Below are 56,547 nucleotides of genomic sequence, written 5' to 3'. Positions count from 1 at the left end.
GGACTCCGGCGACCTCCGCCTGGCGGCCGGGCTCGGGCACCGCAGCGCCGCCCGGGTGCTGGCCGTGCCGGGGGCTTCGCTGGGGGTTTCACAGGGGGCTTCGCAGGGGGTTTCGCTGGGGGAGCCGGGGCAGGGGTAGGGCGGGCCACTACGGGTGCTGTTACTGCAGGTGTGGTACCTACGGGCGGCTGCAGTAACGACATCCGCAGTGGGGTGGGCTACTTCTGCAGTGCGTCCTTGCGCAGGAAGTGCTTCAGTCGCTGCCACGTCCAGGCGTTGATCACGTCCTCGGTGGTGAGCCAACCACGCTGCGCCGTACCGATGCCGAAGCGCGGGTAGGCGAGGTGGCCGGTGGCGTGGGCGTCGCTGTCGATCGCGAAGCGCACCCCGTGCCGTTTGGCCCGGAGGACGTCCTCGTCGCGCAGGTCGAGCCGCTGCGGGGAGCTGTTGATCTCGATCGCGGTGCCGGTGCGCGCGGCGGCCGCGAACACCGCGTCCAGGTCGACGTCGATCGGCCCGCGCCGGCCGATCCGGCGGGTGGTGAGGTGGCCGATGACGTGGACGTACGGGTTCTCGCAGGCGCGGATCAACCGGCGGGTCTGGGCGGCGCGGTCGAGGTTGAAGTGCGAGTGCACGGAGGCCACGCAGACGTCGAAGCCGGCCAGGAACTCCGGCGGCCAGTCCACGCCGCCGTCCGGTCCGATGTTCAGTTCGGTGCCGTGCAGCAGGCGCAACTTCTTGTGGCGGTCGGCGAGTCGGCGCAGTTCCTCGCGCTGGGCGAGCATCTTCTCGTCGGTCATCCGCTGCATCACCAGGTCCGGCGCGTGGTCGGTGACGGCGTAGTAGGAATAGCCGCGGGCCGCCGCCGTGTCGATCATCTCGGTCAGGGTGGCCAGGCCGTCGGTCAGGTCGGTGTGGGTGTGGAGGTCGCCACGCAGGTCCGACTCCCGGATCAGCTCCGGGAGTTCGCCGTTCAGCGCGGCCTCGATCTCGCCGCGGTCCTCGCGCAGCGTCGGCGGGATCCAGGGCAGGCCGAGCGCCGCGTACACCTCGTCCTCGGAGGCGGACACCACTTTGGCGCCCTCCTGCGCCTTGCCCTTGCCGGCCCCGGTGTCGCCGGTGGCCTTGGCCCCCCTGGCCCCCTTGGCGTCCCCGGCCCCCTTGGCGCCTTTGGCGCCGTCCTTCCCGGCGTCGCCGCCGACCTCGAACAGCCCGTACTCGGAGAGCTTCAGACCGGCACGCACCGCCATCGTGCGCAGCTTGATGTTGTGCGCCTTCGACCCGGTGAAGTAGACCAGCGCGGCGCCCCAGTCCTCCTCGGGCACGACCCGCAGGTCGACCTGGATCCCCTGGGTGGTGCGGACCGAGGTCTTGGTCGGCCCGCTGCCGATCACCTCGGTCACGTACGGGAGTTCGGTGAGCGCGGCCATCAGCGGGGCGGAGTCGGCGGCGGTCGCCAGCACGTCGATGTCGCCGACCGTCTCGCGCATCCGGCGCAGCGAACCGGCGTACGCGCAGCGGGTGCAGCCGGGGACGGCGGACAGCGCCGCGACCAGCTGCTCGGCCAGCTCGGTGGCGGCGTCGAGGAGGGTCCGGCCGCCGGACTGCCGCATCAGCTCGATGCCGTGCAGGATCTTCTCCCCGCTGCGCTCGCCGAATCCGGCCACACCGGTCAGCTTGTCGGCGCGGATCGCACCGGCGAGTTCGTCCACCGAGGCGATGCCGAGGTCGCGGTAGAGGGCGAGGGCGCGCTTGGGCCCGACACTGGGGACGGCCATCATCTCCCGTACACCGGGCGGGATCTCGGCGCGCAGGGCCTCCAGCGCGGGGATCTCGCCGGTGGCGAGGTACTCGGCGATCTTCTCGGCCGTGGACTTCCCGACGCCGGGGATCTGCTGCAGTCCCTTGACGTCCAGACCGGCCACGTCCTCGGGGTGGCCGCCGACGGCCCGGGCGGCCTTCTCGTAGGCGCGGGCCCGGAAGGCGTCCCCGCCGGTGATGTTGATCAGGTCGGCGTACTCCTGGAGCAGCTCCCTGACCTGGTCGTTGAGCCGGGGCATGGGGCAAGTCTAGGGTCGGAGCCCGCCGTTCGCCGCGCGGTGCGCACCAGCGGCGCCGTCTGCCTCCTACGCCTGCGCCCACGCGTACGGCTTCGTACACCTGCGCCTACACCTGCGCCTGCGCCTACGCCTGGGGCTACGCCTACGGTTACGCCTGTGCCTGCTCCCTAGTCGTAGGCGACCGCGAGCAGCAGCACCACGGTGAGGCCGCCGCCGGGGGTCGGCTCGACCGCGAGGCGTCCGCCCGCCGCCACCACCAGGCTGTGCAGGGCGGGGCCCACCGGTCCGCTGGCCCGGACGCCCGCCAGCAGCCATTCGCGGGCCTCGGGGGGCTCGTACGTTCCGCGGTCAGATATTCGTATCTCGACCCGTTCCCGGCTTCGGCCCGCCGTGCCGCGCCCGCTCGTGCCGTGCCCTGTCGTGACCTGTCCGGTGATGTCCGGCTCGGCCGCGGTACGGGGCGCCGCCGGGCCGGGGCGGGTGACGTCCGCCCGGACCAGCACCCGGCTGCCCAGCGGGCTGCGCCGGATCGCGTGGTCGAGCAGCCCGGCTACCGCGGCCTCCATCCGGCGGGCGTCCCCGGCCACCACCGGCAGCCCGGGCGCGAGCCGGACCGTGACGGCCACGGCCCGGCCGCCGCCGCGAACCACCCGGCGCACCACCTCGGCGACCTGCACGTGTCGTGCCTGCGGCTCGCACCCGGCCTGCCGGCCGGTCCAGCTCAGCCGGTCGAGCTCCGTGCGGGACAGTGTCCGGGGGCCGGCCATCGCCGTCGGCGGGAACGGCCCGAGGCCGTCCGGAGCGCCCCCGTCGTCCTTGCGATCGACGGCGCCAGCGCCGCCCACGCCGCCGAGCGCGCCGAGCGCTCGGGCCCCCGAAGCGACGTAGCCCCAGAGCTTCCCGCGTGTCATTGCCCTGCCCCTCGTGCCTGACCGGTGGCCGTCATCGATTCCGCGGCCGACCGGGGCGGGCCATTCTCCCGGGCCCTAGATGACAGCCTGCCCTTCCGCCGCCCGGGTGACAATCCGGCCCCGGGGCGCGAAGCGGGGCGGGGCCCCCGCCGACCGGCGGGTGAGCGGTCCGCCGACCGGCGGGGCGGGGCCGGTGCGGTGGCCGAGCGAGCGGGCGACGGGAAACCGCGCCACCGGGCGACGGGCAGCAGGGCAACCGGGCGACGGGCAACCAGGCGGCGGGCAACCGGGCGACCGCAAAGAAGAATTCGCAAAAAACCCTTTGCAAACACTTCTTTGCAGTCCTAGGCTCCTGGCCATGACCGAAGACCGCGGCTGGAAGCACAGCGACGACCCGCACGTCGTCCTCACCGCCAAGGGCATGAGAGCGATGGCCCACCCCGTGCGGATGCAACTGGTCGGGCTGCTGCGCAAGCACGGCCCGTCCACGGCGACCAGGCTCGCCGAGCGGCTGGGGCTCAACTCCGGAGCCACCAGCTATCACCTGCGCCAGCTCGCCGCTGCGGGCTTCGTCGAGGAGGACACCGAGCGCGGCAACGCCCGGGAGCGGTGGTGGCGTTCGGCGCACCGGATGACGGTCTGGACGGGGGAGGACATGGCGGACGAGGAGCCCGGGGCGGCCGTCGGCTTCCTGCGCTCCGTGCTGGCCAGCCACACCCTGACCGCCCAGCGGGCGCTCGACGCCTTCGAGACGATGCCCAGGGAGTGGCGCAGAACGGTCGACTTCAGCGACGTGCTGCTCCAGCTCACGCCGGCCGAAGCGGAGCAGCTGACGGCCGAACTGTTCGCGGTGCTCCGGCGCTACCGCCGGGTCGGCGCCGGCGGGTCGGTGCCGGAGGGCAGCGAGCAGGTGTCCGTCGCGGTCCACGTGCTGCCCGATCCGCAGGGGCAGCCGGAGCCGGAGGAGGGGAGCGCCGAATGACCAGCAGCATCGCCGATCCGCCGGCCCGCACCTTACGGCCGCTGGCCGGGGTGCTCGCCGCCACGGCGGTCTCCCTGACCGGGACGCGGATCTCTGCCATCGCCCTGCCCTGGTTCGTCCTGGCCACCACCGGCAGCGCCACCCTGACCGGGCTGGTCGCCTTCGCCGAGATGACGCCGTACGTGCTGGTCAAGGCGCTGACCGGGCCACTGGTCGACCGGCTCGGGCCGCGCGTGGTGTCCTGGACGACGGACGCGGTGAGTGCCGTCGCCGCCGGGCTGGTCCCGCTGCTGCACGCCCGAGGGATGCTGCCGTTCGGGCTGCTGCTGGCGATGGTCGCGGTGATCGGTGCGATGCGCGGGCCGGGGGACTTGGCCAAGTCGGTCATGGTCCCGGAGGCGGCCGACCACGCCCGGGTACCGATGGAGCGGGCCACCGGGCTCTCGGGGGTCACCGAACGACTGGCCTCCACGATCGGCCCGGCGGTCGGCGGCGGGCTGGTCGCACTGGTGGGGCCACTTGCCGGGCTGGCGGTCAACGCGGGCACCTTCGCGCTCGGGTCACTGATCATCGCCCTGGCGCTGCCGCCGGGCATGGGCCGCGCGGCGGCTCCGGGCACGGTGCCCACCGAGGCCCCGGGCGAAGGCGAGCCGAACGGCGGCGGCTACTGGCGGATGTTCCGGGAGGGCTTCGACTTCCTGCGGACCGAGCCGCTGCTGCTCACGGTGATAGTCATGGTCGGCATCACCAACCTGCTCGACGCCGGGTTCACGACGGTCCTGCTGCCGGTCTGGGCCCGGGAATCCGGTGGCGGACCGGCCGCGATCGGCCTGCTCGGCAGCGTCCTGGGCGTCACGGCGGTGATCGGCAGCCTGATCGCGGCCGCGCTGGCCCACCGGCTGCCCCGCCGTACGGTCTTCTTCGCCGGCTTCCTGATCGCCGGGGCACCGCGCTACCTGGTGCTCGCACTGGACGCGCCGATGTGGGTGGTGGTCACGGTCTTCGCGTTGGGCGGCTTCGGGGGAGGCTTCCTCAACCCGATCCTCGGCGCGGTCCTCTTCGAACGGGTGCCCCGCCACCTCCTCGGTCGCGTCCACGCCCTCGGCGACTCCCTCGCCTGGGCCGGCATTCCCCTCGGTGGCCTCCTCGCGGGCGCGGCCGTCGCCCTGGTCGGCCTGATACCCGGCCTGCTCACGGCCGGCGCCCTGTACTTCGCCACCACCACGCTGACCGGCCTGCGGCCGGAATGGCGGGAGATGGACCGGCTGCGGGGGCACAGGGGAGCCAGGGCCGATGGGCAGGCACGAGCTGAAGAGGGCGCGGCAGAGGCGGCGCGGCCCTAGGCGGGGCGGTTCTAGGCGGGGCGGGCCCGTCCGGCGTTCACCGGTCACCGACGGCCCGTGGGTGGGTGTCCCGCCCAGTGGAGGAGCAGGAGGCTGGCCAAGGCAGCGAGGGCGCACCAGGTGGAGACGAACGCGAGCCGCCAGAGCAGGGCGCAGAGCATCGCGCCCACTCCGGTGAGCAGACCGAGGCGGCGGAGCAGACGGTCGCCGCTGACCAGGAGGGAGCCGACCGTGGTGAGGAGGTAGCCGGTGAGCAGAAGGGCCGGGTGAGGGATGCCGATGGCGTAGCCGAGGGTGTGGCCGTGCCGGGTGGCCGTCACCGGGTGAGCGGCGACGGCGGCCGCGAGCGGGACCGCCACTGCCGCGCCCAGCAGCGCCAGCAGCGCGAGTGCGCGGCGTCGGCCGGGGCCGGCCGGGTGCCCGGGTTCGTGGGCTGCGCACCAGACCCCGACCGGGACCAGCACGGGCAACAGCGGCAGGGCGATCACCGCCCAGGTGGTGCGGGCCGCCCCGGCGAGGGCGGACGGCAGTGCACCGTCCGTACCGAGCCAGACCAGTGCCTCGACGAGCTGGTGCACGCCCAGTACCAGCGGGAGCGCGGCGAGCGGCAGCCGCTGCGGCCTCCCGGACCACCGGGCGCGCACCAGACACGCCACGCCGACGCCCGCGACCGCCGAGCCGGCCACGGCGTCCGCCTGGGCGCTCCAGCACATCGGTCCGCCTGCCCGTGCTACTCGCGTTTACGGTTCGCGCCGGTGTCGCCGCGACCGCCCGGCTCCCGGCCGCCGTCACCGTTGCCGCTGCCATCGCCGCCATCAGCGTTGCCGTTGCCACTTCCGTCACCGGGCCGGTCCTCCGGCGGAACCCCGATGCTCTCCAAGGTGTCGCGGACACTGCCGGGCATCGCCGGATGTCGGCCGATCACGATCACCCCGATCACGATCGCCACCAGCCCGGCCGCCTGCCAGGCCAGCGCGCCGGGGGTGACCCGCAGCCGGTCACCGAGGAAGCCGACCGCGCAGGCGATCCCGGACAGTGGCTGGGCGGCGGTCAGCGCCGGCAGCGACATCCGCAGCGGGGCGGCCTCGAAGGCGCTCTGCACCAGCAGCAGTCCGACTACGCCCGCCACCACCACGGCATACGGCTGCCAGGTGCGCAGCACGACCATCAGCCCGTCGTGGTCGAGGCGCTGGGTGGTGGTGCGGGTGAGCGCGTCCTGGAGGCCGTAGAGCAGTCCAGCGGCGAGTGCCAGCAGGGTGGCCTCCTCGAACAGCGGCAGCCGGCGGGCGAGGGTGACCAGCAGCAGGGTCAGCCCGACCACCGTGCCGACCACCAGCCAGTGCCGCAGCTCCCCGGCGGGCGGACCGCCGCCGGTCGGCTGCCCGGCCACGATGAAGGCCGTCACCCCGAGGCCCAGCAGCAGCACCCCGGCCCAGCCGGAACGCCCGAGGGTCTGACGGGTGAGCACCCGGGAGAGTGCCATGGCGAAGATCAGGTTGGTCGCCAGCAGCGGCTCGACCAGGGACACCTCGCCCTGGTTGAGCGCGAGCGCGGAGAGGAGCAGACCGCTGACCATGAACCCGGTGCCGAGCAGCCACTCGGGCATCCGTATCAGGTCCAGCAGCAGACGCCAGCGCAGCAGGTCGGCACGGGGAGCCCGTTGCGCCGCGTGCTGCTGGAGGACGAAGCCGAGTCCCAGACAGCAGGCCGCGCTCAGAGCGAGGAGGAAGACCGCCACGGAGGGACCACCAGGTTGTCGCTGCCCCGCGCCGCGCCGGCGGTTCCGGGGGAGGGTTCGGCGGTCGCGGCACGCTTCCGCCAGCGTACCGCCGGGGCGGCGGCCGGGCCGATCGGACGCGGCGGATCCGTACCGGCCACCGCCGCGAAAGCCGCGCTTGCCGCCACGGGTGGGGCGGGCGCACGCTGGTGTGAGCGGCCGCCACGGGCCCACCGCCCGGGTCGGCCGGGATCGGCGACGGGGGCCGCCGCCAGGAGGTGTGGCATGCACAACCAGTGGGACGTGGAGCTCAGCTTCGACGAAGACGGCGTGCACACGGTGTGCGACGCCAGGTTGACGGGCGCGAGGGCGCCGGGCCTGAGCGCGCACGGTGAGGCCGAGAAGAGTGCGGAGGACCGCCCGCTCGCCAGGATCGGCGAGGAGGTCGCGGCCTCGCGGGCCCTGGAGGAACTGTCCCGCAAGCTGCGGGCCCAGGCCACCGGCGAGATCGAGGACGAGGGGCACCGCCCGGGCTACCTGATCTACTGACGGCGCCGTCCACTGACGGCGCCGACGCATCCGGCCGCCCGGGCCGCCCGGGCGGTATGGCCGTGTGAGCACGACCCTCCCCGGGGCGTCTTCGGCCGGTGCCAGCCCCGGGGGTTGGCGGGCCGGTGGTCGATGGCCGTCGTCCGGGAACGCGTTCCCGGCCTCGCTGTCGCCCGTCATGGCGAGGTACCGGATCCGGCCCGCCACCGCAGCCGGCGTGATCTCCCCGGCCGGGAGCCGGCCCGCCAGGTGGTGGAGCAGGCAGCGGTCGGCCGTCCGCTCGTCCGGCCGGGTCGTGCCGAGTTCCTCGAACTCCTTCAGCGCCTCGCGGAAGACCTCGAAGGGCGCCTGGACCGCCCGCCCGTCCGGTGCTCGGCCACCACCCCGAGCCGCAGCAGACCACCCAGCACCCCGGCCGCCACCCCCCACCCCCGCTCCCACGACACCCCGCCGCCCCCTCGCGGCGCCCGTCGACCTGCGGGCTTCGCCGCACCCGGTGACACGGGGGGTGTTCGGGATCCGGGAGGCGGCGCCGTCCCGGTCCGCCGTCGGTCGCCAGGGTTCCGCGTCCCGTTCCAGCGTTCCAGGCTCGTTGCGTTCCCGCTGGTCAGTGCCCGTTTCGGCGTTCCACCTTCCCCATCGTGCCGGTGGATCTTCCGGCCGGGACGGATCGGTCCGCAAGCTCTGGTCATCGAGTCGACGAACCGCTCGACCGAACGCCGAAAGGGGCCCGACCAGATGTCCGTCCGCACTTCCCGCACCCGACTGATCACCGCTGCCGCGAGCATCGCTCTCGCCACCCTCTCGCTGACCGCCTGCGGCAACGACAACGGCAGCGCGGACGGCAAGGCCGCGGCCGCCCCCTCGGGCACGGCCACCCCGTCGGCCACGGCCCGCCCTACCCAGGAGGCCACCGCTGCGGCCTCCGCCTCGACCACCGGCACCGCTGCCGGCACCACCTCTACCGGTGCCGGTGCTGCCGCTGACCCCGGCACCGCCCCCAAGACGCCCGCCGCCCCCAAGCCCGCCACGAAGGCCCCCGCCCCTCAGGCCCCGGAGGCGGCCAAGCCCGTCACCTGCACCGCCGCCACCACCAAGACCACCGCCGCCCCGCTCAACCGCCCCGTCAACCACCTGCTGCTCACCGTCACCAACACCGGCACCGCCATCTGCTACCTCTACGACTACCCGGCCCTCCAGTTCGGCCAGGCCCAGTCCGTCCCGCCGGTCATCGCCGACTCCAAGCCCCAGGCCGTCGTCACCCTCCAGCCAGGCCAGTCCGGCTACGCCTCCGTCAACCTCTCCTCCACCGACGGCACCGACAACACCAACGGCTACACCTCCACCACCCTCGACCTCTACTTCCACGGCCCCTCGGGCAACGAGAGCGTCGGCCCCGCCGCCCACCCCGCCCTGCCCACCAAGGGCGTCTACCTCGACGACTCCCTCAAGACCACCTACTGGCAGCAGTCCATGGACGACGCCACCTCCTGGTAACCGCCACCCGCACCACCCCGCCGGCCCGAGAGAAACGGACACCCCACCATGCACAAGACCCGCAGGATCGCCCGCCTCCTGGCCGTCTACACCGGTGCGGCCCTCCGGATCCTCGTCCTCGGCACCCCGGACGACCCCGACCTCACTCGGAAGGCGGGCCTGGTCCGCCGCTGACGCCCCACACCGCGACTCTTCAGCCCGGGCTGCGAGGACCGCCGACTCGGCCTGACGCCAAAACCGGGACGTCCCGCCGAAGGAACTCGGAGGTTGCTGCGGCACATAGCCGAAGCGTTGGAACGATGCTGGAGACCGTCGCCCGGTGTCTGGACCTGGCCGATTGGAAGGGGCGGTGAGGGGCACCGCACTTGGACAGGACACCCTGCAGCCCCGACGCGGCGAGGCAGGTACGGCCCGGCACGTCCTCGTCGAGGTGTTCGTCCGCCCAGCGGACCAGCCGGATCACGTTGTCGCCACCGCACCAGACATTCGTCCACAGGCTCAGCTCGGCGGAGTCCAAGCATGTTGCGGCTGTCACGACATGGCGTGGGTCAGGCCTGTTTGCCGGGCGGTGAGGACGGCCACGAACCGTTGGGCGGGGTCCTCGGCGTCGAGCAGGCCACGCAGCCAGCCGATCACCTCGGGCGGTCACTCCATGGCAGTGTGCTGAAGCAGCTGTCCGGCGGCGTGGACGAGTCAGGGCTGCGCGGCCGCGTCCGGCTCGTCCTGCCAGCGTTCGGCGAGCGCCTGCAGGACCAGGTCGGCGTGGTCAGCGGACTGGGCGTGCGGGAATCCGACCAGCCGCCGGATCGCGGGATCGGCATACCGGAGCAGCGCCAGCAGGCGCGGGGCGGCTTGGGCCCATGCTCCGGGCCAGGGCCCGATCGACGAACTCGGGCATTCGCTGCCGCGAGCCCTCCGCGAGGTGGCCGACGAGATCGAGCGCTTTCCGACGCAAGGCGAAGGCCGGGTCGACGGCCCGGTCTGCCAGGATCGACAACAGCGGGGAACGGCGGGCAGGTCGGACCCTCGCCCATGACGGATGGATTCCCGCTGGCTCACGGCGGCCAGGTCCGCGCGCTCAGGGTCGGAACCGTCGGCGAACTCGGTCAGCAGCTGAGGAATTCGACCTGCCGAGTCGTAGTGCTCGTGCAGTTGGTCCCACGCGACGTTCGTGGGTGTGGGCATGGGCATCGCGTCCTGGTACATCCAGGCGACTTCTTGACGGATCGGGCCGCTGACGGGCCGTTCGAAGATCGGTGTGCGGATGCAACGTCGCCCGGCGCTGTCCCATCCTCGCATTCCGGGACCTGCGGCGGGCCGTCAGCGCGTCGCCTCCCCGAGTGTGCGCGGCGCCGTGGTCGGTGCCGCCGTCCGGCCCGGCGGACGGTTCGGGCCACTGCTCCTGGAACATCGTCGCCCAGGGCCCGTTCGCCAATGGGCCGGGGCCCCCCGTCGCAGATCAGTGCGACGGGGTGGCCCCGGCCGAGCGAGCATCAGGTTGTCAGGGCTTCACCATCAGGGCACGCCTTAGCCTGATAGTGGGACCTGGGTTTGGCTGCGATGCAGTTCAGCTTCTTACGAGGGCGTTCCACTTCTGGGCGGGGGTGTTGTTGCAGTCCCATAGTTGCAGGCGGGCGGTGTTGGTCGCGGTGCCGCCGGGGAGGTCGATGCATCGGTCGGATGCAGGGTTGTAGAGGCTGCCGTCGGGTCGGGGGAGGAAGGTCTGGCTCGGGCCGCTGTTGCAGCTCCACAGCTGAAGGAGGGTGCCGTTGACGGTGCCGGCGTTGGTGGCGTCGAGGCAGCCGCCGAGGGCGCGCAGGGTGCCGTCGGGCTTGAAGGTCCAGTTCTGGGCGGCGTTGGAGTTGCAGTCCCACAGCTGGACGGCGGTTCCGGGTGCGGTGTTGGCGCCGGCTATGTCGATGCACTTGCCGGTCTGGGCGGCGTAGGTGATGGGGCTGTTCTCGGCGTAGGTGCTCACGGCTCCGGTCATGGGGGTGTCCCAGGCGTAGCCGGGGCCGGTGGTGGGGTGGCCGGTGGAGACCTGGATGATGCCGCCTTGGGTCATGCCCCAGAGGGTGGGTGATCCGGTGCCGGTGAGGTCGCCGTCGGAGCCGACGACGGGCCAGGTGGCGCTGGTGATGTTGGTGCCGATCTTGGTGCCGGCGTCGATGCCGGTGAGGGTGGGGTAGCTGGAGCTGCGACCGAAGGGGCCTATGACGGTGATTGTGCCAGTGGTGAAGGTGTAGCCGCGCAGTTCTCCGGTGCTCTGGTCGCGGGTCCACAGGCCGGGGTGGCCCTGGCCGGTCCAATCGCCCGGGGTAATCAGGTCTAGGCTCTTCCAGCCGGTGGCGGCGAGTTTGGTGGGCGAGCCGAAGGTACCGTCGCCGATGGCGGGGTAGAACCAGAGGGCGCCGGTGCCGTCCGGGCTGGTCTCGATGGTGAACAGGCCGGTGCGGTTGAGGAACTTCTTGCTGGTGTCGAGTTTGGTGGTGCTGGGGTCGCCGCTGGCGGCGATCTGCAGCGTGGTGGACCAGTCGGTCGCGTTGTAGCCGGTGCAGTCGGTGAGCTTCGGGTCGCAGGCGGGCTTGGCCAGGGTGTACTTGGAGTCGAAAGTTCCGGTGACGCCGGTGTTGCCGGGGTTCTTGTAGAAGTAGAGGTTCTGGTCGCCGTCCTTGTGGACGATGAGGTCGTCGACGTTGTTGCCGCCGCGCAGGCTGCCGCGGTGGGTGATGCGGTAGTTGGCCCAGGAATCCTGGCTGGGGGAGTTGGCCTTCGGGGCGGCGAGAGGGGCCGTTACGCCGGTGGCGGGGATGCTGTAGGCGCGCAGGTCGCCGTTGGGGTCGGCGGTGACGATGTCGGGCAGGGCGTCACCGGTCACGTCGCCGAAGGTCGGCGCGGGGCTGTTCGGGTTCCAGGGGGCGTAGAAGGCGTACTGGGCGACGGGGGAGAGGTTGCCGGCGTTGTCCTCGGCCTGGATGTAGAGGACGTTGGTGCCCCAGCGTCCGGCGGTCACCTGGATCTGACCGGTGGGCATGTCGCCGCCGCACTTCCAGGTGGAGTCGGCGAGCTGGGGGTCGAAGCTCCAGCGCAGGCAGACCACGCCGGAGGTGTAGCCGCCGCTCGGGTTGGGGTCGGTGGCGGTGAAGGGGACGCCGCCGCTCTGGCCGGCGTAGATCTGGGGGGCCTGCCCGTTACCGGCGGGCGGGAACTGCTTGCTGGTGTCGGCGACCGTCGTGGGGAAGGTGACGGTCGGCGGGGTGAGGTCGACCTTGAAGTAGCAGGCCGGGGTGGAGGCGGACCAAGGGGTGTCGTCCAGGCCGTCCAGGGCCATCATGCCGTAGCCGTAGGCGTGGCCGTCCTGGATGACATCGGCCGGGACCTGGAAGCTGGTGGTGCTGCCGCTGCTGACGTAGGGGGTCTCGCCCTTGGCGACGTCGGGGACACCAGGGACGTTGTAGTCCCAGATGTGGTCCCAGGTCTTGACCTGCGCCTGGGTGGGACTGGTGACGTTGGCATTGAGCCAGACGGCGTTGTTCTGCGCGGACCCGGCACCGAGCCACGCCCAGTCGTTCGCGTTGCCGTCACCGCAGGCCTGGTTGGTCGCCGCGGGGCTGACCGTGGTGGGCGCGGGCCACACCGCCGGGTTGGTGGGGACGTTGGGCGCCCGGTCGTACTGGACGGACAGCGCCGGCTGGTAGGTGAACCGCTTGAACGCGTACTGGTTGCTCTCGTCGCCGTAGAGGCCGAACGTCAGCTGCCCGTAGTTGACGTACTGCTTCATCGCGCCGGTGATGTCGAAGCTGAACGGCACGTTGTCGTGGCACGGGTCCTGGCCCGAGCCGCCGACCAAGGCCGTGCCGAGCGAACCGCCGTTCTGTGAGGGCTGGTTGGACCAGTGGGTGCCGTTGCCGATCGGCCCGGTGACGTAGAGGTTCAGCGGGTAGTTGGTGGTGCAGGACCAGTCGGCGGAGACGTACTCCTGCATGGTCATCGTCGCGGAGTGGATGACCGCACCGTTGAGTGCGTTGATGTCGAACTGGTAGAAGCTGCGCTCGATGTCGGCGGGTGAGCAGCTGCCGCCGTTGGGGTAGGTGCCGCACTTGCCGACACCCGGGTGGTCGGCGTCTCCGCTGCCCTGGCGCATCCAGTTGTTGGAGCCGTCGTGGGCGGACTGGACCCAGGTCCAGGAGTTGCCCCACTGGGTCCAGGGAAGATAGTCGGGGTCGATGTAGTACGGGGCGGTGCCGTGGGCCAGGAGGTCCTGGTCGGGGGTGAGGTCGATCCCGGTGTCGGTGGCCTTGACCGGCATGGTGGAGACCTTTGAGGCCGCTCCGGGGCCGGCGTCGGAACTCGCGGCGGGGGCGGTGGTCGTGTCCGGCTGCGCGGCGGTGTCGGCGGCCGCCGACGCTCTGAACGTGAGGGCGCTCTTCACCACGGGCGCGGGCGTGCTCGCCGCGGGCGCGGTGGTGCTGTCCCACATCTGCGGTGTGCGGGAGACCCAGCGGGGCTTGCCGTCGGCACCGACGACGGTGACGTTTCCGTGGTCGTCGGTCTTGACGGAGACGCCGTCGACGGTGGTCCCGAAGTGCAGGTTCTTCAGAACCGGGTTCGCTGCGGCTGCCTGGGTCTTGACGACCAGCACGGTGGTCAGGCCACCGAGCTTGGTGGCGGTGACCTTCAGGTCGATGTCAGGTGCCACGGACGGATAGACCGCGCTGTCACCGCTGACGGTCGGCGTGGGCAGTGCGAACGGGGCGGACAGCGCGAGCTTCTTCCCGTCCGAACTGGTCATGGTCGCCAGCGGCCCGTCCCCGCCCTTGGACAGTGCCACCTGCCCCGCCGCCGACTTGGGGGAGAACGTGCCGTCCGGGTTGGCCGTAAGGGTGGCGTCCAGCGGCTGCCAGACACCGCCCCGTCGCACCCGCTGCTGCTCCAGGTGGCTGGTGAGCGCGAGGTGGCCTTCAGGGGTGGCGACGGTCTCGCTGTACTCGGTCGTGAGCGAGTCGACCGGGACGTTCTTCTGCGTGGCCTTGGCCTGGGCAATGGCCTGATCGGTCGCGTTGGCCGGTGGACGCTCCTGCATCTTCTGCGCGGTGGCGGCGTCGATCGCTGCCTGCGACGGCACGGTCGGTGTGTCAGCAGCGTGCGCGGTGGGCCCCGAGAGGCCGGTCGTGAGCGCGAGAACGGCAGTCACCGTCAGGGCCGCGAGTGGTGCACCGTTATGGCGGCGCTTTCTGTTCAAAACGGGAATCTCCCCCCAAAGAGCATGGCAAGGCCTGCATAGGCACAGATCAGAGGCACCGTAGGGGCGGGCACTGACATCGGCCAATTTCAATTCGCTGACGAAGTCCTGACTTGCAGCGAATTGGGTGATTCGTGGGCCCCCGTGAGAATCCTCACCAGTGACCAGGGCTTGACTGTCGGTAATCAGGGTTCGCTAGCATCCGTCAGTTCGGATACAGGACTTGGCCCCCATATTCGAGGGCCTAATGCTTGGGGGATGTAAAAGAGTGTCATTTACACAACGGTCAGGCTTCGAAAGAGCAAAGGGCTGGAGGGGGAGACTACGGGGACGGTTCGCGGCCGTTACGACGGCCGCCGTCCTCGGGTCGATGCTGGCGCCCCTGCCGCTCGCGGCAGCGGCGGGCGGGCCGGACTACTCGCGCAAGTGGTCGCCGCCGAACACCGCCTTGCCGAAGACTCCTTCGGTGGCCGGCCAGAACGCCGCACCGGTGCCGACCGCGAAGCCGGAACACCCGGTGCCTCCGACCTGGACGCCGCCGAGGGACCTGAAGCCGGTTCCGGGCGGCCACGCGTCGGTGACGCTCGGCTCCGCACCCGCGGCACACCCGCTGAGCGAGGGTGAGAAGCCCCAGGCCGGTGCGGAGGCCAAGGCCTCGGGACTCCCGGTCACCGTCGCGCCGCTGGCCGGCTCATCGGCCGCGGGTCAGACGATCCAGGTCGAGATGGCCGATGCCAAGGCCTCGGCGACAGCCGGGATCCCCGGCGTGGCGGTGACCCTCACCCGGCCCGGGTCGGGCGATGACGCACCCGTGCGACTGGGTGTCGACGCGTCGAGCCTGGACGCCGCGTTCGGCGCGAACTGGGCCGCTAGGGCCCACCTGGTGGTCCTGCCCGCCTGCGCAACGACAACGCCGCAGACCGCCGACTGCCGGAAGCAGACCTCACTCGAGTCCCACTACGACCCGGCGACGAAGAAGCTCGTCGCCGACGTGCCGCTGACCGGCACGGGCACGACCAAGGCCTCGACCACTCCGGCCACCAAGAGCGCCACCGACGCCTCTGGGGCGGCCCGTGCGGTGTACGCGGACTCCACTACCACCTCCACCACGGTCGGCGTCGTGTCCGGGGCATCCAGCGGAGCCGGAACCTACACGGCGACCAGCCTTAATCCCTCGCAGGCATGGACCGCTGGCGGTTCCTCAGGGTCGTTCACCTACGACTACCCGATCCAGACCCCGGCAACGCTCGGTGGGACGGCCCCGAAACTGGCGCTTTCCTACGACTCGTCCTCGGTGGACGGCAAGACCTCCTCGACGAACTCCCAAGCCTCCTGGATCGGCGACGGCTGGGACTATAGCCCAGGCTTCGTTGAGCGTTCGTTCAAGCCCTGTTCACTGGACGGCATCGCTGGCTCCGGCGACCAGTGCTGGACCGGCGCCAACATGATCCTCTCCCTGGGCAGCCACTCGGGCCAGCTGGTGCCAGACGACGCCTCCTGCCAGTCTGGCGCCCCCGCCTCGATGGAGCAGTCCAACTGCACCTGGCGGATTAAGAACGACGACGGCACCAAGGTGCAGTTCCTGACCGGCGCGACCAACGGCACGTGGAACGGCGCCTACATCAAGGTCACCGACACCGGCGGAACGGTGTCCTACTTCGGCCTGAACCATGTGCCGGACGCGAACGGCAACCCGACCACGCTCGGCGCGGACAGCAACTCAGCGTGGACCGAGCCGGTCTATTCCCCCAACAGCGGCGACCCGTGCTACGACCCGGCCAAGGGCCAGGCCTCATGGTGCCAGAGCGCGTGGCGCTGGAACCTCGACTTCGTCGTCGATCCGCACGGCAACCTCACTACCTACACCTACGCCCCCGAGACGAACTACTACTCCCGCGGTGGAGGCCAGAACAACGGCAACGGCACCAGCACCGCCTACACCCGCGCCGGCGTGCCCGCCACGATCGGCTACGGCCAGCTTCTCTCTGACCAGCTGAACAACAACGGCGCTTACGATCCCGCCGCGAAGCTCGTCTTCAACGCCTCCGAGCGGTGTGTCACCTCCAGTGCAGCCTGCGACCCGTCCCAGCGCACCGCGGCCAACGCGGCGAACTGGCCGGACGTTCCGCTGGACCAGCAGTGCGACGCCAACAGCCCGTGCACCAACTACGGCCCGACGTTCTGGACCACCAAGTGGCTAGCTTCTGTCGCCACCCAGGTCCGGATCAACGGCGTCTACCAGACGGTTGACTCGTACGCGCTCAACCACACGTTCCTCAACGCGCAGAACGCTACCGAGAACACCCAGGTCCCCTGGCTCGCCTCCATCCAGCGCACCGGACAGGACAAGCAGGCCACCGGTGACCCGATCACCCTGCCCTCGGTGTCCTTCACCGCCCAGCTACTGCCCAACCGGGTGGACGGCACCAACCTCGTGCCCGCGCCGCCGGCTTACAACCGGCCCCGCATCCAGCTGATCACCACCGAGACCGGCAGCACCATCGGCGTCAACTACGCCTCCGCCGACTGCTCACGGGCGAACAACGTCATGCCGGCCTCCGCGGATAGCGACACCCGCTCCTGCTACAACGTCAAGTGGAGTCCGCCCGGCTCCATCGCGGGCGCGGCGCCCGTGGACGACTGGTTCCTGAAGTACCCGGTCACCAGCCTCATGCTGAACCCGGCCACTCCGGGCTCGATTCCCATGGTGACCAACTACACCTACGGCAAGGCCGCCTGGCACCGGAACACCTCCGCTCTGGCCGACGACAAGTACCGGACCTGGGACCAGTTCCGCGGCTACGCCTCCATCACCGAGATATCCGGCAGCGGCAACGACGGGCCGCAATCGAAGAAGTCGACCACCTTCTACCAGGGCATGGACGGCGACCTGCTCGCCAACGGCAGCACCCGCAGCGTCCCCCCGGTCGCGGGCCCGATGGGCGCAGGAGCCACCGACTCCGACTGGCTCTCCGGCCAGAACCGTGAGAGCGACACGTACACCAGCGCGGACCCCGCTGGCAGTATCGTCGGCTACACGGTGAGCTCCTTCAGTGGTGGACCGGTCACCACCGCCACCCATAGCCAGGGCAAGAACCTGCCCGCTCTCCTCGCCCAGTACACGGCCACGACCGTTGTGCGCACAAGCAAGGCCCTCAAGGCTGACGGGACCTGGCAGACCAACAGCACCACCACTAACACCGATCCCTCACACGGGAACCGCATCGTCACCTCGCTGGACAGCGCCGACGGCCTGCCCGACATCTGCACCCGCACCGGTTACGCCGGCACAGATGCGCAGATCCTGGAAGTGCCGTCCGAGTCGGTCGTGGTCTCCGGTCAGAACGCCTGCACCGCGCCGGCAACAGCCACCAACACGGTCTCCTGGACACGGACCCTCTACGACGGACGGGACTTCGGGCAGCTCGGAACAGCTCATGACCCCACGGGCACACTGACCCTCGACCACTTCGACTCCACCGGAATCCCGCAGTTCAGCGCGGCCAACGCAGCCTACGACGCCTACGGGCGCATCACGAGTGCGACCGACCCCAACGCCACCGACAGCGCCCACCCGGGCGGGGCGGTCGTCACCACCACCTACACGGTGGCCAACGCGGGCGAACTGCCCAACGCCGTCACCGTCACCAGCCCCGCGCCCGCAGGTGCGAGCGACGCGGCCACCGGCCGGGCCATCACCACCACGTACGACACCGCGCGTTCACTGCCGCTGACGGCAACCGATCCCAACGGCCGCACAACCACCGAGGCCTACGACGCACTCGGCCGGCTGACCGGTGTATGGCTACCAGGGCGCGACACCAAGGCCAGCGCCAACAAGACCTTCGCCTACACACTCCCCGGCGTGGTCAACAACGCTGCAGTTCCTCCGACCGTGATCAGCTCGGACCTGCTCAAGGACGGCCACTACGCCGTCAAGATCGACATCATGGACGGCGAGGGACGGATCGTTCAGTCCCAGGCGACCCCGGCACTTTCCGCCTACACGGGCCGCCTCATCACCGATACCGTGTACGACTCGCAGGGACGCGTCACGAGGGCCAACAGCCCCTGGTACAACAAGGACACCGCGCCCAGCACCACACCGTTCCAGACCACCACCAACAAGGTGCCGGCGCAGACCTACAACGTCTACGACGGCCTCGGCCGACCTGTGACACAGCAGTTCGTCGCCTACGGGGCCACGCAGGCCACCACCACAACCACCTATCCCGGCACCGACCGCATCGACGTCACACCACCCGCAGGCGCCACGCCCAAGTCAGCCGTCACCGACGCACGCGGCCACAACACCCAGCTGTGGCAGTACAAGACCGCCACCGCCACCGGAAACCCGGCCGATGCGGATGTGACCTCCTACACGTACACGGTTGACGGCCACCTGGCCACGCAGAAGGACGCGGCGGGTAACACCTGGACGCACGGCTACGATCTGCGCGGCCGTGAGACGACGGCGTCCGACCCTGACACCGGTACCGCGACCAAGACGTTCGACAGCGAGGGCCACGTGGCCTCCGCCACCGACGGACGTGGTCAGACCATCTCCTACACCTATGACCTGCTCGGCCGTGTGACCGGCACGTTCTCCGGAGCGGTCAGCACGGACCACCAGCTGACCGGCTTCACCTACGACACCGTTCTGAAGGGCAAGCCCGCCACTTCGACGCGCTACGTCAACGGCGCCTCCGGAATCGCCTACACCAACTCCATCCTGGCGTACGACACCGCCTACCACCCGACCACGACCACCATCACGATCCCGGGCACCGAGATCGGCCAGGGCACCACCCCCTTCACCTACACCTACCAGGCACTCTACGACCCCATCACCGGCGCGCTGACGGACGACGACCGTTCAGCCGTGGGGGACATCGCCGAAGAATCTCTCACCTACCACTACGACAACAACGGCCCGCTGAGCGACTTCGGCGCCTACGGGGGAGCCACCTACGACCTGTCCTCGGACTGGGACGCGTACGGTCGCAACATCCGCTCCACCATGAACCCGTGGGGCACCCAGGTAGTCGTCACCAACACCTACGACGAGTCCACCGGTCGCCAGCTGTCACAGTTCGTCGACAAGCAGACCGCCGCAAGCGGAGCTGTCCAGCAGCTCTCCTACACCTACAACGCGGCCGGCCAGATGACGGCGATCCGGAACATCCCGGACAACACCCCGTCCTCCACCGACCTCCAGTGCTTCGATTACGACTACCTCGGCCGGCTGACCAACGCCTGGACGGACACCGGAACCCTCACCCAGGCCGCCCAGCCCACCGTCGGAGGTATCGGCGCCTGCGCCAACTCCACTCCCACCAGCGGTGTCCAGGCCCCCCTGAAGACCACGGTCGGTGGCCCCGCTGCGTACTGGCAGAGCTACGGCTACGACCTCACCGGCAACCGCACCCAGCTCATCCAGCACGACCCCTCCGGTGACAGCACCAAGGACACCACCACCAACCAGAGCTTCCCGGCAGCCGGGAAGGTGAACTCGCCGGCTACGGGGCCCAACACCGGTGGAGGAACCGGCGGCCCGCACGCCCTGTCGTCCTTCACCACCACCTCCCCGAGTGGAGTCAGCTCAGCCAACCTCCAGTACGACGCCACCGGCAACACGACGTCCATCACTGACGCCTCCGGCACCACCAGCCTCACCTGGGACAGCGAGAACAGGCTCGCCTCCTCGGCCAAGACCGGGGGCGCGGGGCCGACGACCTACCTCTACGACGCTGCGGGCAACCAGCTCATCCGCCGCGACCCCGGCAAAACCACCATCACGCTCGGCAACGACGAACTGGTCTACGACACAACAGCCAGCCCCGCCCTCACAGGAGTCCGCTACTACCCGATCCCCGGCGGCACCACTCTGGTCCGCCAAGGTGGAAAGTCGACCTACCAGATCGGTGACCACCACGGCACCGGCACCCTCGCCATCGACGGCGCCACACTCACCGAGAGCCGGCGCCCGACCGACCCGTTCGGCAACCCCCGCGGCACCCAGCCCACCACCTGGGCCGGCGACCACGGCTTCGTCGGCGGCACCAAGGACGACGCCACCGGCCTCACCAACCTCGGCGCCCGCGAGTACCAACCCACCACCGGCCGCTTCCTCAACCCCGACCCCATCATCGACCTCGCGTCCCCACAACAGTGGAACGCCTACGCCTACAGCAACAACGACCCCGTCAACCTGAGCGACCCCTCCGGCCTGCACCCCGACGGCACCTGCGGCGGATTCGCTACATGCCGGACCACCGACCCCGACAGTGGCGATTCCCAAATCGTCCAGGAAACGTGGACCACCGACCACGGCAGCTGGAACGTCGACATCCAGAAGTACACGCCGACCCCCGCGCCTCCAGCCCCCAAGCCTGCGCCCAAGGCTGCCATATCCGCCGACGTGCTCAGCAAGATCCCGAAGGACCGCATAGACAACTTCAACGAAGCAGTCCAGAAGGTCAGGAAGGAGAGCCCGGGCACCTGGAACGTCCCCGGAACACCCGCCTACCAGGCCCTCGAAGAACGCGCGAGGCACATGATCCTCGGAGACCTTACGCTCAAGGAACTGTGGGACGGGTCGAAGCAGATGCTCACGGCGATGACCGTTGAGCTGGTCGGCGCGGCGGTATGTGCCGCAATTGAAAACCCTGCCTGCCTCTACATGGTGAGTGCCGAGGCTGCCGGCCTTGGACAATGCGTGGAGGATTGCAAGAACACGCAGAAGTTGGTCCTCGCCGAGATCGAGGGGGCTGCCGCAGCTTACATCGGGGGCAAGATCGCCGGTGGAATCGGCGGTGGCTGCAGCTTCTCCCCGGACACCCAGGTTCTGCTCGGCGACGGAAGCGCCAAAGATATCGCGGATGTCAGGCCGGGCGACGAAGTCCAGACCGGCGACCCAACTGATGGGAAACCAGCTGGGAGCAACACGGTCCGCGCTCTGTGGATCAACCACGATGACAACCTTCTCGACGTCACGGTCTCGGACGCACAGGGCACGAAGGCCGTTCTCCACACCACGGCAAACCATCCGTTCTGGGACGATACGGAGCACGCCTGGGTAGCAGCAGGTGACCTGGCATCTGGCCACAGCCTGTCAACGCCCTATGGAACGACGGCGACCGTAGAGAAGTTGAGCCTGGAGGCAGGTGCCGCGGACCGCTTTAATCTCACTGTTGACGACCGCCACACGTACTATGTACTGGCCGGTGCCACGCCGGTGCTGGTGCATAACACCTCGCCAGCTTGCGATCTCTCCGCAATGGCAGGAAAGATCGATGTCGAGAATCTGACAATGAGTCGCACCGTTGCGAATCATGCCGCAGATATTATCGACAGCAGAGGGAATCCCAAGGATGGCGATCTAGTTCGCCCCTTTATGAAACCAAATAATGGCCTGCTCATTAGAGAGATCATGGCGGGGAGTGAGCCGACTTTGGATCCTCGGGGCGCCCCGGGGGTGCTTCGGTGGGACACGCCGGGGAGTCGTACGGCAGGGAAGGAAGGGACTTGGGAGCTTCTTATTGATACGAACACTAATACGGTCCTCCACTTCAACTATGTGGGCAAGAGATGAATCTGACCTTTTCCGTGCAAAGCGGGGCTCCCTTGAGTGGGACGCTTAACTACCTGACTGCTGAGCACAGCTTCCTCTTTGAAGCCCAGAGCCGTGCCGACCTGGTTGAACGCATCGGCGCGGGTGGCGTGACCAGCGTCGTTGTGGATACGTTGCAACTTGAAGTCGGCATCGAATCCGGAGAGGCTCTGTTTGTCTGGGGCTATTTTCCGAGGCAATCCTGGATCCCTGCGCGTCTGACCACGCCGAACCACTCGCCTGGCAGAGTATTCGTAGGACCGGAGGAGCCATTCGAGGAGGGCGTATCTATTCCGATCCCGGCTAGTCATTGGCGGGTTGAATATGATCCATCGAATGGATGGATAGTTGCTCGCGCTGGAATGGATGCTGGCGCGCAATTCATTCAAATCGCGGGTGGCACGGTTCTGGGAATTGATAATACTAGGCTGATCTCGATCTGGCTTAAGCCAGTATTCTCCCTCTAAGTGGCCTGCTAGGAATTACTCCTTGCCGCACCGGTAGTCCCACCGGAATGTATTCCGGTGGGACTACCGGTGGTTCTGACGGCAATGGTTGACGGCAGCGCCGGCGGACAAGTTGAGCGGGACGCGTCCGTGGTGCGGGCTCGATGGTGCCCCCGGCGGTGGAGTGCGTCAAACCTTCCTTACGGGTTCAAGGCGGGCCCCGCCCGTTGGAGGTGGTCCGACGTCGCCGACCGACCCAGGGTCGGACCGGCCCCGAGGTCTTCACGGGTGTCGGCGGTCAGGCGGTCCGCCGGGTCGTGAGCGGGGCTCGACTGGTGCCCGATGGGAGCAAGTTGTGGGGTAAGCGCTGCTTACCCCAGCACCGCCCAGGGTCGGAGCAAGTTGTGGGCTACGGACTCCTTGCCCGCAACGCGGAGCAAGTTGTCGCCTGCGACCGTCGTACGGCCGGATCGTGGGCAGCAGGGTCGGCCAGGGGTTCGACCCGCTTCTATCGCCGGGCTCGCCGAGGGCGGTGGCCGAGTCGCCTCCGGCACGGCGCGAGGCTCCCCGCCGACCGCACCCGCGCCGAGCGACCAGCCCACGCACGAGCAGTGCCGTACTGCGTGCCGAGACGCCGACCAGCAAGCAGCAGTCCGAACTCGCCCCCGCGATCGGGAGGGTCAGGACGCCAGAAGTTCGGCGACTTCGGGGACGTCGCGGAACGCCCGCAGCCGGTCCAGCACGATCCGCGTGCGCTCCGTGGTGCGTTCGTTGCCGCTCTGCCCCAGGGCGAGCATCCGGCCAGCCGTCCCGGCTGCGGCCTCGGGCTCGTTCGCATCGGCGTAGGCCATGGCCAGCCAGGACAGGTACAACGCCAACTCCCTCGCGTGACTGGCGTCGTAACGGCCCAGGACGTCCGTCAGCAGCGGAACGGCGCGAAGCGGCCGGTGCAGCTCTGTGTAGACGCGGGCCTCCATGACCTGCAGTTCCCCGGCGTCCATCCAGTACAGGTACGAGGGCGACTCGGTGCCGGCCGAGTCCTGAGCCAGGGCCTCGCCGGCCTCCCCGAGGGCAGCCATCGCCGGGCGGTCCTGGCCGGCGCGGGTGTGCGCCCAGGCCACCCGGTCCAAGTACAGCGCGCGGGCCTTGGCCGGAGCATCGGGACCGGCCTCCTGGACGGCGGCGGTGGCGAGGTTGACGGCGTCGTGGGGGCGTCCAGTGTTGCTCCACTGGTAGGCCAGCGAGCCCGCCACGTTCCCCGACAGCACCCCGTCCCCGGCGGCACGGGCGGCACTGATCCCGAGCTGGTAGATCCGCTCCGCCTCGGCATGCTCGCCCGCATCGGAGGCGACCCAACCGGCAATCTGCGCCAATTCGCCAATCGTCCTTAGCAGTTCGCGGCCCACCTGCTCGGTGTGGGTGCCCTCGCGGTAGAGCGTGACCGCCGCCCGCAGTTCCCGCAGGGCCGGGCCGATCAGGTCCTTCCCGTACACCACATCGTCGGCCAGCCGCAGGCCGTGCACCCGCTGGGCCAGGTCGGCGACCTGCCCGGCGCCGATCCGCCGGCCGGTACGCGCACTCAGCGGGGCCAGCGGGTCGCCCTCGGGCAGGAAGTCAGCCAGGGCCGGCACACGCGGCGTGGGCACGGCCGGTGGGACGGCCTTGGCCGCCTCCATCAGCTCGCGTGGCACATGCGGCGTCGCCTGGCGCGAGGTTGGAGTCAGCGGCGGCTGGCCGACGCGCTGGCCCAGGCCGCTCCCGGGCGGGTTCCACCGACACGAAACGACGTGTCGCGCTGGGAGATCGGCACTCGCTCTCCCCGGGAGTGGCTTCCCTTCCTTGCGCAGGTACTGGAGGTGACTTCCCGGCGGGCCCTCTCGGCGGCGCGCTCGACTGCGCTGTGCTCCCCGACCCGGACGCGCCCCAGACCACCTGCGCGTGGGCGGACGGAACAACAGTCGGCATCGTCGTCGACGAGACGGGCGAGAGCCGGCCGGAGGACCTGGCCAAGCGCACGCTGGAGATCCGTGCAGCCGTCGAGGTCAAGGTCAGGGATTGACATGGCGAATTCGGCGATTCTCATTGAGTCGTAGGAGGCGAGTTTCACGGCCGACGGCGTCGACGCCGAGCAGTACGACGGCGAGGACGATGACGAGCCGGACACAGGTGGTCCCGAGGACACGCCGGCCCCCGCCGCCGAACGAAGATCACCACCACGTAGCCCGCCGGTCACCGGCCAAGGCCCGGCACCAGCCAGGTGCCGGGCCTCACCCATCCCGAAGGACAAGCCGCGATGGACGACGCAACCACGGCCTGGCTCCTCGCACAGCTCAGGCCCGCAACCGACCCCGCCGAGCTCCAAGCCCGCTACCAGCGCCTCCAGAGCGCCTGCGCCGTCGCCTTGGCTTTGGGCATGGCGAACGAGTCGCTTCCGCCGGGAGTTCCGGGTGATGTCGAGTGAGTCCGCCGGGTCGATGAGGAGAACGGCTACCCCGTCCTACTCTGGCAGGGTTTCCGCCACCGCTCCGGACTCGTTGTCGAGGCCCGGCTGGGTGCGTCAGCCGTGCTCGACGTTGGTGGGCTGGGGGCGGAGGCCAGGCCGATCGTCACCGGGGGCGGGTGGCCGGCGACGAGGCGGCGTGGGTGGTGGGGAGGAGCCAGGGGGTGGGGGTGTGGGCGGGTTGGTGTGGGGGCATGGCGCGTGGGGTGCCGCGGTAGTTGAGGTACATGCCGGTCAGGACGGTGACCTTGGCGCGCAGGAGCCAGGGGTCGAAGGGCTTGACGATGAAGTCGACCGCTCCGGCGTCGTAGCCGCGCAGGGTGTTCTCCGGGTCGGACCCGATCGCGGTGACGAAGATGATCGGGATGTCGCGGGTCTGTGCGCGGCTCTTGATCTGGGCGGCGGTCGCGTAGCCGTCCATGCCGGGCATCTGGACGTCCAGGACGATGACGGCGATGTCGTTGTGCTGGAGCAGTGCCTTCAGGGCCTCGGGGCCGGAGGCGACGCCGAGGACGTCCCAGTCGGCGGCGGCGAGGACGGCTTCGAGGGCGACCAGGTTCGCGGGCTGGTCGTCGACGACGAGGACCCTGGGCCTGCCGGTGGCGGCCGGGGTGGTGGCGGGCGCGGGTGCCTCGATCCGCAGCGGGTCCTCGCCGGCCTGCTGTTCGGCGACGATCAGTTGGCGCTCCAGCAGCTCGCAGCGGGCCTCGGCGGCGAGTTGACGCCGCAGGGCCTCCGCCAGCTCGGTCTCCAGTCGCGCGACGTCCGTCTCCAGCGCCTGCTTCTCGAGGAGCAGGTCGGCGCGGTCACCGCCGTACCGGGCGAGCTCGTCCGCGCGGGCGCGCTCCCGCGCCCAGTCGGTCTCCAGCTGGTTGAGACGCAGCTCCAGGTCGGCGATGCGGTGGTTCTTGTCGAGCAAGGCGTCTCCCAGGACGTCGCTGTGCGCCGCGGAGCGCCGCGAGAGCCGGTCGGCCTCGGCCAGTTGGGACTGCAACTGCTGTACGGCGTGGCCGACCGAGGCACTGGTCTGCTGCGCGGCCGCGTGCAGGCAACGGAGGAGTTCGACGGTTTCCGGGGTGGCGACGTTGCCCCGGTCGGCGCCGACGTCGGTGAGCAGGTCCTGCACGAACTGCCAGGACGGGATCCGCTGCCCGGACAGGTAGCGGGAGAGCGCCCCTGGGCTCAGGTGGCGGCGCGAGCTGTAGCGGCGCACCGACACCGTGGGCCGCAGCCCCGCGAACAGGCTGCGCAGCGCCTCGGCGAAGGCGCGGCACTCCTTGTTCAGATCGGCGTTCAGCGGTTGCAGGCTTCCCACCCGGTCACCCCCGGTGTCTCATGAACCTCCACGGAGGTCACCATCCTTGCAGTGTCGGCGCGGTCGCGGTCGCGGTCGCGGTCGCGGTCGCGGCCCGGGAACCGGGAAGCCGGAGGGCCCGGGCCGCGCGGGCATCAGGAAGCGGGCTCGTTCTCGGCCGGCTCCTGCGCGGGATCGCCGACGAGCCGGTTGACGAACGGCACGCTGACGCCGAAGGCGCCGGCGCCGTACAGGACGCACCGGACCGGGTGCCCGCCCCCGGCGGCGGCCAGGACGCCCGCGCCGATTCCCGTGAGCACGCCGATCAGCAACACCAGAGTCGCCCTGGTCGACAGCAGCGCACGCTGCACCGTGAACCTCCTCGATCCGTGGCGGCCTTCGCCGGCCACGCCCTGCCCGCCAGCCGGACCGGTCTGACGGTGCGTCACAGCATGGGGAGTCCGGGCGCCGTTGCGCCCCTGTTTCCGGGGCGGAAACAGCAATCGGCAACAGCGGGCCGGCCCCCGGCCCGCTCCGGACGGGCGACGGTTCCGGCGGACGTCCCGCACCGGATCGGCGAGCCCGCCCTCCCGTCGCCGGCGGAACGGCCCCCGCTACGCTGGCGCGGGTGCTGCTCCCCTCCGTTCCGCGTGCCCGCCTCCGCCTCGGCGGGCGGCCCGCCGTCGACACGCCGTTCGGCCCGCTGGTGTTCACCACGACGATCGGGAGTACGGCCCTTCCGCTGCTGCCCGATGAGCTGTTCGGGCTGCCCGGCGGCTGTACGGTGGCTCGCTGGAGCCGGCCCGGCGCCCGGGTCGAGCTGCTGCTGACCCCGTACGACCCCGGGCTCGACCCGGAGAACTGGGGGCCGCTGACCGATTGCCGGGCGGCGGTCTGGCGGATCGACGCCCGCGCGCCGCTCGGGCGGGTGCGGTTCTCGGCGAGCCTGCCGGACCGGCTGCCGGAGGGTGCCGACGCGGGGTGGGACGGCGGGCAGTCGCTGGTCGCGATCACGGTCGACGACGACAGCACCAGGCTCACCGTCGGCGGCATGGACGAGGAGGCGATCTGCCTGGCCGCGGGCGGGGAGGTCCCTGGTCGGTGGGGTGGGTTGATCGACGAGGTCTACGGGCGCTCGCACAGCACGTGGGGCGTGGACCTCGGCGACCGGCACGGCTTGACCTGGACGCTGCCCCCGCTGGAGGCCGGCGAGCACTGCGAACTCCCGGTGGTGGCCGCCTGGGCTCCGGTCGCGGACGAGACCGCGAACACCTGGTTCGCCGTTCTGGCCTCGCCGGCGGAGCTCCTGCGGCGGGCCGCCGACCGCGACTGACCCTTCGGCTACCGGTACCAGTCGTCTCCGCCGGTGGCGAGCGAGCGCCCCAGGTAGTCCCGCAGGTCGCGGGCGACCCAGGAGCGGCTGTCGCTCTCGTGGTCCCAGACGAAGATGTCCGGCCTGCGGGGCTTCCGTACGAAGGCGAACTGGTCGCCGCCACCGTTGTCCCCGAAGAACAGGAGGGCGTCGAAGGGCATGTACAGCCGGGCGATGGAGGCGTCCGTCCGGAGGTAGCGGTTCTGTTCGACGATCCGCTCGATGGGCCAGACCGTGTCGACGCTGGTCCGTCCCACGATCCCGTTGCTCTCCAGAAGCAACTGCCTGAGTTCGCCGGGCAGTTCGTCCCCGAGTCGGCTCTCTGCCCCGGCCAGTGCCGACTCCTGGGCGGGCTCCCTGAAGCCGCTGCCCGGGAACGCGTCGGCGGCCGTCCGTGTCCACATGATCCGCAAGCGTAGGGGGTCGCCGTTCCGTGGGTGACGGCCGGGTGGGGGAGGTCAGCGGCCGGGTGGGGTGAGGAAGGTGAGGACGTGGTGGTTGACCTGCGGGGCGGCGGCGTGGGGGAGGGTGTGGTGGGTGGCGTCGGGGAGGGTGGTGACGGTGGCGTGGGGGACGGCGCGGCGGGTGGCTTCGGCGGTGCGGCGGAGGTCGTGGACGCGGGAGTCGGCGGCGTAGAGGGTGAGGAGGGGGGTGGTGAGGGTGCGGAGCCGGGTGGGGGTGGGGCGGGGGCCGGTGACGACGGGGGAGGCGGGGAAGTCGGCGTAGCCGAGGGCGTAGAGCTCGCGCCAGTCGGGGTCGACCGCGGGGCCGGGGGCGGACTCCCAGTCGAGGTAGGAGCGGGCGCGGGCCGGGGTGCGGCGGGGGAGGAAGAGCGGGAGGGCGCGCAGCAGGTAGCCGGGGCGGAAGCCGGTGAAGCACTGGGTGGGGTCGAGCAGGGCGAGGCGGCCGACCCGGGCGGGGGCGTGCAGGGCGTACTGGAGGGCGATCCAGGCGCCGTACGAGTGGGCGCAGAAGTCGACTGCGGGGACGCCGAGTTCGTCGAGCACGGCGTCCAACCAGCCGAGCAGGCCGGGGGCGTCACGGAGGGGGGCGCCGTCGTGGACGCTGCGCCCGGGGTCGCCGATGAGGTCGACGGCGAGGACTCGGTGGCCGGCCTCGGCGAAGGCGCCGGCGTTGGCGAACCACATGGTGGAGGTGGCGCCGCCGCCGTGGAGGAGGACGAGGGGGCGGCCGTCGGCGGGGCCGCAGGCGTTGATCCGGGTGGTGCCGTGGGCTGTGCGGACGGTGAGCGGTTCGACCGGGACGGGCCAGCGGGCGAGCAGCCGGTCGTAGGCGGCGAAGTACGGGGCGAGGCGCGGTGCGGGGTCGGGGGTGGTGCGGGCAGACATGATGGGCCTCCGCGGGGTGTGGTGTGATCGGCTCCGGGTCGGGTGCCGGATCGGCGCTGGAGCGCTGCTGGGATCATCGCTGGATCACTCGTTGAACAAGTATCTCGCTGAGCGAGAGAATAGTGGCACACGTGTGCCTGAGGAAGGACGAGAGGGTGTCCGAGGTCGAGGAGCCGATGCGGCTGGTCCACCTGTTGCGCGGTCTGACGGTCGAACTGGACCTGTTCGGAGCCGAGTTCGCGGCCCGCAATGGTCTGCATCCGACCGATCTGCGGGCGTTGATCCACCTGCTGGACGCTGCCCGGGCCGGGGAGGTGGTCACCCCGGGCCGGCTCGGGGAGGCGCTCCGGCTCAACTCGGCCGGTACCACCGGCCTGGTGGACCGGCTGGAGCGACTCGGGCTGATCCGCCGTGAGCGCGATCCGCAGGATCGGCGGAAGGTGCGGTTGGTGGTGGAGGAGCGGGCGATGGAACTGGGGCAGGGCTTCTTCGGTGGGCTGATCGGGGACCTGGTCGCGGCCATGGGCCGGTTCGACCCGGCGGAACTGGCCACGGCCCGGCGCTTCCTGGAGGCGATGACCTCGGTGGTGGCCGCCGCCCGACAGGATTGAGGCCAGCAGGAGTGAGGCCGGCAGGAGTGAGGTCGGCAGGAGTGAGGTCGGCAGGAGTGAGGCCGGCAGGAGTGGGACCGGCACGAGTGAGACCGGTGAGTGATGGGGGCGCGGGCGCTACGCGGGGCCGAGGGTCCAGGCGATCAGGGACAGGGTCGCCATCGACGCCAGCGTCGACCAGAGCACGGTGTCCCGGGCGAGTTCGGTGCCCTGCCCGTACTCGCGCGCGTAGGTGTAGACGTTCTGCGCCGTCGGCAGGGCGGAGAAGAGCACCACGGTGAGCAACTGGTGCGTGGGCAGGTGGAGTACGGGGCCCGCCACGACCAGGGTGACCAGCGGCTGGACCAGGGTCTTGATCGTGACGGTCAGCCCGACCTCGACCCGGCGCGAGGGTCCGTCGGCGGACGGGCGGTTGTGCAGCGACATGCCGAGGGCGACCAGGGCGGTCGGCACCCCGGCGCCGCCGAGCAGTTCGGCGGAGTGGTTGAGCTCGGCGGGCAGGTGCAGCCCGGTCGCGGAGGCGACGGCGCCGAGCGCGGTGGCGAGCAGCACCGGGTTGCGCAGCGGCAGGGTGAGCAGGGCCCGGCGGCCGGCCGCGCCGCTGTCCAGGACGGCCAGCACGGTCGGGGTGACCAGCAGGATCTGGAACAGGATCACCGGTCCGACGAACGAGGCGTCGCCGACCACCTGCATGGTCACCGGGATGCCGAGGTTCGCGGAGTTCACGTAGCCGGAGGCCATCGCGCCGATCGCCAGTTCGCCGCGCTTGCGGCGGAACAGCAGGCGCCCCGCGAACAGTCCGAGGCCGGTCGCGGCGGTGGCGCCGGCCACGAAGGCGAGCATCGACGCGTTGGCGAAGTGCCGGACCGGGGTGCGGGCGATCATCAGGAAGAGCGCGGCCGGCATCGCGACGTGGAAGGCGAAGCGGGTCAGCACCAGCTCGGCCTGCGGCCCGAGCAGCCCGGCGCGGGCGACGACGTAGCCGACCGCGGTGAGCGCCCAGATCGGGGCGAAGGCGGACAGCAGCGGGTGGAGCGCGGGCATGGTTCCTCGGATCGCTCGGAAGGGTCTGCCGGGTGGCGGCGGGGGTCGCCCGCCCTGGGGCCTGTCGGCGGGGGCCCTGGAGCACCGGTGACGCTGTGAACCCCCGGGGGAGTAAACCAGTGGCCGTCGGCCCGTTGATCAACGGGGGGAGGGGCCGGGAGCCCCGCCTGCCGAGGAGGCACGCGGGGCGGGCCGGGCAGGCGGCCCGGGTGCGGCGTGCCGGGCGGGCCTACGATGAGCCGATGGAGGACCAGTACCTGAGCCTGTCCGAGGTGGAGGCCATCGCGCGCCGCGCCCACCAGGGGCAAGTGGACAAGAACGGGCACCCGTACGCCGAGCACATCGCGGCGGTCGCCGGCGGAACGGCGGCGCGCGGCGGCAGCGAGGCGCAGATCGCGGCGGGCTGGCTGCACGACACCGTCGAGGACGATCGGCTGAGCCGGGAGTGGCTGGCGGGGGCCGCGCTGCCGGAGGAGACCAAGGCGATCGTGGACGCGCTCACCCGCCGCCCCGAGGAGCCGGTCGAGGCGTACACGGCGCGCATCCTGGCCACGCCAGGCGCGCTGGTGGTCAAGCGCGCCGACCTGGCGCACAACTCCGATCCCGGCCGGCTGGCCACGCTGGACCGGGCGACCGCCGAGCGGCTGGCCGCCAAGTACGCGCGGATGCGGGAGCTGCTGGGGCTCACCGGGGAGCTCTGAGCCGCGCGGCGGCCCGGGGCACGGCAGGGGAAAGCAGCGGAAAACAGGGGAGCTCTGAGCCGCGCGGCGGCCCGGGGCGCAGCGGGGGAAACAGGGGAACGCAGCGGAAAGCAGGGGAAAGCAGGGGAAGGCAGGGGAAGGCACGAGAGGGCCCGGGCCACGCGGATCGCGCGGGCCCGGGCCCTCTCGGGTCACCCCGGTGGTCCCTGTCCGACCCCCGGGGTGAGGGGGGAAGTGGTCAGGAGACGGGTGGCAGGCAGCTCAGCCGGTGGTCGGTCGGCTTAGTACCAGTGGTGGCTCTGCCAGAAGTTCCAGGCGGCGTTCGGGCTGCCGTAGCGGGTGTTCATGTAGTCCAGCGCCCACTTGATCTGGGTGGCCGGGTTGGTCTTCCAGTCGGCGCCCGCGGAGGCCATCTTGGAGGCCGGCAGGGCCTGGCCCAGGCCGTAGGAGCCCGAGCTCGGGTTGGTCGCGGTCACGTTCCAGCCGGACTCGTGGCTGATGATCTGGCTGAACGAGGCCAGCTGGTTCGCCGGGACGATCTGGGCGGCGATGGCCTGCGGGGAGGCGGTGGCGGCGTTGGCGGTGGCGGGCAGCACACCGGCGCCCAGGGCGGTCAGACCAGCGGTGCCGGCGAGAATCGCGGCGGAAGTGCGCATACGGAGCTTGAAAGCGGGCATGTAGAACAGGACCTCAATCAGGTTGGGCCGAGTCGCGCCCCACCCAGGACCACGGGCCGGACAGGGGCCGTTGCGGTTGTGGGGCGCGAACTCGGCGGCAGGCCGTCCACCGGCGGGACAGGAGCCGGAGCGGCTGGCGACGAGAGCCATTGTTGCCAGACCGGATCGGCCCTCGCCAAGACCCCCTCGTTACGACGCACCGTCGTACGCGCGGTGGTGGCCGTGGATTCGAAGGGGCGCCCCGGGCAGGCCGCGGGACGGGCTCCGAGCTGGGCGGACACCGGGTTGTCGGCGGTGGCCCGGGGGGTGCGGTCAGTGGTCCGCAGTCACCACTACCGTTCGTCGTAGGCTCGATTCGCCTGTGAGCGCACTCACCGTTTGGGGGTCGCCGCTGTCACCCGGCGGTCCGGTCGCGACACTTTGGGTACTGACGATCTGTGCCCGGCGCCACAGGATCCGGTGACCCCGGGCGGTGACGCGCTCGCTGAGGGTCACCGGAGGTCGCCCAGGCGCCGGTGTCGGAGGGCTCGGGCCGCGAGCCGGTCCGCCTCGGCGGTGGCCGACAGCTCACCGAGCGCCGTGACGACCGCCGCCCCCAGCCGGGTGCAGAAGGCCGCCGGCTCCTCGGCGGCGTCCGGCAGCTCGGGGACCACCTCGTCCACCAGCCCGACCTCCGCCAGCTGCCGGGCGCCGATGCCCTGGGTCCGGGCCAGCTCGGCGGCGTGGGCGCCGTCCCGGTGCACGATCGCCGAGGCCCCCTCCGGCGGCAGCGGCGCCAGCCAGGCGTGCCCGGCCGCGAGCACCCGGTCGGCCGGGAGCAGCGCCAGTGCGCCGCCGCCGGAGCCCTGGCCGAGCAGTACGGCGAGGACGGGGGTGCGCAGGGCGAGCAGGGTGGTCAGGCAGTGCGCGATCTCGATCGCGATGCCGTCCAGCTCGGCCCCGGCGGACAGCTCCGCCCCGGCGGTGTCCACCACGGTCACCAGCGGCAGGTCCAGCTGCTCCGCCAGCCGGGCGCTGCGCCGGACGGCCCGCAGGTCGGCGGCGGTGAAGGGGCGCTCGTGCTGCGCGTCCTGCCGCTGCTGGCCGACGACCAGGACGGGGTGGCCGCCGAGCACGGCGAGCGCGCGGACCAGGGCGCCGTCGCGGCCCCCGGGGGCGTCGAGGAGCACCAGCTCCTCGGCGGTGCGGCGCAGCAGCTCGCGGGTGCCGGGGCGGTCGGGGCGCCGGGTGCGGCGGACGGAGTCCCAGGCGTCCTGGACGTCGGGGGCTCCGGTGCTCCGGGGTCCGGCGTCCGGGGCGTCGCGTTCCGCGGTGCCCCGACAAGCCGGGGTGCCCCTATAAGAAGGAGGAGTGGCGCCGAGCACGGTGAGGATGCGGCGGAGCAGCTCGCGCAGGTCTCGCGGCGGCACCACGGCGTCCACCAGGCCGTGCCCGGCCAGTGTCTCCGCCCGCTGGACGTCGGCCGGCAGCTCCACGCCGCGCAGCTCCTCGTACACCCGGGGGCCGAGGAAGCCGAGCCGGGCGCCCGGCTCGGCGAGGACCAGCTGACCGAGGGTGCCCCAGGAGGCGAAGACCCCGCCCATGGTCGGGTTGCGCAGGTAGCTGAGGTAGGCGAGGCCGGCCGCGCGGTGGGCCTGGACGGCGGCGGTGATGCGGAGCATGCAGAGGAAGGCCGCCGAGCCCTCCTGCATCCTGGTGCCGCCGGAGACCGGCAGGGCGAGCAGGGGGAGGCGCTCGGCGGTGGCGCGTTCGACGGCCCGGGTGATCCGTTCCGCGGTGGCGACGCCGATCGAGCCGCCGAGGAAGCCGAACTCGGAGGCGACCAGGGCGACCGGCCGGCCGTCGATCAGGCCGAGGCCGGTGAGCACGGCCTCGTCCAGGCCGGTGCGCTCGCGGGCCCGGTCGAGCGAGGCGCGGTAGCCGGGGTCGGTGGGCGGCGCGGGCGTCGGTTCGTCCCAGCTGTGGAAGCCGCCCGGGTCGACCAGCAGTCCGATCAGCTGGCGGGCGGTCAGTGCGGTGCCGTTGCCGACGGGAGCGCCGCTCGTGCCGCCGCCCGTGCCGCCGCCCGCATCCGTGACGGCGCCCGCATCCGTGACGGCGCCCGCGCCCTTGTCAGTGCCCGTGTTCATGTCCACCCCGTCAGAGATCGTTCCGGTCCGAGACGATCCGTCACTCTATGCGGCGCGGGCGGACCGTTGTGGGAGTGCTGTGAAGGTGTGAGCGGGTCTACAGCGCGACGTGCAGTTGTTCGACGGCGGTCGACCCAAGGGTGGCGCCGGTGGTTCGTGGACGGCCTCGGCGATACCTCCCGGCGGGCTGCCGTACGGGTCAAGTCGCAGACGGAAAAGGGGAGTTACCCGCTGGTAAACAGTTCCCCGAGGGCCTTCCGGAGTTGTCGGTGTCTCGCCACACTGGTGGACATGACTCGCACTCTACGCGCGTGGAAGACCCGCGCCGCCGCCATCACCGCCGTCGCCCTGATGACCCTCGCCCCCGTCGCCGTCGCCACCGAGGCGCACGCCGACGTGAGCGGCTCGGTGTGCCTGTCCGCGCTGCCGGCGCAGGCCACCGACACCCTGAACCTGATCGCCTCGGACGGGCCGTTCCCGTACTCGCAGGACGGCGTGGTCTTCCAGAACAGAGAGGGCGTCCTGCCCAGCCAGTCGTACGGGTACTACCACGAGTACACCGTCATCACCCCGGGCGCCCCGACCCGCGGTACCCGCCGGATCATCACCGGCGAGGCCTCGCAGGAGGACTACTACACCGGCGACCACTACGCCACGTTCTACCTCATCGACCAGACCTGCTGAAACGCCGCCGCGGCGGCCGTGGCCCCGGGGGGAACGCCCGCCGGGGCCACGGCCGTACGGCCGGACACGGGCCGCCCGGGGCCGCTCTTCTCCGGGGCCCCGTAGGGCAGTTGCCGACCAGGACCGGTGCGGCCCGGCCGTCGAGCCGGTGAACACCCGGCGGCCGTGGCGTTGCTAGGGTCTGCGCATGGCACCGAGCAGCGCGAACCCCCCGGGACGGCTCCGGCGCGACGCGCAGCGCAACCGCGACCTGCTGCTCGCCGCCGCCCGCGAGATGTTCTCCCGGCACGGCCTGGACGTCCCGCTGGACCAGATCGCCAAGGAGGCCGGCGTCGGCAACGCCACCCTCTACCGGCACTTCCCGACGCGTGAGGCCCTGATCGCCGAGGTCTTCGCGGACGCCGGGGCCGGACTGGCCACCGCCGGGCAGGAGGCGCTCGCCGCCGAGGACGCCTGGACCGGCCTGGAACGGTACTTCGAGCGGATCTTCGAACTCGTCGCCGCCGACCGGGGCATCAACGACCTGGTCACCCAGGCCATCCCGAGCATCCCCGGCATGATCGAGATCAGCCGCGGCCACGCCGTCACCGTCGGCGCCCTCATCGCCCGTGCCCAGCAGCAGGGCACCATGCGGCCCGACGTGGTCACCATGGACCTGCTGTTCCTGCTCGGCCCGCTCTGCCGCGCCCTGCCCGCCGCCACCGAACTGCGCCCCGACCTCTGGCGCCGCTACCTCGCCCTGCTGCTGGACGGCTTCCGCGCCCGGGCCACCCACCCGCTGCCCGTTCCGCCGATCGGCGAGGAGCACCTGGACCGGATGTTCGCCGACCTGTGGGACGCGCAGCCGCCGGAGCCGCCCGAGGCCTGACCCGGTCCTCCTTGCCCGTCCGCATCAGGGACGCGTACGGAACACCGGGCGGCGCGTCAGGGCGGCGTCAACGGGCCGGAGCGGACGGCGGCGGCCCGCTTTGCTGGGGTGACCCGCCACGACGCGGCGGCGTGGACGGAGAGGCGGGACGGGCCATGGCGGACACGGGTACCGACGAGGGCCGGATCGTGGTCGGTGTCAGTGGCTCGCTCGGCAGCCTGGCCGCCCTGCACCACGCGGTGGCCGAAGCCCGGCGGACGGACGTCGAGGTGCTCGCGGTGCTGTGCTGGACGCCGCCGGGCGAGGAACTCGGGTACCGTCGCACGGTCTGCCCGCCGGTGGTCGACGCCGGCCGCGACGCCGCCGTCGCCCGGCTGCGGCAGGCGCTCGACGAGGCCTTCGCCGGGCGGTACGCGGGAGCCCGGCTGCGCTGCCAGGCCATGCGCGGGGAGACCGCCCACACCCTGCTGCGCTGCGCGGACCGGCCCGGCGACGTCCTGGTGCTCGGCGCCGGCCGCGAACGCGGCCGCCTCTCCCGGCTGATCCGGCCGTCGATCACCGCCTACTGCGTCCGGCACGCGACCTGCCCCGTGCTCACCGTGCCGCGCCCGCCGCTGCAGCGGGACCTGGACGCGCTGGAGCGCGGGTACCGGCAGAGCGACCTGGTCGTGGGGAACTGACCGGCGGGGCAAGCCGGTTGGGGAGACGCCGCTACCAGATCCCGGCCGCCCGGGCGAGCGCGGCGGCGGTCTGCCGACCGGCCGCCAGGGTGGCCGGGTCGGTGGCGGGCAGGCAACGGCCGACCTCCGAGTTGTAGCTGGTCATCACCACGCCGGCGTGGTCGGTGGCGAGTTCGAGCAGCTCGGCGGTCGGGACGGCCGCGTGCAGTTCGCGGGTGAGGGAGGCGGGCACCACCTCGTCCGCGGTGCCCAGCACCAGTCGGATCGGCACCGGACAGGGCCCCGCCGTCAGCAGGTCGAGCGGGCTGTCGCCGGTGGTGGCGGCCGGGCGGCCGTAGGCGGAGGCGATGCCGACGGCGGCGGTGGGGCGCAGCTCGGCCGGAGTGTCCGGGTGGGTGGCCACCGCGACGGCCTCCCGGCCGCCGAGCGACCAGCCGGCCAGCACGAAGCGCTTCGGATCCCCGCCGTACGCGGCGGCGTTGCGGCGGGCGAAGACCAGCGAGGCGAGCAGTTCGGCGCGGCCGCCGTCCTCCCGGTCGGAGCGCCAGTCCGGGACGAGCACCAACAGGCCCAGCCCGCGGCCTCCTGGGCGACGGTGTGCAGCACGTCGCGCTCGTCGGGGCCCGAGCCGTGCCAGAGCAGGACGACCGGGGCGGGCTCGGCGGCGGGCCCGGTGCCGGCGGCGGAGGTCGGGCGGTGGACGTCCAACAGTCGTCCGTCCGCGTACGGAACGGTCTCGGGTCGAGCGTTCGTCATGCCGGGTCCCCCTCCGGTTCGATGCGTGATCACCGAGCTGGTACTGTACTTCCTGTCGCGAGGGAGACGATCCCTCGTCAGGCGTCAGCGGTGCTACCAGAGCACGTCCTACTTTCAGTAGGAAGAGTCCGTGCGATCCGGGCCTGGCGCTCCAAGGTCGGACGGGGTCCGGCGCCTTCACGGTGCCGGGCCCCGTCCGCGTTTCCGAAGCGGGGCCGGGGAGTTCAGGACGGCTGGCGGTCGGAGCCCAGTTCGCGGGAGATCCGCAGGCCGGCCTGGGCGACGACCGGGCCGAGGGCGCGGACCCTGGCCGCGGTCATCCGGGAGGTGAGGCCGGAGACGGACAGCGCGGCCGTCACCTCGCCGGTGTGGTCGAAGATCGGCGCGGCCACGCACCGCACTTCGGGTTCGTTCTCCCGGTCGTCGATCGAGTAGCCGCGGGCCCGGATCCGGGCGAGGTCGGCGCGCAGCCGGGTCTCGTCCGCGATGGTCCAGGCGGTGACCGGGCGCAGTCCGGCCGCGACCACCTCGGTGACCGCCTCCTCGGGCAGCCAGGCGAGGATCGCCTTTCCGGTGGCGGTGCAGTAGGCGGGTGCCCGGCTGCCGACCCGGGAGGCCATCCGGACGTTGGTCTCGTCCTCGACCTTGTCCAGGTAGACGATGCCGGGCGACTGCCAGACGGTCAGGTGGACGGTCTCGCCGGCCTCGCGCTGGAGCCGGCGGAGGTGTTCGGCGGCGACGCTGCGCAGGTCGAGGGTGGTCAGGTAGGCCTGGCCGAGCCGGAGCGCGCCGTGGCCGAGGCGGAACCAGCCGGTCTCGCGGTCCCGTTCGAGCAGGTGCTCGTCGAGCAGCGGGCCGGCCAGCCGGAGCACGGTGCTCTTGTTGAGGCCCAGGGCATCGGCGAGTTGGGCGAGCGGGACGCCACGCCCGTCGCCGTGGTCCCGGACGTGGCCGAGGACGGCGAGCGCGCGGCGCAGCGAGGAGGACTGGTTGCGTTCGGTCGTGGGCTTCGCCGCGGGCGCGGGCGTTGGAGGCGCCGGTGCGGGGGTTTGGGTCGCCTGGGCGGGCGTTGGAGGCGCCGGTGCGGGCGTTGGGGTCGCCTGCGCGGGCGTCCTGGGCGACGTCTCCGTCATGGGTCCGTTCCCTGGTCCGGGTTCTGCTGGGGTTCCCCCGCTGGTCGGCGGCGGTTGTCAGAACGTACCCCGTCGGGCCCGGATGACCGCGTCTTCGATACAACGTTGTGCAGTGCAAAACTTCGTGAACCGCCTCTTGTTGGGGCCGATCGGCCACGCCTAACGTCCCTGCCATCGAGCAGGCGGCGTCGCCCACCCGAGGCGCTGCGCCCTGCCGTCACCCCCACCACTCACCCACCATCGGCCCCGGTCAGGGCCTGCTTCGACGCGCCCGTCCGCAGCGGCCCGCGTCTCGGCGGCAGCTGTCGGGAGGGGAGGTCTCCACCCATGCGACTCACCAGTCGGGCCGCCGCCGCGGCCGTGCTCGCCGCCGGCTGCCTCGCCGCCACCGCCTGCGCCCCGGGCACCGCCGCACCGGCCGGCGACAAGGCCGCCGACGACCGGACCGGCACCCTGCAGGTGTGGCTGTACAACGAGGCGGGCAACGCGGCCAAGGAGGCCGTGGTCACCAAGGCCGTCAACGAGTTCCAGGCCGCCCACCAGGGCGTCACCGTCAAGGTCAGCTACATCGACACCGACGCCTCGGCCCGCGCTGCCAAGATGAAGGGCGCCTTCAACGACCCCAACAGCGCCCCCGACCTGGTCGAGTTCGGCAACACCGACCTGCCCGGCTACGTCGCCGCCGGCGGCCTGGCCGACATCGGTGCCGAGTTGGACACGTGGCAGGACAAGGGCGACCTCGACCCGGCGATCGCGAAGACGGCGGTGGTCGACGGCAAGACCTACGGCCTGCCGTGGTGGGTCGGCGTGCGCGCCCTGTACTACCGCACCGACCTGTTCACCGAGGCCGGGCTCAACCCGCCGGCCTCGTACGCCGAACTGGTCGCCGCCGGGCAGAAGATCCACGCCGCGCACCCGGACACCTTCGGCATCGCGGTCGGCGGCAAGTACACCTTCGCGGCGCTGCCCTTCGTCTGGGACGCGGGCGGCGACATCGCCGCGAAGAACGGCTCGGCCTTCAAGTCCGCCATCGACTCGCCCGCCGCGCAGGCCGGGATCAAGCGCTACACCGACCTGTTCGGCGCGGACGGCTGCCCCGCCCAGCAGTGCGCGGACCTGACCGGCGGCAAGACCGTCGACCTGTTCGCGGCCGGCAAGTCGGCGATGGCGATCCTGGTCAACTCCAACCGCAGCAAGGTGGACGCGGGCGCGGTCAAGGGCAAGTACGGGGTGGTTCCGCTGCCGGGGGAGAAGCCCGGCTCGATCGCCCCGGCCTTCGCGGGCGGCAACAACCTCGGGGTGATGAAGGCGGCCGAACACCGCACCCTGGCCGTCGAGTTCGCCGAGCTGCTGGCGAACCCGGCCTACCAGGAGCAGATGTACGACGCGATGGGCAACCTGCCGACGCTCAAGTCCGTCAGCGGCAAGGTCGGGGCGAAGGACCCTTTCCTGAAGCCGTTCACCGACACCATCGCGGCCGGCACCCGCTTCGTGCCGCTCGACCAGGCGTGGGCGCAGATCGACGCCCAGTCGGTGATCCCGACCATGCTGCAGCAGGTCGTCACCGGCAAGGCGGACGTGGCCAAGGCCTCGGCCGACGCGGCGGCGCAGATCAACTCGGCCTTCGCCGCGCACTGACCCGCCGAGCCCCGCCGACGCCGAGCCCCGCCGAGCAGAGAGCAGGTCCGTACGTGTCCGCAACCACCACGACCGCCCCGTCGGCGCCGCCCTCCCCGCGGCGCCGTGGGGCCAGGGCGTCGGCCGCACCCCCGGGCGGCCGGCGTCGCAGGCCCCCGTTGTTGCTGTTGCTGCCGGCCGCGGTGATCCTGATCCCGCTGGTCGCCTACCCGATCTACCAGCTCGGGCTGCTGTCCGTGCTGGACTTCGGTCAGGCCCAGGCCTCCGGCGGCGCCCCGACCTCCTTCGTCGGCTTCGGCAACTACTCGAAGATCCTGGAGGACGGCCAGTTCTGGACGGTGCTGCTGCAGACCGTCGGCTTCGCCGCCTTCTGCGTGGTCGCCACCCTGGCCGTCGGCGCCACCCTCGCGGTGCTGCTGACCAGGGTCGGCCGCTGGCCGCGTCTGGTGCTGACCACGGCGGCGATGGCGGCCTGGGCGGCGCCCGCGATGACCGGTTCGACGGTGTGGAGCTTCCTGTTCGACACCAATCTCGGGCTGGTCAACCACACTCTGGTGAAGCTCGGGCTGAGCGGCTTCCACGAGTTCAACTGGTTCTACGACAGGTGGACGGCGTTCCTGATCGTCGGCGCGGTGGTGGTGTGGCACTCCTACCCGTTCGTGATGGTCACCCTCTACGCGGGCATCCGCGCCATCCCGGAGGAGGTCATGGAGGCCGCCGCCCTGGACGGCGCCGGCACCTGGACCACCTTCCGCCGGATCACCGCGCCGATGCTGCGGCCGATCCTGACCATCGTGGTGATCCAGTCGGTGATCTGGGACTTCAAGGTCTTCACCCAGATCTACGTGATGACCGAGGGCGGCGGCATCGCCGGCCAGAACCTGGTGCTCAACGTGTACGCGTACCAGAAGGCGTTCGCCTCCTCGCAGTACGGGCTGGGCGCGGCGATCGGCGTGATCATGCTGTTGATCCTGGTGGTCCCGACGGTCCTGTACATCCGCACCCTGCGACGGACGGGGAACGAACTGTGAACTCCCGTACGCGGTGGCGGCTGGCCGCCGACGCCGGCGCGATCCTGCTGGCGGCGGTCACCGCCTTCCCGGTCTTCTGGATGGTGCTCTCGGCCTTCAAGCCCAAGGGCGAGGTGCAGTCGCTGGAGCCGAGGCCGTGGACGGCGCACCCCACGCTGGAGAGCTTCCGTCAGGTGCTCAGCGTGGACGGCTTCGGCCGGTACTTCGTGAACAGCCTGGTGGTCGCGCTGTCGGTGGTGGTGCTTTCGGCGGTGGTGGTGTTCCTGGCGGCCGTGGCGGTGACCAGGTTCAGGTTCCGCTTCCGCACCACGATCATGGTGCTGTTCCTGATCGCCCAGATGATCCCGGTCGAGGCGCTGACCATCCCGCTGTTCTTCATGTTCCGCGACGCCGGCCGGTTCGCCCCGGGCATCGGGCTGAACACCCTGGCCTCGCTGGTGCTGGTGCAGTTGGCGTTCTCGCTGCCGTTCGGGATCTGGATGATGCGCGGCTTCGTCGCGGCCGTCCCGGTCTCGATCGAGGAGGCCGCGCAGATCGACGGCGCGAGCCGGACCCGCATCCTGTGGCGGATCCTGCTGCCGCTGGTGGCTCCGGGCCTGGCCGCGACCAGCGTGTTCTCCTTCATCGCGGCGTGGAACGACTTCGTCTTCGCCAAGACCTTCATCATCAGCGCCACCCAGAACCAGACGCTGCCCTCGGCGCTGCTGGTGTTCTTCAAGCCGGACGAGAACGACTGGGGCGGGATCATGGCGGCGTCCACGCTGATGACGGTGCCGGTGCTGGTGTTCTTCATCGCGGTGCAGCGGCGGCTGGTGTCGGGGCTGGCGGGCGCGGTCAAGGACTGACGCCCACCCGGGCCCGCCGACCGGGCCCGCCGACCGGGCCCGCCGACCGGGCCCGCCGACCGGGCCCGCCGACCCGGGCCCGCCGACCGGGCCCGGCGGCTCGGCGCCGGGGCCTCGTGCGGCTGCGACCTCGTGCGGCCGGGGCCTCGTGCGGCTGCGACCTCGTGCGGCCGGGGCCTCGTGCGGCCGGGGCCGGGTTCAGGACACGAAGCCGATGACTCCGTGCCCCTCGAACTCCCGTGCCGTGCGCAGCCAGCCGGCGACCTCCTGGACCGCCTCGGCCACCGCACGGTCCAACTCTGTTGCCAGGCCCTCGCGTTCGGCCTGCTCGAACTGGCGCAGGGCCTCCCGGCACTGCTCGGACGACCACTCGCCGCAGGACACTTCGGGGCAGTAGGGCAGGCCGGCCGGGAAGTCGCTGCCGTAGTGGAAGTCCGAGAGCGAGACCGCGGTGACGCCGTAGGCGCGCAGGCCGTCGTCGACCTCGTCCAGCCACAGGCCGCGGAAGGGGCCGAAGGAGCGGTTGTCCAGGAGCGTGGCGTCCGTGCCGCACAGGTGCCGGTACGCGTAGCGGTACTGGAAGGCGTGCTCCTCGTCGTACGGTCCGCCGAACACCACCGCGCGCAGCGCCTCGCGGGCGGTCGGGGCGCCGTCCTCGATCTGGTCGGCGAACTCCTGGTCCGCGTAGTCCAGTTCGGCGCCCGAGTGGCCGAGGACGTCCTGGAGTACGGCCTCGTCGGCGCAGCCGGCCAGGGTGTGCTTGTCGTCGACGTTGGTCAGGTACGCCGTCAGGAAGGAACTCATGGGATCACCGTATCGGCCGTGACGGACAGTCGGCTCGGGCCGCCTCGGCCTCCGGGCCCGGGACGGCGACCAGCACGAACTCCGCTCCAGTGGCGTCCCGGACGAGCGCCGAGCGGCCGAACGGTGTCGGTGCGGGCCCGGCGCGGACGGTGCCGCCGAGGGCGCGCAGGGCGGCGGCGGCGCGGTCGGTGTCGGCCGTCCCGAAGTGGGTGAGCCAGCCGGGGGCGCTCACGCCCGGGGTGGTGGGGCCGATGCTGCAGGCGGGCAGCCCGGCGGCCCGGGCGAGGGTGTGGCCCGACCGCGGGCGGTCGTAGCCGTAGCCGAAGACCCGGTGGTAGAACGCCCGGGCGGCATCCGGGTCGGCGGAGAGGTGCTCGTTCCAGGTCAGGGTGCCGGGCTCGTCGACCAGCCCGGCGCCCTCGACCGGGTCGCCCTGCCAGAGCCCGAACGGCGCGCCGAGCGGGTCGACGGCGAGCGCGGCCCGGCCCTGGTCGGGCACCGGGTACGGCTCGCGGGCGATCCGGCCGCCGGCGGCCCGGACGGCGGCCGCGGTGCGGGGCACGTCCCGGCAGGTGAAGTGGGTGGTCCAGCCGGCCGGCCCGGGGGCGACGCCGAGCGCGGCGACCTGCGCGCCGTTGCGGGTGGCGACCGCCTCGGCGGGGCCGGTCGGCACGAACTCCCAGCCGAACAGCGTGCCGTAGAAGTGCTGCGCCCGGGGGAGGTCCGGGGTGGTCAGGACGGTCCAGCAGGGGACGCCCTCGTGGTACCTGCCCGCCTTCGGCATGCCGGCCTCCTGGTCACCCCCGCGCCCCACCCCCGTCAGGTTGCGCGCCCGGCCGGTGCGCGGCAAACGGGGGCGGAGGTAGGGGAGGGGGAGGGGGCGGGGGTGGAGGTGCCGGCTCAGGCGACCCCGCGCGGGCGGAACTGGATGCTGATCCGCGGGCCGACCGGGCGGGCGGTCTTCGGGATCGCGTGCTCCCAGGTGCGCTGGCAGGAGCCGCCCATCACCACGAGGTCGCCGTGGCCGAGCGGCCGGCGGACCACAGCCCCGCCGCCGGAGCGCGGCCGCAGCGCGAGGACCCGGGGCTCGCCGACGGAGAGGATCGCCACCATGGTGTCCTCGCGGGCGCCGCGGCCGATCCGGTCGCCGTGCCAGGCCACGCTGTCCCGGCCGTCCCGGTAGTAGCAGAGCCCGAGGGTGCGGAAGGGCTCGCCCAGTTCGGGGGCGTAGTACCGGCTCAGTGCCGCCCGGGCCTCGCCGAGGACGGGGTGCGGCGGCTCGTCCTCGGCGGCGTAGGAGGCGAGCAGCCGGGGGACGTCGACGGTGCGTTCGTACATCTCGCGCCGTTCGGCCCGCCACGGCACGGTCGCGGCCAGCCGTTCGAACAGTTGGTCCGCGCCGTGCAGCCAGCCGGGCAGGACGTCCAGCCAGGCGCCGTCGCCGAGCGGCAGGCGCCGTAGGCCGTCGAGCGGGCCGAGCCGGGGGTCGGTGGCTTCTTCGAACAGCGAGGGCTGGAGGTGGACGGTCGCGGGCATGGGCCCAGCCTACGCCGTTATTCGAACATCTGCTCGAACAAAAGTCCGGACACCGGCAGGCTAGGGCCTGTCTTCGAACTTCCGGCGTCGCCCCGCAGACGGGAGTTCGAAGACAGGCCCTAGCCTGCCGGTATGGCGATCAACGGGTTCGGCGTCACCGAGTTCCAGCTCTTCCTGCTGCGCCGGATGGCCGACTATCACCCCGAGCTGGTCGAGGATGCGGTGCGGCGGCTCGGCGCCACCCGGGCCGCGATGCGGGAGGCGAACAAGCGCTGGCAGGCGATGGTCCGGGCGCCCCGGTTCCCGCGTGGCGCCGCCCGGTACGCCGCCGTGCTCGGGCCGGCGGAGGCGAGTCCGCCGCGCCGGATCGGCGACCTGGAGTGCACGGCCCGGCAGTGGGCGCTGCCGCTCTGGCCCGAGCTGCGCTTCGAGGTGCTGCTCGGGCCGGCCGGCGCCGGCGCGCCGGCGCGCCGGCGCTGAACGAGTGGCTGGTCCGGGCGGCCGGTGCCCCGGGGCCGGTGCTGCGCACCGTCGACGACCTGGCGCCGTGGGGCTGTGTGGTCGGCGACGTGGGGGCGGCCTTCCCGGGGGCCCTGCCGCGCGAGGGGAGTGCGCCGACCCGTTTCCGGCTGGACTTCGCGGCGCCGGGCGCGGACGGGCGGGTGGGCTCCTGGACGGCGGACTTCACCTGGGGGCTGCTCCAGGAGGTCCGGCCGGACGAGGCGCCCGAGAGGCCCCGGACGTGCTGACCCTGCGCGATCTTCGAGGTGAGATGTAAGGCGATATTCAGTGAATGCCTTGGATTTGTAGGCCATAGCGTCGATGTGGCAGCATAATCGCAGACCCTGGGTAGGCTTCACATCGGAAAGCGAAGGATCATGTCGGACGGCGCCCGCGTCATCGTCGGAGTCAGTGGCTCACTGCACAGCCTGACCGCCCTGCACCGGGCGGCGGAGGAGGCCCGGGCCCGGCAGGCCGTCCTCGTCCCGGTGCTCGCCTGGACCCCGGTCGGCGGCGAGCGCAGCTACCGGGCCCGGCCCTGCCCGCCGCTGCTGCGCGCCTGGCAGGACGCCGCCGGGGCCCGGCTGGAGAGCGCGCTCGGCCAGGCCTTCGGCGGGCTGCCGATCGGCCTGCCGGTGCAGCCGCTGGTGATGCGCGGCGAGGCCGGGCCGGTGCTGACCGCCATGGCCGACCGGCCCGGCGACCTGCTGGTGATCAGCGCGGGCCGGCACGGCTCGCTGCGCGGCCGAGTGCGTCGACTGCTGCGCGGCTCGGTCGCCCGCTACTGCCTGGAGCACGCCCGCGGCGGCGTGCTGGTCGTCCCGCCGTCCGACCTGCACGAGGACCTCCGGGCCCTGCACCGGGGCATCGACCTGCGGGAACTCATCGCGGCCTGAGAGATTTTGACGATAGGTCAGTTCTCGTGCACGGTCCGGCCGCCGACCACCGTCCGGGCCGGCAGCAGATCGCGCAGCGCCGCCGTCGGGCAGTCCAGCGGGTCGACCGGCCAGAGCGTGAGGTCGGCGAGCGCCCCCGGCCGCAGGCTGCCGCGGTCGGCGCTCTCGCCGGTCAGCCGGGCGGCGTTCACGGTGTGCAGCGCGATCGCCTCCGCCCGTCCGATCGCGTGCTCGGGGCCGACCACCCCGGCCGTGGTGCCGCGGGTCGTCATGCCCCACACCGACACCATCGCGCCGTACGGGCCGACCGGGAAGTCCGAGCCGGCCGAGAGCTGTGCTCCCTCGTCCAGCCATTCGCGCAGCGGGAACAGGGCGGCGGTGCGCTCCTCGCCCCAGGCGCGCTGCTGGGTGAGCGCGCCGTCGTGCAGCAGCGGGTGCTGCACCGTGACCGGGATGCCGAGGGCGATCGCCCGGGCCCGCTGGTCGGGCCGGGCCAGTCCGCCGTGCTCGACCACCAGCGTCCCCGGCGGCAGGCCCGGGCGGCGCTTCAGCACCTGCTCGAAGACGTCCAGCAGCACCCGCAGCCCGCGGTCGCCCCAGGCGTGCACGCCCGCCCGCCAGCCCCGCTCGACCACCCGCTCCACCGCCGCGAGCAGTTCCTCCGGCTCCCAGAGCAGTCGGCCGTGGTAGCAGGGCTGCCCCTGGTAGGGCTGTTCCAGGGCGCCCGCCTCGAAGCCGCCGTCGATGCCGAACTTGACGCCCCACAGGCGCAGTCGATCGTCGTCCCGGCCGTCCGCGCGCCAGTCGTCCATCCGGTCCAGCAGGGCGTCCACCTGCTCGGGGGTGCGGGCCGCGAAGCCGGACACCAGCGCCCGGACCCGGACGGCGAGTGCGCCCTCGGCCCGGGCCGCGTCCAGCACGTCGAGGTCCTCCACCGGGACGAGGCAGTCCCGCACAGTGCCGATCCCGGTGGCCGCGTAGTCGGCGGAGGCCGCGCGCAGCCCCTCGATCCGCTCGGCGAGGGTCGGGCGCGGCAGCACCCGCTCGACCGGCTCGGTCGCCCGGTTGATCAGCCGGCCGGTCAGCCGCCCGTGCTCGTCGCGCTCGACCACGCCGCCGTCCGGCGACTCGGTGGACTCGTCGATCCCGGCCAGCCGCAGCGCGGCCGAGTTGAGCACCATGTTGTACGCGCCCCGGCGCACCAGCACCGGGTGCTCGCCGGCGGCGCCGTCCAGCTCCTCGGTGGTCGGCATCCGCTGCTCGGCGAGCAGCACCTCCTGCCAGTTGACCGTGGTGACGATCCACTGCCCGGCCGGGGTGCGGGCGGCGCGCTCGCGGATCAGCTCCAGGAATCCGGCGAGGTCCCGGGCCCGGTGCACCGGGACGCCATGGACGCTGTGCCCGGCCAGGATCAGGTGGGTGTGGGTGTCGTCGAAGGCGGGCAGCACCGTCGCCGACAGGTCGTCCACCACCTCGGTGTCCGGTCCGACCAGGGCGTCCAGGCCGTCCGGCGCGGCGGAGAGCGCCGTGATCCGGCCGCCGGTGACGGCCACCGCCCGCTGCGGCGGCTCGCCCGGCACCAGGGTGTGCACGGCGCCGGCGCGGATCAGCAGGTCGGCTGGGGCTGGGGTGGTCATGGCTGCTCCTGGGGGTGGGGCGCTCCGGCGGGGTGGGACAGTCCGGTGACCTTCTCGACGTACCGCAGGCTCGGCCCGGCGAGCCGCCCGTGCACCTCGGTGAACACGGCCCGGGCCGGGCGGGCGTTCCAGTCGGCGGGTAGCAGCGGCTCGGGCAGCCCGGGGTCGAGGTACGGCAGCCGGCGCCACTGGGTGAGCATCGGCACATAGGCGCGGAACGCCTCGACCGGCTCGACCGGCTCGACCGGCTCGACCGGCTCGACCGCCTCGACCGGCTCGACCGCCTCGACCGGCTCGGCCGGTCCGACCGTGGCGACCGCTTCGACCGCTTCGACCGGGGCGCGCCCGCGCAGCTCCTCGGCGACCGGCCGCCAGGTGTCGGTGAAGGCCGCGTACTGCGCCTCGATCGCCGGGAGGTCCCACCAACTCGCCACCGCCGTACGGAGTTCGGCGAAGCCGGCGTACTCGGCGGAGAGGAAGAGGTGCACGTAGGAGCTCAGACCGAGGCGCTCCAGCAGGCGGCGGGCGTCCGGCAGCAGCCGGGCGGGGGCCAGCCAGACGCCGGGGGCGGCGTTGCCGAAGCCGAGCCAGCTGAGCCGGGAGCGCAGCTGGTGGCGGTGGGCGCGCTCGGACTCGGGCACCGAGAAGACGGCCACCACCCAGCCGTCGGCGAGTTCGGCGGGCTCCAGGCTGTGGAAGATCCGGCGGTCGCCCTCGTCGAACACCGGGCCCATCGCGGGGGCCAGCCGGTAGCCGGTGCCCGCGCGGCGCTCCTGGAGCAGGGTGCCGGCCTTCTTCAGTCGGGAGATCGCCGAGCGGACGGCCGGGCCGTCGACGTCCAGCTCGGCCATCAGCGCGATCAGGTCGGCGATCGATATCCAGCCGCCGAGGCGGCGGACGAACTCGCCGTAGACGGTGTTGATCAGGGAGCTGGGCCGGGTGCTGCTCTGCGTGCTCTCCGGCATACCAGGCCCTCCTCCCCGACGGCTGGTGGTGATCATAGAACGTCAGCCGTACGCCCCGGAGAGCAGGTGCCCGGCGCCGGGGGCGACGGCGGGCAGGCCGAGCGCCCGCAGCAGTTGGTGGGTGGTGCAGATCGCCGCCGAGACCACCGGCATGCCGAGCTGCCGTTCGGCCTCCTCGACGGCGGACAGCGAGGGCAGCTGCACGCAGGCGGAGAGCACCACGGCGTCCGCCCCGGTGTACGAGAGGCCCTTGGCGATCGCGGGCAGCCGGGCCGGGTCGTGGGCGGCCACCTCCAGGTTGTCGGCGATCTCCAGGGCGGCGTGGTCGAGCACCTCGATGCCCTCCTGGCCGAGGTAGTCGACCACCGTCCGGGCCAGCGGGCGCAGGTACGGGGTGACCATCGCGACCTTCTTCGCTCCGAGCACCTGGAGCCCGGCGACCAGGGCGCCGGCGCTGGTGACCACGGGCGCGGGCGCGCCGTTCTCGACGGTCCGGCGGTGCAGCCGCCGCTCGGCCTCGCGGTGGTAGCCGGGGCCGGTGGCCATCACCGCGACCAGGCAGGCGTAGCCGATCACGTCGACCCGGGCGTCCGAGAGTTCGGCGGCGCAGCGGTCGGACTCGCCGTCCATGGCGCGCAGTTGCTCGGGGGTGACCCTGGTCATCCGCATCCGGCTGGAGTGGAAGGTGAACCGCTCGGGGGCGATCGCCTCGCGGGCCCGCAGCAGGGCCGGGACTTCGGTCTCCATGGTGACGTTGGAGCTGGGGACGATCTGACCGATCCGGTAGGTGGTCATCTGCGCCGGACTCCTCTCAGCGGGCGTCGATCACGGGGTTGGCGAGGGTGCCGATCCGCTCGATGGTGGCCTCGACCAGGTCGCCGGGCTGCAGGAACTGCGGCGGGACCATCCCGGCGCCCACTCCGGAGGGGGAGCCGGTGGCGATCACGTCGCCGGGCTCCAGGGTCATGCCGGCCGAGATGTCGGCGATCAGCCGGGCGATGCCGAACAGCATGTGGCGGGTGTTGGAGTCCTGTCGCAGCTCGCCGTTGACCCGCAGCGAGAGGTCGAGCCGCTGGGGGTCGGGGATCTCGTCGGCGGTGACCACCACCGGCCCGAACGGCGCGTAGCTGTCCTGGCCCTTGGAGAAGAACCACTGGCCGGAGCGGCGCTGGTCGCGGGCGCTGATGTCGTTGACGATGCTGTAGCCGAACACGTGCCGCCAGGCGTCCCGTTCGCTCACCCGGCGGGCGGGTTCGCCGATCACCACGGCGAGTTCGCACTCCCAGTCGAGCTGCTTGGTGAGGTCGGCGTTGTGCAGGATCGGCTGGCCGGGGCCGGTCACGGCGGTGGCGGGCTTGCCGAACAGCACCGGACGGTCCGGGAGTTCGCGCTCGGTCTCCAGGCTGCGGTGGGACTCGGCCACGTGCTCCACGTAGTTGAGGCCGACGCCGACGATCTTGCCGGGGCGCAGCGGGGCGCACAGCGAGACCTCGGCGAGCGGCCGGGTCCGCCCCGGTTCGTCGAGCAGCCGGCGGGCGGTGGCCAGGGCGGGCTCGCCGGCCCTGATCAACTCCAGGAGGGTGCCGGGGAGTTCGACACCGGCGGCGGTGGCCAGGGCGGTCAGGTCGGCGACCCGGTCGGTGCCGGTCCGGGCGCCCAGGCGGGGGGTGTCGTCGCCGTCGGCGCGGTAGGTCAGCAGCTGCATCGCGGTGAACTCCTGTTACGGGGTGGTGGGCTGGTGCCCGTCGTGGTCCGGGAAGGCCTCTTCGCGGTACAGGCCGAGCGAGTGCATCACCGGGAAGTCGTTGAAGGAGAACAGGCAGGCGTCCTCGCCCTGGTCGAGGTTCGCGTGCTCGTGCCAGGCCCAGGACGGCACCACGAAGACGTCGCCCTGCTGCCACGCGAAGCGCTGCCCGGCGATCACCGAGACGCCGCGCCCCTTGGCGGCGGTGTAGACCACCGAGCCGGTGTGCCGGTGGGCGCGGGTGGCCTGGCCGGGGCGGAGCAGCTGGAGGTGGGCGGCCATGGTGGGCATCACCGAGCCGCCGGTGACCGGGTTGGTGTACTCCATGATCACGCCGTCGTAGGGCGATCCCTCGGTGGCGCGGGCGAGTCGGCACAGCGCGTCGTGGCTGGGCTCCCAGGGCCAGCCGAGCAGCGGCGAGTACGGGCGGGTCCACTTCTCGACGCCGTACGGGAGCAGGTTTCCGCCGTAGCTGAGCAGCGAGGAGTTCGGCACCGGGTCGGGCCGCTGGTGGAGGTCGGGGTGGACTTCGTAGAAGTTGGCGTCCAGGGTGTTGACCAGCGGGATGTCCAGGCCGTCCTGCCAGATCACCGGGTCGGACTCGGACTCGTTGCCGTGCTCGTGCCAGGTGCCGTTGGGGGTGATCGCGAAGTCGCGCGGGCCGACCCTGAGCTTCTGCCCGTCGACGATCGTCCAGGCGCCGGTGCCCTCGTGGACGAAGCGCAGGGCGGCGGCCTGGTGGCGGTGGGCGGTCATCGCCTCGCCGGGGCCCATGATTTGCAGTCCGGTGTACAACAGGCCGACGGCGGCGCTGAGTTCGCGGCGTCCGGGGTTGACCAGCATCACCACCCGGCGGCCCGCGTCGTCGGCCTGCACCAGCGGCAGGGCCTTGCGGACCAGCGGGCGCAGGTCGGCGTAGCGCCAGAGCACCGGGACGGACTTCGGTTGGGGGTACCAGGGCTCGATCTCGTTCGCCACCGTCCACAGGGCGCCGGCCTCGTGCTTGGCCAACTCCTCGTAGTAGGCGAGTAGTTCGGGGCTGTCCTGGACGCGGGCCCGGCCGATCCGGGCGTCGTCGTAGGGGCCTTCGGCGGTCATGCCTCCTCCTCGGTCAGATCTCGTCGCGGGAGTGGGTCAGTCGTGCGGGCGGGGCAGTCGTGGGGTCGGGTCAGTCGTGAGGGTGTGCCAGCGGCCGCAGCGGGCGGTCGTCCACGTGCAGCTGGAAGACGTCGAAGCGGTTGTAGTGGCCGACGATGTCGTGCATCTGCTTGGGCTGGATGCACCGGCCGAGGTCGATCTCGGCGTAGACGATGCCCTCCTCGTCCACCAGCGGTTCGGTGACCGCCCGGCCGTCCGGTCCGAAGATCCCGGACAGCGCGTTGCGCGGGCGGGCGAGCTGTTTGCGTACCTGCTGGTCCTCGCCGGCGATCAGGTCGACCATCTCGGGTGAGATGGTCGAGCAGGAGACCACGGTGAACAGCTTGCCCTCGAAGCAGTGGGCGGCGGCGCGCAGCGCGATCGCCTCCGCCATGTCGTAGTCCTCGGGGGCCACCGGCAGGGCGATGTAGCTGGCGGCGTGGACGAGTTCGCCCTGCGCCAGCAGGGTGAAGCGGGCCAGGGTGTTGGTGTTCTCGCCGCAGGCCAGCGCGCCGAGCGGACCGACGGACGTGCGGTGCACCTTCAGCGAGCTGCCGTCGCCCTGGGTCCAGGTCAGCTTCTCGGCCCAGGTCGGCACCAACTTGCGGTGTACGCTGAGGAGTTCGCCGTCCGAGTCGATGATCAGCAGGGTGTTGTACAGCACCCCGAGGCTGTGCCGGCCGCGCTCGTTGACGCCGATCACCAGCACCACCCCGGCCTGTCGGGCGGTGGCGCGCAGGGTGTCGACGTACGGCCCGGGGACGTCCACGGCGGCGCGGTACAACCGTTCGTACCAGGGCGAGCCCTGGACGGGCGTCATCGTCCAGTTCCAGTACGGGTAGCCCGGCACGAACACCTCGGGGAAGACCACCAGTTCGGCGCCGCGTCCGGCCGCCTCCTGGATCAGGGCGACGGCCTTGTCCACGGTGGCGGCCGGGTCCAGGTAGACCGGGGCGGCCTGGACGGCGGCGGCGGTGAAGCGGGGCAGGTCCATGCTTCTCCTCACTCCTGACCCTCGGTCGGGGTCGGCAGCCAGCGGCGGTGGACGGGCGGGGCGGCCTCGCGCAGCAGGTGCAGGCGCGGGGCGACCTTGTCGGCGCCCGGGCCCGGCGGCTTGCGGCGCCCGGCCAGCCAGGGCTCGGGCCAGGGCGCGCCGGGGCCGGTGTAGCCCTGGTCGGCGGCGGCGTGCAGGGTCCAGAAGGGGTCGTGCAGGTGGGCCCGGCCGATCGCGACCAGGTCGGCGCGGCCGGCCAGCAGGACGGAGTTGGCGTCGTCGTGGCCGGAGATCGCGCCCACCGCGACGGTCGGCAGGCCGGTGGCGGTGCGCAACAGCTCGGCGAACGGCGTCTGGTAGCCGCGCCCGTACGGCGGCCGCTGGTGCGCCACCACCTCGCCGGTGGACACGTCCACCGCGTCCGCCCCGGCGTCGGCCAGCGCCCGGCAGATCGCCACCGCCTCGGCCTCGGTGGTGCCGCCGGGTGCCCAGTCCGCGGCCGAGATCCGCACCAGCAGCGGCCGCCCGGCGGGCCAGGCGGCGCGGACGGCGGCCAGCACCTCGACCGGCAGCCGAAGTCGGTGGGCGAGCGGGCCGCCGTAGCGGCCGGTGCGGTGGTTGGTGAGCGGGGAGAGGAAGGCGGAGAGCAGGTGTCCGTGGCCGAACTGCAGCTCCAGCACGTCGAACCCGGCCCGGGCGGCGCGTTCGGCGGAGGCGGCGAAGTCGGCGGTTACGGCGGCCAGTTGGACGTCATTGGCCTCGTGCGGGGTCGGGCTGTCGGCGTCCCAGGGCAGCGGCGAGGGGGCGAGCAGTGGCCAGCCCTCGGCGAGCGGACGGCCGATGCCGTCCGGTCCGGGCGCGGCGGTGGCGCCCCGGCGGCCGGCGTGGGTGAGCTGGATGCCCACCGGGGTGTCGCTCACCGCCGCGACGGAGCGCCGGAGTTCGGTCCAGGCGGCCTGCTGGCGGTCGGTCCACAGCCCGGGGCAGCGGTCGGTGGTCCGGCCCTCGGGGCTGACGGCCGTCATCCCGGCGATCACCAGCCCGGCGCCGCCGAGGGCGTGGGCGGTCAGCTGGGCCCGGTCGAAGGCGCTGGGCAGGGCGTCGGGGGAGGTGAAGGTGGCCAGCGGGGGGACGACGATCCGGTTGCGCAGCTCCAGTGCGCCCAGCTTCAGCGGCCGGAACATCGGCGGCACCCCGGGCGCGCCGCCGGCGGCGGTGTCCACGGCGGCGACGAACTCCGTGTCGCGGGCGCGCAGATTGCCGTAGGTGACCCGGCGGCTGCGGGTGAGCAGGTTGAAGGCGAACCGGTCGGCGTCCTGTCCGGTGCGGCGGCCGATCGTCTCGAACCACTCCAGGCTGGCCTGCGCGGCGCGCTGGGTGGACTCCACCACCGGCCGCCGCTCGGCCTCGTAGGCGGCCAACGCGCCGTCCAGGGTGGGCTGTTCGCTCAGTGCGGCGGCCAGGGCGAGGGCGTCCTCCAGGGCCAGCTTGGTGCCCGAGCCGATCGAGAAGTGCGCGGAGTGCGCGGCGTCGCCGAGCAGCACGGTGTTGCGGTGGCGCCAACTGGCGTTCCGTACCGTGGTGAAGCGGATCCAGCGGGAGGCGTTGGGGATCAGCCGGTGGCCGTCCAGGTGCCCGGCGAGCAGTTCGGCGCAGCGTGCCACGCTCGCGGTGTCGCTCTCGCCGCGGGTCGACTCCCGGGCGGCGAGGGCCTCGAAGCCCGCGCGGCGCCAGGCGTCCTCGGCGATCTCGACGATGAAGGTCGAGCGGGTGGCGCTGTACGGGTAGGCGTGCACCTGGACGGTGCCGAAGTCGAACTCCTCGACGATGAAGGTGAAGGCCTCGAAGACCCGGTCGGTGGCGAGCCAGATGTAGCGGCAGTGCCGCTCGTCCAGTTCGGTGCGGAACGCCTCGGGGTGGGCGGCCCGGGTGGCCGAGTGGATGCCGTCGGCGGCCACCACCAGGTCGTACTCGGTGGCGAGACGGTCGGCCGGTGGGGCGGGCGTGCGGTAGCGGACGTCCACCGCCAGGTCGGCGCAGCGCCGTTGCAGCACGGCGCGCAGCCGGTTGCGGTCCAGGGCGGCGAAGCCGTGGCCGCCGCTGGTGCGGACCTGGCCGGCGTAGCGGATGTCGATGTCGCTCCAGCGGGCGAACTCGGCGCTGATCGCGGCGAAGACCTCGGGGTCGGCCTGGGCGATGCCGTCCAGGGTCTCGTCGGAGAAGACCACGCCGAAGCCGAACTCGTCCTCCCGGCCGTCCCGTTCGAACACGGTGATCTCGCGCTCGGGGGCCAACCGCTTGGCCAGGGCGGCGAAGTAGAGCCCGCCCGGGCCGGCGCCGATGACGGCGATCCGGCGGGCCTCCGGGCCCGGGCGCGGTGCACCGGCCGTCACGCGAGCACCTCCGCCTGCTGCGGCCCGGCCTCGGCGAGGGCCCGGCGGACCGGCGCGGGCCAGGGTTCGGCGCCCTTGGTGTGCGGGGCCGCGTGCACCACCGACATCCGGCCGCTGGCGGCCAGGCCCTGCGGCCCGTGCACCTCGAAGGCGTAGTGCAGCGAGGAGCCGCCGACCCGGACCACCCGCAGCTCGGTGCGGACGACGTCCCCGAACCAGAGCCGCTCGCGGTAGTCCGCCTCGAAGTGCACCCGGGGGATCCGCCCGAACAGCTCGGCCAGCCCGAGCCGGCGCAGCAGCGCCGCCTCCGCCGCCTCGGCCCAGCGCTGCACGGCGGAGAAGTGGTAGTGCCCGGCGGCGTCGGTGTCGGACCACTCGACCCGGCGCTCGATGGTGACACTGGCGGGGTTCGGTCGCGGTTCCAGGGCGGCCCTCCGGCGGAGTTCGGCGCGCAGCAGCTTGCCGGTCGCGGTGCGCGGCAGTCCGGTGACGAACTCGACGGCGCGCGGGTACTTGTACGGGGCGATGGTGCGCTTGACGTGTTCCTGGAGCTCCTTGACGGTCTCCGGGCCGGCCGGGGCGCCCTCGCGCAGCACCACGTACGCCTTGACCACCGTGCCGCGCCGCTCGTCCGGGGCGGCCACCACGGCGCAGTCGGCCACCGCCGGGTGGGCGGCGAGCGCCTGTTCCACCTCGGGGCCGGCGATGTTGTAGCCGGCCGAGACGATCATGTCGTCGTTGCGGGCCTGGTACCAGAAGTAGCCGTCCCGGTCGCGGAGGTAGGTGTCGCCGGTGAGGTTCCAGCCGTTGCGGACGTAGTCGTGCTGGCGTTCGTCGTTCAGGTAGCGGCAGCCGGTCGGGCCCTTGACGGCGAGCAGCCCAGGTTCGCCGTCCGGCAGGGGGTTGCCCTGGTCGTCGAGTATCGCGGCCCGGTAACCGGGGACGGGGCGGCCGGTGGAGCCGGGCCGGATGTCGCCGTCGGCGGCCGAGATGAACACGTGCAGCAGCTCGGTGGCGCCGATGCCGTCGATCAGGCGTCGGCCGGTGGCGGCGTGGAAGGCCTCCCAGACGGCGGCGGGCAGCGGCTCGCCGGCCGACACGCAGCGCCGCACGCCCGCCAGCCGGTCGGCCAGCCCGGCGGCGAGGATCGCCCGGTAGGCGGTCGGGGCGGTGAACAGCACGCTCACGCCGTGCCGCCGGACCAGCTCGGCGAGTTGCTCGGGGGCGGCCTGCTCCAGCAGCAGGCTGGCGGCGCCGGCCCGCAGCGGGAAGACCAGCAGGCCGCCGAGGCCGAAGGTGAAGCCGAGCGGCGGGGTGCCGGTGAACAGGTCGTCGGGGGTGGGGCGGAGCAGGTGGCGGGAGAACGTGTCGGCGTTGGCCAGCACGTCGCGGTGGAAGTGCAGGGTGGCCTTGGGGCGGCCGGTGGTGCCGGACGTGAAGGCGATCAGGGCGACGTCGTCGGCGGCGGTCGGTACGGCGGTGAAGCCGGGGCGCCGGTCGGCGCAGCGGGCGGTGAGGTCCTCGGGGCCGGGGCCGCCGAAGGGCAGGACGCGCAGGCCGGGGGTGGCGGCCCGGTCGAGTTCGTCGAGGAAGCGGTGGTCGCACAGGGCGATGGTGGGGCGGGCGATCCGGGTCAGTTCGGCCAGCTCGGCCGCGCGCAGCAGCGGCATGGTGGTGACCACCACTCCGCCGGCCTTCAGGACGCCGAGCCAACAGGCGGCCAGCCAGGGCGTGTTGGGGCCGCGCAGCAGGACCCGGTTGCCGGTGGCCAGGCCCAGCTCCTCGGTGAGCAGTCCGGCGATCCGGTCGGCGTGGTCGCGCAGGTCGCCGTAGCTCCACCGCTCGGTCGGGGTGAGCAGGCAGCGGCGGTCCGGTCCGAGACGGGCGATGGTGTCGTCGAGCAGGGCCGCGGCGCAGTTCAGGCGGTCGGGGTAGGCCAACTCCTGTAGTTCGAAGAGGAGTTCCGGCCACTGGTCGAAGGGCGGCAGATGGTCTCGGCAGAACGTGTCCACGTGCGCCGAGGGGGAGAGCTCCATGGGCGGGCACCTCGTTGTGCGAGCGGGAGTGAAGCCAGTATGGCGCTCTCGTGACGCCAGTCAAGAGAGCGATACACGCATTCGGGCTACCGGGGCGGGAGGTGCGGCCGGGCAGACGGAACGCCCCGCGGGCCGGTGGGCGGTTTATAGGGGTCGTTGCAACACGTGGTCGGTTGATCAGGCCGCGAGCAGTTTATGCAGGCGCTTGGCTGGGGTTTCCCAGTCAAGCGTTT

46 protein-coding genes and 3 pseudogenes (1 of these 49 only partly in view) are annotated in these 56,547 nt (G+C 72.2%); 21 read left to right on the top strand and 28 right to left on the bottom strand.

Features of this window, described 5'->3' with window-relative positions; translation table 11 throughout:
- Positions 1-139 carry the 3' end of a carbohydrate kinase family protein gene (locus ACFWIS_RS23145; RefSeq protein ID WP_380456914.1) on the top strand. It extends 785 nt beyond the left edge of the window, so 139 of the gene's 924 nt are visible here — the last part of the coding sequence; its start codon lies off the left edge, out of view; it ends in the stop codon at positions 137-139.
- Positions 140-218: 79 nt separating this feature from the next.
- Here the strand turns inward: ACFWIS_RS23145 and ACFWIS_RS23140 are convergent, their stop codons facing one another.
- Positions 219-2,060 carry a helix-hairpin-helix domain-containing protein gene (locus ACFWIS_RS23140; RefSeq protein WP_380456916.1) on the bottom strand — a complete coding sequence of 614 codons (1,842 nt, stop codon included), beginning with the start codon at positions 2,058-2,060 and terminating at the stop codon, positions 219-221.
- Between the two features lie 167 nt (positions 2,061-2,227).
- Positions 2,228-2,971 carry a hypothetical protein gene (locus ACFWIS_RS23135; RefSeq protein WP_380456918.1) on the bottom strand — a complete coding sequence of 248 codons (744 nt, stop codon included), beginning with the start codon at positions 2,969-2,971 and terminating at the stop codon, positions 2,228-2,230.
- Between the two features lie 358 nt (positions 2,972-3,329).
- On the opposite strand from ACFWIS_RS23135, the gene ACFWIS_RS23130 reads away from it, so the two are divergent.
- Positions 3,330-3,953, top strand: coding sequence for an ArsR/SmtB family transcription factor (locus tag ACFWIS_RS23130; protein WP_380456920.1), 624 nt, complete (start codon positions 3,330-3,332; stop codon positions 3,951-3,953).
- Complete coding sequence (locus ACFWIS_RS23125) at positions 3,950-5,296, top strand: MFS transporter (protein ID WP_380456922.1); 1,347 nt, start codon at positions 3,950-3,952, stop codon at positions 5,294-5,296. The genes ACFWIS_RS23130 and ACFWIS_RS23125 overlap by 4 nt, the downstream gene beginning before the upstream one ends.
- A 44-nt stretch (positions 5,297-5,340) precedes the next feature.
- On the opposite strand, the gene ACFWIS_RS23120 is transcribed toward ACFWIS_RS23125, so the two are convergent.
- Together ACFWIS_RS23120 and ACFWIS_RS23115 are read right to left on the bottom strand one after the other, a co-directional pair.
- A complete protein-coding gene (locus tag ACFWIS_RS23120) occupies positions 5,341-6,009 on the bottom strand; it encodes a DUF6629 family protein (RefSeq protein WP_380456924.1) in 669 nt (222 codons plus the stop codon).
- Positions 6,010-6,026: 17 nt separating this feature from the next.
- The gene (locus ACFWIS_RS23115) at positions 6,027-7,034 is read right to left on the bottom strand and encodes a DMT family transporter (RefSeq protein ID WP_380456926.1); all 1,008 of its coding nucleotides are present in this window, start codon (positions 7,032-7,034) and stop codon (positions 6,027-6,029) included.
- Between the two features lie 264 nt (positions 7,035-7,298).
- Between ACFWIS_RS23115 and ACFWIS_RS23110 the strand changes: the two genes are divergently transcribed.
- The 3 genes from ACFWIS_RS23110 to ACFWIS_RS23100 all read left to right on the top strand — a co-directional run bounded on the left by ACFWIS_RS23110 (position 7,299) and on the right by ACFWIS_RS23100 (position 9,233).
- Positions 7,299-7,562 (top strand): dsRBD fold-containing protein, encoded by a 264-nt coding sequence (locus ACFWIS_RS23110; protein ID WP_188302898.1) that lies wholly within the window; start codon positions 7,299-7,301, stop codon positions 7,560-7,562.
- Between the two features lie 738 nt (positions 7,563-8,300).
- On the top strand, positions 8,301-9,059 hold the full coding sequence (locus tag ACFWIS_RS23105; RefSeq protein ID WP_380461080.1) for a DUF4232 domain-containing protein: 759 nt from the start codon (positions 8,301-8,303) through the stop codon (positions 9,057-9,059).
- A 48-nt stretch (positions 9,060-9,107) separates the two neighbouring features.
- A complete protein-coding gene (locus ACFWIS_RS23100; protein ID WP_380461082.1) occupies positions 9,108-9,233 on the top strand; it encodes a hypothetical protein in 126 nt (41 codons plus the stop codon).
- 519 nt (positions 9,234-9,752) lie between these two features.
- Here the strand turns inward: ACFWIS_RS23100 and ACFWIS_RS23095 are convergent.
- Together ACFWIS_RS23095 and ACFWIS_RS23090 are read right to left on the bottom strand one after the other, a co-directional pair.
- Entirely contained in the window at positions 9,753-10,265 is a 513-nt protein-coding gene (locus ACFWIS_RS23095; protein ID WP_380461084.1) for a hypothetical protein, read from the bottom strand.
- A gap of 361 nt (positions 10,266-10,626) precedes the next feature.
- Positions 10,627-14,184, bottom strand: coding sequence for a ricin-type beta-trefoil lectin domain protein (locus ACFWIS_RS23090; protein ID WP_380461085.1), 3,558 nt, complete (start codon positions 14,182-14,184; stop codon positions 10,627-10,629).
- Positions 14,185-14,671: 487 nt separating this feature from the next.
- Between ACFWIS_RS23090 and ACFWIS_RS23085 the strand changes: the two genes are divergently transcribed.
- Together ACFWIS_RS23085 and ACFWIS_RS23080 are read left to right on the top strand one after the other, a co-directional pair.
- Positions 14,672-21,895, top strand: coding sequence for a polymorphic toxin-type HINT domain-containing protein (locus ACFWIS_RS23085; protein ID WP_380461086.1), 7,224 nt, complete (start codon positions 14,672-14,674; stop codon positions 21,893-21,895).
- Complete coding sequence (locus tag ACFWIS_RS23080; RefSeq protein WP_380461088.1) at positions 21,892-22,380, top strand: hypothetical protein; 489 nt, start codon at positions 21,892-21,894, stop codon at positions 22,378-22,380. The genes ACFWIS_RS23085 and ACFWIS_RS23080 overlap by 4 nt, the downstream gene beginning before the upstream one ends.
- 659 nt (positions 22,381-23,039) lie before the next feature.
- Here the strand turns inward: ACFWIS_RS23080 and ACFWIS_RS23075 are convergent.
- Entirely contained in the window at positions 23,040-24,050 is a 1,011-nt protein-coding gene (locus ACFWIS_RS23075) for a transcriptional regulator (protein ID WP_380461090.1), read from the bottom strand.
- Between the two features lie 209 nt (positions 24,051-24,259).
- On the opposite strand from ACFWIS_RS23075, the gene ACFWIS_RS23070 reads away from it, so the two are divergent.
- Complete coding sequence (locus ACFWIS_RS23070; protein WP_380461092.1) at positions 24,260-24,418, top strand: hypothetical protein; 159 nt, start codon at positions 24,260-24,262, stop codon at positions 24,416-24,418.
- Positions 24,419-24,652: 234 nt separating this feature from the next.
- Positions 24,653-24,820, top strand: a complete 168-nt coding sequence (locus ACFWIS_RS23065) for a hypothetical protein (protein WP_380461093.1) — start codon at positions 24,653-24,655, stop codon at positions 24,818-24,820.
- Between the two features lie 145 nt (positions 24,821-24,965).
- Here the strand turns inward: ACFWIS_RS23065 and ACFWIS_RS23060 are convergent, their stop codons facing one another.
- Both ACFWIS_RS23060 and ACFWIS_RS23055 read right to left on the bottom strand, forming a co-directional pair.
- Positions 24,966-26,174, bottom strand: coding sequence for a response regulator (locus ACFWIS_RS23060; RefSeq protein ID WP_380461095.1), 1,209 nt, complete (start codon positions 26,172-26,174; stop codon positions 24,966-24,968).
- Between the two features lie 134 nt (positions 26,175-26,308).
- A complete protein-coding gene (locus ACFWIS_RS23055) occupies positions 26,309-26,524 on the bottom strand; it encodes a hypothetical protein (protein ID WP_380461097.1) in 216 nt (71 codons plus the stop codon).
- A gap of 257 nt (positions 26,525-26,781) precedes the next feature.
- Between ACFWIS_RS23055 and ACFWIS_RS23050 the strand changes: the two genes are divergently transcribed.
- Positions 26,782-27,486, top strand: coding sequence for a hypothetical protein (locus tag ACFWIS_RS23050; RefSeq protein WP_380461098.1), 705 nt, complete (start codon positions 26,782-26,784; stop codon positions 27,484-27,486).
- 8 nt (positions 27,487-27,494) lie between these two features.
- Here ACFWIS_RS23050 and ACFWIS_RS23045 read toward each other — a convergent pair whose 3' ends face one another.
- Together ACFWIS_RS23045 and ACFWIS_RS23040 are read right to left on the bottom strand one after the other, a co-directional pair.
- Positions 27,495-27,929, bottom strand: coding sequence for an SMI1/KNR4 family protein (locus ACFWIS_RS23045; protein WP_380461099.1), 435 nt, complete (start codon positions 27,927-27,929; stop codon positions 27,495-27,497).
- A gap of 54 nt (positions 27,930-27,983) precedes the next feature.
- On the bottom strand, positions 27,984-28,874 hold the full coding sequence (locus tag ACFWIS_RS23040; protein ID WP_380461100.1) for an alpha/beta fold hydrolase: 891 nt from the start codon (positions 28,872-28,874) through the stop codon (positions 27,984-27,986).
- Positions 28,875-29,050: 176 nt separating this feature from the next.
- Here ACFWIS_RS23040 and ACFWIS_RS23035 point away from each other — a divergent pair, with 176 nt between their 5' ends.
- Positions 29,051-29,485, top strand: coding sequence for a MarR family winged helix-turn-helix transcriptional regulator (locus ACFWIS_RS23035; RefSeq protein WP_380461119.1), 435 nt, complete (start codon positions 29,051-29,053; stop codon positions 29,483-29,485).
- A 117-nt stretch (positions 29,486-29,602) separates the two neighbouring features.
- Here the strand turns inward: ACFWIS_RS23035 and ACFWIS_RS23030 are convergent, their stop codons facing one another.
- Positions 29,603-30,529, bottom strand: a complete 927-nt coding sequence (locus tag ACFWIS_RS23030; RefSeq protein WP_380461101.1) for an AEC family transporter — start codon at positions 30,527-30,529, stop codon at positions 29,603-29,605.
- 242 nt (positions 30,530-30,771) lie between these two features.
- Between ACFWIS_RS23030 and ACFWIS_RS23025 the strand changes: the two genes are divergently transcribed.
- Complete coding sequence (locus tag ACFWIS_RS23025) at positions 30,772-31,230, top strand: HD domain-containing protein (protein WP_380461102.1); 459 nt, start codon at positions 30,772-30,774, stop codon at positions 31,228-31,230.
- Positions 31,231-31,511: 281 nt separating this feature from the next.
- Here ACFWIS_RS23025 and ACFWIS_RS23020 read toward each other — a convergent pair whose 3' ends face one another.
- Both ACFWIS_RS23020 and ACFWIS_RS23015 read right to left on the bottom strand, forming a co-directional pair.
- Positions 31,512-31,886: a transglycosylase SLT domain-containing protein gene (locus ACFWIS_RS23020; protein WP_380461104.1), complete on the bottom strand. Its 375-nt coding sequence runs from the start codon at positions 31,884-31,886 to the stop codon at positions 31,512-31,514.
- A gap of 512 nt (positions 31,887-32,398) precedes the next feature.
- Positions 32,399-34,036 carry a carboxyl transferase domain-containing protein gene (locus ACFWIS_RS23015; RefSeq protein WP_380461105.1) on the bottom strand — a complete coding sequence of 546 codons (1,638 nt, stop codon included), beginning with the start codon at positions 34,034-34,036 and terminating at the stop codon, positions 32,399-32,401.
- 351 nt (positions 34,037-34,387) lie between these two features.
- Between ACFWIS_RS23015 and ACFWIS_RS23010 the strand changes: the two genes are divergently transcribed.
- The 3 genes from ACFWIS_RS23010 to ACFWIS_RS23000 all read left to right on the top strand — a co-directional run bounded on the left by ACFWIS_RS23010 (position 34,388) and on the right by ACFWIS_RS23000 (position 36,268).
- The gene (locus ACFWIS_RS23010; RefSeq protein WP_380461120.1) at positions 34,388-34,720 is read left to right on the top strand and encodes a ribonuclease; all 333 of its coding nucleotides are present in this window, start codon (positions 34,388-34,390) and stop codon (positions 34,718-34,720) included.
- A 187-nt stretch (positions 34,721-34,907) separates the two neighbouring features.
- Positions 34,908-35,588, top strand: a complete 681-nt coding sequence (locus ACFWIS_RS23005; protein WP_380461107.1) for a TetR/AcrR family transcriptional regulator — start codon at positions 34,908-34,910, stop codon at positions 35,586-35,588.
- Positions 35,589-35,743: 155 nt separating this feature from the next.
- Positions 35,744-36,268, top strand: coding sequence for a universal stress protein (locus ACFWIS_RS23000; RefSeq protein WP_380461108.1), 525 nt, complete (start codon positions 35,744-35,746; stop codon positions 36,266-36,268).
- Between the two features lie 31 nt (positions 36,269-36,299).
- On the opposite strand, the gene ACFWIS_RS22995 is transcribed toward ACFWIS_RS23000, so the two are convergent.
- Positions 36,300-36,833 (bottom strand): alpha/beta hydrolase, encoded by a 534-nt coding sequence (locus ACFWIS_RS22995; RefSeq protein ID WP_380461109.1) that lies wholly within the window; start codon positions 36,831-36,833, stop codon positions 36,300-36,302.
- A gap of 415 nt (positions 36,834-37,248) precedes the next feature.
- Positions 37,249-38,157: an IclR family transcriptional regulator gene (locus ACFWIS_RS22990; protein ID WP_380461110.1), complete on the bottom strand. Its 909-nt coding sequence runs from the start codon at positions 38,155-38,157 to the stop codon at positions 37,249-37,251.
- Between the two features lie 327 nt (positions 38,158-38,484).
- Here ACFWIS_RS22990 and ACFWIS_RS22985 point away from each other — a divergent pair, with 327 nt between their 5' ends.
- From ACFWIS_RS22985 to ACFWIS_RS22975, 3 genes are read left to right on the top strand one after another with little or no spacing between them, the layout of a single operon-like run.
- Positions 38,485-39,795 carry an extracellular solute-binding protein gene (locus ACFWIS_RS22985; RefSeq protein ID WP_380461111.1) on the top strand — a complete coding sequence of 437 codons (1,311 nt, stop codon included), beginning with the start codon at positions 38,485-38,487 and terminating at the stop codon, positions 39,793-39,795.
- Positions 39,796-39,848: 53 nt separating this feature from the next.
- Positions 39,849-40,826 carry a carbohydrate ABC transporter permease gene (locus ACFWIS_RS22980; RefSeq protein ID WP_380461112.1) on the top strand — a complete coding sequence of 326 codons (978 nt, stop codon included), beginning with the start codon at positions 39,849-39,851 and terminating at the stop codon, positions 40,824-40,826.
- Positions 40,823-41,671: a carbohydrate ABC transporter permease gene (locus tag ACFWIS_RS22975; RefSeq protein ID WP_380461113.1), complete on the top strand. Its 849-nt coding sequence runs from the start codon at positions 40,823-40,825 to the stop codon at positions 41,669-41,671. Before ACFWIS_RS22980 ends, ACFWIS_RS22975 begins: the two co-directional genes overlap by 4 nt.
- A gap of 198 nt (positions 41,672-41,869) precedes the next feature.
- Here ACFWIS_RS22975 and ACFWIS_RS22970 read toward each other — a convergent pair whose 3' ends face one another.
- From ACFWIS_RS22970 to ACFWIS_RS22960, 3 genes are all read right to left on the bottom strand, one after another.
- Positions 41,870-42,475: a hypothetical protein gene (locus ACFWIS_RS22970; protein ID WP_380461115.1), complete on the bottom strand. Its 606-nt coding sequence runs from the start codon at positions 42,473-42,475 to the stop codon at positions 41,870-41,872.
- 4 nt (positions 42,476-42,479) lie between these two features.
- Positions 42,480-43,259: a VOC family protein gene (locus ACFWIS_RS22965; protein WP_380461116.1), complete on the bottom strand. Its 780-nt coding sequence runs from the start codon at positions 43,257-43,259 to the stop codon at positions 42,480-42,482.
- A gap of 116 nt (positions 43,260-43,375) precedes the next feature.
- Positions 43,376-44,011, bottom strand: a complete 636-nt coding sequence (locus tag ACFWIS_RS22960; protein WP_380461117.1) for an alpha-ketoglutarate-dependent dioxygenase AlkB — start codon at positions 44,009-44,011, stop codon at positions 43,376-43,378.
- A 132-nt stretch (positions 44,012-44,143) separates the two neighbouring features.
- Here ACFWIS_RS22960 and ACFWIS_RS22955 point away from each other — a divergent pair.
- Both ACFWIS_RS22955 and ACFWIS_RS22950 read left to right on the top strand, forming a co-directional pair.
- A pseudogene (locus ACFWIS_RS22955) lies at positions 44,144-44,760 on the top strand (hypothetical protein).
- A gap of 129 nt (positions 44,761-44,889) precedes the next feature.
- Positions 44,890-45,408 (top strand): universal stress protein, encoded by a 519-nt coding sequence (locus ACFWIS_RS22950; RefSeq protein WP_380463393.1) that lies wholly within the window; start codon positions 44,890-44,892, stop codon positions 45,406-45,408.
- Between the two features lie 17 nt (positions 45,409-45,425).
- Here the strand turns inward: ACFWIS_RS22950 and ACFWIS_RS22945 are convergent, their stop codons facing one another.
- The 9 genes and pseudogenes from ACFWIS_RS22945 to ACFWIS_RS22905 form a co-directional block, all read right to left on the bottom strand.
- Entirely contained in the window at positions 45,426-47,045 is a 1,620-nt protein-coding gene (locus tag ACFWIS_RS22945) for an amidohydrolase (RefSeq protein ID WP_380463396.1), read from the bottom strand.
- Positions 47,042-48,010 (bottom strand): PaaX family transcriptional regulator C-terminal domain-containing protein, encoded by a 969-nt coding sequence (locus ACFWIS_RS22940; RefSeq protein WP_380463398.1) that lies wholly within the window; start codon positions 48,008-48,010, stop codon positions 47,042-47,044. Before ACFWIS_RS22940 ends, ACFWIS_RS22945 begins: the two co-directional genes overlap by 4 nt.
- Positions 48,011-48,052: 42 nt before the next feature.
- Positions 48,053-48,805, bottom strand: coding sequence for an Asp/Glu racemase (locus tag ACFWIS_RS22935; RefSeq protein WP_380463401.1), 753 nt, complete (start codon positions 48,803-48,805; stop codon positions 48,053-48,055).
- A 16-nt stretch (positions 48,806-48,821) separates the two neighbouring features.
- Positions 48,822-49,715, bottom strand: coding sequence for a fumarylacetoacetate hydrolase family protein (locus tag ACFWIS_RS22930; RefSeq protein WP_380463404.1), 894 nt, complete (start codon positions 49,713-49,715; stop codon positions 48,822-48,824).
- 15 nt (positions 49,716-49,730) lie between these two features.
- Entirely contained in the window at positions 49,731-50,852 is a 1,122-nt protein-coding gene (locus ACFWIS_RS22925) for a cupin domain-containing protein (protein ID WP_380463406.1), read from the bottom strand.
- A gap of 70 nt (positions 50,853-50,922) precedes the next feature.
- Positions 50,923-51,885 (bottom strand): carbon-nitrogen hydrolase family protein, encoded by a 963-nt coding sequence (locus tag ACFWIS_RS22920; protein ID WP_380463408.1) that lies wholly within the window; start codon positions 51,883-51,885, stop codon positions 50,923-50,925.
- An 8-nt stretch (positions 51,886-51,893) separates the two neighbouring features.
- Positions 51,894-54,278, bottom strand: coding sequence for an FAD-dependent monooxygenase (locus tag ACFWIS_RS22915; RefSeq protein ID WP_380463410.1), 2,385 nt, complete (start codon positions 54,276-54,278; stop codon positions 51,894-51,896).
- A pseudogene (locus ACFWIS_RS22910) lies at positions 54,275-54,598 on the bottom strand (acyl-CoA thioesterase); the annotation flags it as partial. The pseudogene ACFWIS_RS22910 and the gene ACFWIS_RS22915, both read right to left, overlap by 4 nt.
- 105 nt (positions 54,599-54,703) lie before the next feature.
- Positions 54,704-56,314: pseudogene (locus ACFWIS_RS22905) on the bottom strand (AMP-binding protein); the annotation flags it as partial.
- Positions 56,315-56,547 lie beyond the last annotated feature (233 nt).

It is taken from the genome of Kitasatospora sp. NPDC127060 (assembly GCF_042724935.1).
GTDB lineage: Bacteria > Actinomycetota > Actinomycetes > Streptomycetales > Streptomycetaceae > Kitasatospora.
The sequence above is the reverse complement of the archived record's forward strand: the minus strand, read 5'-3'. Positions and strand labels throughout refer to the sequence as shown.

Excerpts from the sequence above, each read along its gene's own strand:
- ACFWIS_RS23110 (WP_188302898.1), top strand. The coding sequence starts at position 7,299 with ATGCACAACCAGTGGGACGTGGAGCTCAGCTTCGACGAAGACGGCGTG.
- ACFWIS_RS23035 (WP_380461119.1), top strand. The coding sequence starts at position 29,051 with ATGCGGCTGGTCCACCTGTTGCGCGGTCTGACGGTCGAACTGGACCTG.
- ACFWIS_RS22960 (WP_380461117.1), bottom strand. The coding sequence starts at position 44,011 with ATGCCCGCGACCGTCCACCTCCAGCCCTCGCTGTTCGAAGAAGCCACC.
- ACFWIS_RS22945 (WP_380463396.1), bottom strand. The coding sequence starts at position 47,045 with ATGACCACCCCAGCCCCAGCCGACCTGCTGATCCGCGCCGGCGCCGTG.
- ACFWIS_RS23025 (WP_380461102.1), top strand. The coding sequence starts at position 30,772 with ATGGAGGACCAGTACCTGAGCCTGTCCGAGGTGGAGGCCATCGCGCGC.
- ACFWIS_RS23015 (WP_380461105.1), bottom strand. The coding sequence starts at position 34,036 with ATGAACACGGGCACTGACAAGGGCGCGGGCGCCGTCACGGATGCGGGC.
- ACFWIS_RS22970 (WP_380461115.1), bottom strand. The coding sequence starts at position 42,475 with ATGAGTTCCTTCCTGACGGCGTACCTGACCAACGTCGACGACAAGCAC.
- ACFWIS_RS22950 (WP_380463393.1), top strand. The coding sequence starts at position 44,890 with ATGTCGGACGGCGCCCGCGTCATCGTCGGAGTCAGTGGCTCACTGCAC.
- ACFWIS_RS23080 (WP_380461088.1), top strand. The coding sequence starts at position 21,892 with ATGAATCTGACCTTTTCCGTGCAAAGCGGGGCTCCCTTGAGTGGGACG.
- ACFWIS_RS22965 (WP_380461116.1), bottom strand. The coding sequence starts at position 43,259 with ATGCCGAAGGCGGGCAGGTACCACGAGGGCGTCCCCTGCTGGACCGTC.
- ACFWIS_RS22940 (WP_380463398.1), bottom strand. The coding sequence starts at position 48,010 with ATGCCGGAGAGCACGCAGAGCAGCACCCGGCCCAGCTCCCTGATCAAC.
- ACFWIS_RS23095 (WP_380461084.1), bottom strand. The coding sequence starts at position 10,265 with ATGTACCAGGACGCGATGCCCATGCCCACACCCACGAACGTCGCGTGG.
- ACFWIS_RS22930 (WP_380463404.1), bottom strand. The coding sequence starts at position 49,715 with ATGCAGCTGCTGACCTACCGCGCCGACGGCGACGACACCCCCCGCCTG.
- ACFWIS_RS23085 (WP_380461086.1), top strand. The coding sequence starts at position 14,672 with ATGCTGGCGCCCCTGCCGCTCGCGGCAGCGGCGGGCGGGCCGGACTAC.
- ACFWIS_RS23000 (WP_380461108.1), top strand. The coding sequence starts at position 35,744 with ATGGCGGACACGGGTACCGACGAGGGCCGGATCGTGGTCGGTGTCAGT.
- ACFWIS_RS23125 (WP_380456922.1), top strand. The coding sequence starts at position 3,950 with ATGACCAGCAGCATCGCCGATCCGCCGGCCCGCACCTTACGGCCGCTG.
- ACFWIS_RS23140 (WP_380456916.1), bottom strand. The coding sequence starts at position 2,060 with ATGCCCCGGCTCAACGACCAGGTCAGGGAGCTGCTCCAGGAGTACGCC.
- ACFWIS_RS23010 (WP_380461120.1), top strand. The coding sequence starts at position 34,388 with ATGACCCTCGCCCCCGTCGCCGTCGCCACCGAGGCGCACGCCGACGTG.
- ACFWIS_RS23130 (WP_380456920.1), top strand. The coding sequence starts at position 3,330 with ATGACCGAAGACCGCGGCTGGAAGCACAGCGACGACCCGCACGTCGTC.
- ACFWIS_RS22935 (WP_380463401.1), bottom strand. The coding sequence starts at position 48,805 with ATGACCACCTACCGGATCGGTCAGATCGTCCCCAGCTCCAACGTCACC.
- ACFWIS_RS23100 (WP_380461082.1), top strand. The coding sequence starts at position 9,108 with ATGCACAAGACCCGCAGGATCGCCCGCCTCCTGGCCGTCTACACCGGT.
- ACFWIS_RS22920 (WP_380463408.1), bottom strand. The coding sequence starts at position 51,885 with ATGGACCTGCCCCGCTTCACCGCCGCCGCCGTCCAGGCCGCCCCGGTC.
- ACFWIS_RS23105 (WP_380461080.1), top strand. The coding sequence starts at position 8,301 with ATGTCCGTCCGCACTTCCCGCACCCGACTGATCACCGCTGCCGCGAGC.
- ACFWIS_RS23030 (WP_380461101.1), bottom strand. The coding sequence starts at position 30,529 with ATGCCCGCGCTCCACCCGCTGCTGTCCGCCTTCGCCCCGATCTGGGCG.
- ACFWIS_RS22990 (WP_380461110.1), bottom strand. The coding sequence starts at position 38,157 with ATGACGGAGACGTCGCCCAGGACGCCCGCGCAGGCGACCCCAACGCCC.
- ACFWIS_RS23065 (WP_380461093.1), top strand. The coding sequence starts at position 24,653 with ATGGACGACGCAACCACGGCCTGGCTCCTCGCACAGCTCAGGCCCGCA.
- ACFWIS_RS22925 (WP_380463406.1), bottom strand. The coding sequence starts at position 50,852 with ATGACCGCCGAAGGCCCCTACGACGACGCCCGGATCGGCCGGGCCCGC.
- ACFWIS_RS23045 (WP_380461099.1), bottom strand. The coding sequence starts at position 27,929 with ATGTGGACACGGACGGCCGCCGACGCGTTCCCGGGCAGCGGCTTCAGG.
- ACFWIS_RS22985 (WP_380461111.1), top strand. The coding sequence starts at position 38,485 with ATGCGACTCACCAGTCGGGCCGCCGCCGCGGCCGTGCTCGCCGCCGGC.
- ACFWIS_RS23005 (WP_380461107.1), top strand. The coding sequence starts at position 34,908 with ATGGCACCGAGCAGCGCGAACCCCCCGGGACGGCTCCGGCGCGACGCG.
- ACFWIS_RS23135 (WP_380456918.1), bottom strand. The coding sequence starts at position 2,971 with ATGACACGCGGGAAGCTCTGGGGCTACGTCGCTTCGGGGGCCCGAGCG.
- ACFWIS_RS23020 (WP_380461104.1), bottom strand. The coding sequence starts at position 31,886 with ATGCGCACTTCCGCCGCGATTCTCGCCGGCACCGCTGGTCTGACCGCC.
- ACFWIS_RS23120 (WP_380456924.1), bottom strand. The coding sequence starts at position 6,009 with ATGTGCTGGAGCGCCCAGGCGGACGCCGTGGCCGGCTCGGCGGTCGCG.
- ACFWIS_RS23040 (WP_380461100.1), bottom strand. The coding sequence starts at position 28,874 with ATGTCTGCCCGCACCACCCCCGACCCCGCACCGCGCCTCGCCCCGTAC.